Source organism: Mycolicibacillus trivialis (assembly GCF_002102395.1).
Lineage (GTDB): Bacteria > Actinomycetota > Actinomycetes > Mycobacteriales > Mycobacteriaceae > Mycobacterium > Mycobacterium triviale.
This window is the reverse complement of the sequence record NZ_LQPZ01000040.1, coordinates 1-54965: the sequence shown is the minus strand read 5'-3', so window position 1 is coordinate 54965 and position 54965 is coordinate 1. Positions and strand designations below refer to the sequence as shown.

Below are 54965 nucleotides of genomic sequence, written 5' to 3'. Positions count from 1 at the left end.
CCTGCTGGAAAACGTCGACGTGGCCAACGAGATCGAGAAGAAGATCAAAGAGAAGCTCGGTATCGGTGCGGTGCTGACCGACGACGCCGACGGTCTGGCAGATGACGTCCTGCCCGCCCCCGTCGACTTCTGAGCGCGAGGAGCAGGCGCGGACGGTGTGTCTGCGCCTGCTCACCGCTCGCGCCCGCACCCGCGCCGAACTCGCCGGCCAGCTGGCCCGCCGCGGCTACCCCGACGACGTCGCAGGCCGGGTGCTCGACCGGCTCGCCTCCGCCGGGCTCATCGACGACGCCGCCTTCGCCGAGCAGTGGGTGCGGTCCCGGCACCGCTACGCCGGGCGCGGTAGGCGCGCGCTGGCCGCCGAATTGCGGCGCAAGGGCGTCGACGACGAGGTGGCCGCCGAGGCGCTCGGCGAGGTCGACGCCGCCGCCGAGCGGGTACGCGCCGAGGAACTGGTGCGCAAGCGGCTGCGCCGGGAGGATCTCGACGGTGATCGCACCAAGGTCGCGCGCCGGCTGGTGGCGATGCTGGCGCGGCGCGGCTACCACCAGACGATGGCCTACGACGTGGTACGCACCGCGATGACCGCCGAGCAGGACCGCCGCCGGGTCTGACCGGCCGCCCGGAAAACCCGGCGGGGCCGGTTTGCGGCACGGCCGTACCATGGGCGCGTGAGCTTGACGACCGAACGGGCACGCAGCTACCAGGTGCGCACCTACGGCTGCCAGATGAACGTGCACGACTCCGAACGGCTGGCCGGGCTGCTGGAACAGGCCGGCTACGTCCGCGCGCCCGACGGCGCCGACGCCGACGTGGTGGTGTTCAACACCTGCGCGGTCCGGGAGAACGCCGACAACAAGCTCTACGGCAACCTCAGTCACCTGGCGCCGCGCAAGAAACGCGACCCGGGCATGCAGATCGCGGTCGGCGGCTGCCTGGCGCAGAAGGACAAGGACGCGGTGCTGACGAAGGCGCCGTGGGTGGATGTGGTGTTCGGCACCCACAACATCGGCTCGCTGCCGGTCCTGCTGGAGCGCTCGCGGCACAACAACGAGGCCCAGGTCGAGATCCTCGAATCACTCAAGGAGTTCCCCTCGTCGCTGCCGGCCGCCCGCGAATCGGCCTACGCCGCCTGGGTGTCGATCTCGGTGGGCTGCAACAACTCCTGCACGTTCTGCATCGTCCCGTCGCTGCGCGGCAAGGAGGTCGACCGCAGCCCCGAGGACATCCTCGCCGAGGTGGCGGCGTTGGCCGCCGAAGGGGTGCTCGAGATCACCCTGCTGGGCCAGAACGTCAACGCCTACGGGGTGTCGTTCGCCGACCCGACGCTGCCGCGCAACCGGGGCGCCTTCGCCGAACTGCTACGCGCCTGCGGCACCGTCGACGGCCTCGAGCGGGTCCGGTTCACCTCGCCGCACCCGGCGGAGTTCACCGACGACGTCATCGACGCGATGGCCGCCACCCCCAACGTGTGCCCGACCCTGCACATGCCGCTGCAATCCGGCTCCGACACCGTCCTGCGGGCCATGCGCCGCTCCTACCGCGCCGAGAAGTTCCTCGGCATCCTCGACCGGGTCCGGGCCGCCATGCCCGAGGCGGCCATCACCACCGACCTCATCGTCGGCTTCCCGGGCGAGACCGAGGACGACTTCGCCGCCACCCTCGACGTCGTGCGCCGGGCGCGGTTCTCCTCGGCGTTCACCTTCCAGTACTCGCCGCGGCCGGGCACCCCGGCCGCCGAACTGCCCGACCAGGTGCCCAAGGCGGTGGTACAGGAGCGCTACGACCGGCTGATCGCGGTGCAGGAGCAGATCTCCTGGGAGGAGAACCTCAACCAGGTCGGCAACCGCGTCGAGGTGCTGGTGGCCACTGGCGAGGGCCGCAAGGACGCGCAGACCGCACGGATGAGCGGGCGCGCCCGCGACGGCCGGCTGGTGCACTTCCAGCCCGGGGACCGCCCGGTGCGGCCCGGCGACATCGTGACCACCGAGATCACCGGTGCCGCCCCGCACCACCTACTCGCCGACGACCCGGTGCTCGACCACCGGCGCACCCGCGCCGGCGACGCCCACGAGGCCGGCCGCCGGCCCCGCGGGGTGGGCCTGGGCATGCCGACCCTGGGCGTGAAACCGATGCCCGCCGCGACGACCCCTGGATGTGCTCGATGAACCGCCCACCCGACGACGACGCGTTCAACGCCTACCGCGCCGACCTGGAGAAGGTGGAGCGCCGGCTGGCCCGCCAGATCGAGCCGGGCGGTCGCGCCCTGGTCGTCTCGATCCTGGTCTTCGTGCTTCTGGCGTCGTTCATCCTGCCGCACACCGGCGAGGTGCGCGGATGGGATCTGTTGTTCGGCTCGGAGAGCACCGTCGCCGCCGGGGTGACCCTGCCGATCCGGGTGTTCGCCTGGCTGGCCCTGGTGTTCGGGGTCGGCTTCTCGACGCTGGCGTTGCTGACCCGTCGCTGGGCGGTGGCCTGGATCGCGTTGGCCGGGTCGGCCACCGCCGCGGTGATCGGATTGCTCGCGGTCTGGTCCCGCCAGACCGCCGCGGCCGGGCAGCCGGGCCCGGGGATCGGGCTGATCATCGCCTGGTTCGCCCTGATCGTGCTGACCTTCCACTGGGCGCGGGTGGTGTGGACCCGCACCGTGGTGCAGTTGGCCGCCGAGGAGGAACGCCGGCGCGCCGCCGCCGATCAGCAGACCAGGAAACTCCTCGACGATCTGCCCGAGCCGCCGGAACAGAACGGCGAGCCGCCGCGCTGAGCGACGGTCAGGCCCGGCGCTGCACCGCAGCGGCCGCCGCTTCGGCCCACTGCCGCCACTGCGCGGCGCTCTCCCGGGCCTGAGCCGCGTCCTTGGCCCGCCCGGCCGCCTCGGCCTTGTGCGCCTGCTGTTCGAACTGTTCGGCGCGGACCCGGAACTGGTCGGCGCGAGCCTGCGCCTCCGGGTCGACCCGGTCGGCGTCGGCCGCGTCGCGCACCCGCTTTTCCACCGCACGCAGCCGCCGCTCCAGCTCCGGTTCCTGATCGCGCGGCGCCTTGCCGATCGCATCCCACTTGTCCACGATCGAGCGCAGCGCGGCCCGGGCGGCGGACAAATTCGCCGGGTCGAGCTTCTCGGCCTGCGCCAACAGCGTCTCCTTGGCGGTCGCGTTGCCCTGCAGGGCCGCGTCCCGCTCGGCGGAGGCCGCCTTGCGGGCGCCGAAGAAGACGTCCTGGGCAGCCTTGAACCGGGCCCACAGCGCGTCGTCGACGTCGCGGGCGGCCCGGCCGGCCGCCTTCCACTCGGTCAGCAGGGCACGGAACGCCTTGGTGGTGCCGGCCCAGTCGGTGGACTCGCTGAGCTGTTCGGCGCGCACGCACAGCCGCTCCTTGGCCTCGCGCGCGGTGGCCCGGTCCCGGTCCAACTCGGCGAAGTGCGCGCCCCGGCGCCGGTTGAAGCCGTCCCGGGCCGCCGAATACCGCTTCCACAACGCGTCGTCGGTGCGCCGATCCAAACCCCGGATCGTGCGCCACTCGGCGAGGATCTCGCGCAGCCGGTCCCCGGCCGCCTTCCACTGGGTGGCGTTGGCGGCCAACTCTTCGGCCTCGGCGGCCAGCGCCTCCTTGCGGGCGGTGGCCGCGGCGCGCTGCTCGTCCCGCTCGGCGCGGTCGGCGGCGGCCGCCGCGTCGGCCCGCTCGACGATCACCGCCAGTCGGGCGGCCACCGCGTCGACGTCGCCGAGTACGGCCGCGGTGGACAGTGTGCCGGCCAGCGCCTCGGCGGAGGCCTTGATCTTGCGCGGGTCCCCGGAGCCGGCCGCCAGCCGCTCCTCCATCAGGGCCACCTCGGTGCTCAGGTCGTCGAAACGGCGGCCGAAGTGGGCGAACGCGGCGTCCGGCTCACCGGCCTGCCAGGACCCGATGACCCGTTCCCCGGCCGAACTGATCAGCCAGACGGTGCCGTCGTCGTCGACCCGGCCGAACCGGCGCGGGTCGGCGGTCGGCACCACCATCGCGGGCGGTACGACCGGGCCGGGTTTGGGTCCGGGCCGCGGGGCCGGCTTGGGGGCACGGTTGTCGGGCTCGTGGGTCGTCATCGGTACCGCCACCTACTCTCCGGCGGGCATCGCCCGCACCGCTGCCGCGCGTCGCGGCGCCTGTACTCCGTCGCGGGGAGTTCTCCCCATCGGGTATTCAAGCAGCTTGCCATCGAATCCGCCGCCACCTGAGCCACCCCGGGCCGACGGAGTGGGGGATCGCGGGTTGATCGCCGGGTTGATCGCAGTCTCGGCGCGGTCGGGGAGGTATCGTTGCGCACCGAGACTTTGACCGTGTTCGGCGGGGAGCGCGCCGGCAATCGTGATGTTGTCCCACCCGGGGGTGTGTTCGCTTCGCCGCGGGTTGGCCGGTGACGTCGGCTGAGGAGACCAGTGAATGCAGCCTGAAGCGATCATCGCTGCGGCACTCGCGCTCTGCGCGGCGCTGGCCTCGGCGGTCGGCGACGTCATCCGGCAGCGCTCGGCCCAGGAGATCACCGACAAGCCCGATGTCGGGCACCTGGAGTTGTTCCGCATGTCGCTGCGTGACCTGCGGTTCTGGGGTGGGGGGATCGCCGCGGTCGCCAATTACGGACTGCAGGCGGCCGCGCTGGTGGTGGGGTCGGTGATGCTGGTCACCGGCCTGCAGGTGACCGCACTGCTGTTCGCGTTGCCGATCTACGCGCGGATCACCAAGCAGGCGGTGAGCCGCGCGGAGTGGCTGTGGGCCGCGGTGCTGGCCGCCGCGCTGGCGGTGGTGGTCATCGTCGGCGACCCGACACCCGGGCGCGACCGCGCCTCCGGGTCGGTGTGGCTGGTCGTCGCGCTGGTCATGATCCCGCTACTGGTGGTGTGCGTGGTGATGGCGCGTCGCCACGCCGGCACCCCGACGGCCGCGGTGCTGCTCGCGGTCGTCGCCGGGGCGTCGCTGGCGATGTTCGCGGTGCTCACCAAGAGCATCGTCGCGGTCGCCCACGACGGCTTCTGGGCGGTGCTGACCGCACCGGAGCTGGTGCCGTGGCTGGCCGCCACCCTCACCGGGATGATCTTCCAGCAGTCGGCGTTCCGGGCCGGCGCGCTGACCGCCTCGATGCCCACGATCACGGTGGCCAAACCGCTGGTGGCGACGGTGCTGGGCATCCTGGTACTCGGTGAGCACCTGCAGGCCGGCGGCGTCGAGGACGTCGCGGTCGCGGTGAGCCTGGTCCTGGTGATCGTGGCCACCGCCAAGCTCGCCCGCGGTGAGGCCGCCACGATCGCCGCCAGCGCCGGGGGCCGCGACACCGCACTGCCCGCCGGGGCGCGGCCGGAGCGGTAGCGTGCCGCCGTGTTAGCCGGTGTCGCGATCATCCCCAGCGCGCCGCTGCTGGTTCCCGATCTGGTGGGCGCCGCCGCCGACGAGGACGCCGAGCTGACCGCCGCCGCCCTGGAGGCGGCCGCCCGGCTGCCGGACTCCTGGCTGGTGCTCGGCGCCGGGGCACACGACCGGGTGGTGCCCGCCGGCGCGTGCGGCACCTTCGCCGGTTACGGCGTCGACCTGCCGGTCCGGCTGGCACCCGGCACGCCGGCCGCCCCGCCCACGACGCTGCCGCTGTGCGCACTGATCGCCGGGTGGGTGCGCGGCCGGGTCCGCCCCGAGGCCGGCGCCGAAGTGCACGTGTTCGGCGCGGACCCGGTCGCCGCGCACACCGCGGGCCGGCGGCTGCGCGGCCGCATCGACTCCGCCGGCCGGCCGATGGGGGTGCTGGTGGTCGCCGACGGCGCCACCACCTTGACCGCCGGTGCACCCGGGGGACACCGCCCGGCAGACGCCGCGGACCAGCGGCGCCTGGACGCGGCGCTGGCCGGGGGCGAACCGGCCGCCCTGGCCGGGCTGCCGGAGACGATCGGCGGGCGGGCGGCGTTCGCGGCGCTGGGCGGGCTGGCCGACCCGCCGCGCTGCGTCACCGAGCTGTACCGCGGCGCGCCCTACGGGGTGGGCTACTTCGTCGGATTCTGGGCCCCGTGACCGCCGCGGACCGGCGCCCGCTGGCGATCGTCGGACCGACCGGAACCGGCAAATCCGACCTCGCCCTCGACCTCGGCGACCGGCTGCGGCAGCTCGGCGTCGCCGCCGAGATCGTCAACGCCGACGCCATGCAGCTCTACCGCGGCATGAACATCGGCACCGCCAAGGTCCCGGCCGCCCAGCGCCGCGGCCTACCTCATCACCAGCTCGACGTGCTGTCGGTGACCGAGACCGCCACCGTCGCGGCCTACCAGGCAGCGGCCGGTGCCGACATCGCCGCGATCCGCTCACGCGGCGCGGTGCCGATCCTGGTCGGCGGGTCGATGCTCTACATCCAGGCGCTGCTCGACGACTGGGCCTTCCCCGCGACCGACCCGGCGGTCCGGGCCCGATACGAGGCGCGGCTGGCCCAGATCGGCGCGACCGGTCTGCACGAGGAACTGGCCGCCACCGATCCGGCCGCCGCGGCCGCCATCCTGCCCAGCGACGGCAGACGGATCGTGCGTGCGCTGGAGGTGGTGGAGCTGACCGGCCGGCCCTTCGCGGCGTCCGCGCCGCGCATCGGCGCACCCCGATGGGAGACGATGATCATCGGAATAGACTGTGACACAGCGCTTCTGGATGAACGCCTGGAACTGCGCACCGACCTCATGTTCGAGGCGGGCCTCGTCGAGGAGGTCGCCGGACTGCTCGAGGTCGGCCTGCGGGACGGGGTGACCGCCGCCCGGGCGCTGGGCTACGCGCAGGTGATCGCCGCGCTCGACGCCGGCGGCGGCAGCCGGGAGTTACAGACCGCCCGGGAACGCACCTTCATCGGCACCCGCCGCTACGCCCGCAGGCAACGGTCCTGGTTCCGCCGCGACCACCGCATCCACTGGCTGGATGCCACCGCGCCCGACCTGCTCGACGCGGCGCTGGCCGCCTGGCGGTCCGTATCCTGAACGGGTGAGATTCACCAAGGGGCACGGCACCGAGAACGACTTCGTGCTGCTGCCCGACCTCGACGCCGCGCGGGTGCTGACACCGGCCGCGGTGACCGCGCTGTGCGACCGACGCCGCGGACTGGGCGCCGACGGGGTGCTGCGGGTCGCCACCGCCGCCGCGGTGCGCGCCGCCGGGGTCATCGACCGGCTGCCCGACGGGGTGGCCGCCGACGACTGGTACATGGACTACCGCAACGCCGACGGCTCGATCGCCCAGATGTGCGGTAACGGCGTGCGGGTGTTCGCGCACTACCTGCGCGCCGCCGGGCTCGAGCATCGCGACGAGTTCGTCGTCGGCTCACTCGCCGGGCCGCGCCCGGTACGGGTGCACCACGTCGACCCACTGCACGCCGAGGTCACCGTCGAGATGGGCAAGGCCGTCGGGTTCGGCACCGGCAGCGCGGTGGTCGGCGGGCGCCGCTTCGACGGCATCGCGGTCGACGTCGGCAACCCGCACCTGGCCTGCGTGGACACCACCCTCAGTGAGCAGGAGCTGGCCCGGCTGGACGTGGCCGCCCCGGTCGAGTTCGACCCGGCCCTCTTCCCCGATGGGGTGAACGTGGAGGTCCTCACCGCCCCGGCCGGCGGCGCGGTGTCGATGCGGGTCCACGAGCGTGGGGTGGGGGAGACCCGCTCCTGCGGCACCGGCACCGTCGCCGCCGCGCTCGCCGCCCTGGCCGCCGCCGACACCGACACCGGCGAGCTGCGGGTCCGGGTCCCCGGCGGGACGGTGACGGTCACGATCACCGCGGCCACCAGCTACCTGCGCGGCCCTTCGGTGCTGGTCGCCGAGGGTGAGGTCGCGGAGGACTGGTGGGCCGAGCAGTAAATCGGATGCGCGATTGCGCCCCGGCGGGCATCATCGGAGGCCGACCATGACCAGTGACACCCCCTTCCGCCCCGCCGTGCCCAGCACCGGCGAACTCGACCTCGACGACCGTGCCGCGTTGCGCCGGGTGGCCGGGCTGTCCACCGAACTCGACGACGTCTCCGAGGTCGAGTACCGCCAACTGCGCCTGGAACGGGTCGTGCTGGTGGGCGTCTGGACCGAGGGCGCGGCCGCCGACGCCGACGCCAGCCTGGCCGAGTTGGCGGCGCTGGCCGAGACGGCCGGCTCCGAGGTGCTCGACGGGCTCATCCAGCGCCGCGACAAACCGGACCCGGCCACCTACATCGGGGAGGGTAAGGCCGCCGAGTTGCGGGAGGTGGTGTTGGCGACCGGAGCCGACACCGTGATCTGCGACGGCGAGCTCTCACCCGCGCAGCTCACCGCGCTGGAAAAAGCGGTGCGGGTCAAGGTGATCGACCGCACCGCGCTGATCCTGGACATCTTCGCCCAGCACGCCACCAGCCGGGAGGGCAAAGCCCAGGTGGCGTTGGCGCAGATGGAGTACATGCTGCCGCGGCTGCGCGGCTGGGGCGAGTCGATGTCGCGGCAGGCCGGTGGCCGCGCCGGCGGCAGCGGCGGCGGTGTCGGGCTGCGCGGGCCCGGTGAGACCAAGATCGAAACCGACCGGCGCCGCATCCGCGAGCGGATGGCCAAACTGCGCCGCGACATCAAGGCGATGAAACAGGTCCGCGACACCAAGCGGCGCCGTCGCCTGGACAGCGATGTGCCGGCGATCGCGATCGTCGGCTACACCAACGCCGGCAAATCCAGCCTGCTCAACGCGCTGACCGGGGCCGGCGTGCTGGTCCAGGATGCACTGTTCGCGACGCTGGACCCGACCACCCGGCGCGGCTACTTCGACCCGGAGGCCGAAGAGGGGCCGTTCGTCCTCACCGACACGGTCGGCTTCGTCCGGCACCTGCCCACCCAGCTGGTCGAGGCGTTCCGCTCCACTCTGGAGGAGGTGGCCGACGCCGACCTGCTGGTGCACGTGCTCGACGGCGCGGACGCGACCCCGCTCGCCCAGGTCGAGGCGGTCCGATCGGTGCTGCGCGATGTGCTCGCCGACCGCACCGGACCGCCGGTGCCGGAACTGTTGGTGGTCAACAAGATCGATGCCGCCGACGAGCTGGCGTTGACTCAGCTGCGCCGCGCACTGCCGGAGGCCGTGTTCGTCTCGGCGCGCACCGGCGCGGGCCTCCCGGAACTGCGCGCGGCGATGAGCCGGCTGGTGGAGCGTCGCGACACCGCGGTGGACGTCACCATCCCGTACCACCGCGGGGACCTGGTGGCCCGGCTGCACGAGGAGGGCCGGGTGGAGACCACCGTGCACGACGAGGGCGGCACCCGGATGCGGGCCCGGGTACCGGCGGCGCTGGCCGCCGCATTGGAGGGGTTCGCGACACCGCGGTCGTGACCCGGCCCCGCCGCCCGGCGCCGGGAGTGGTCCCCGCCGGTGCCCAACCATCCGGTTGGTCTATCCTCGTCGCAACGTCTTGAACCAACTTCTCCCGGAGGTCCCCGATGGGCAGTGCCGTCAAATTCCAGCGCACCCTCTTCGAGTCCGAGCACGAGCTGTTCCGCGAGTCCTACCGCGCGTTCCTCGACCGGCACGTCGCCCCGCACCACGAGGAGTGGGAGCAGGCCAAGATCGTCGACCGCGGCGTCTGGCTCGAGGCCGGCAAGCAGGGCTTCCTGGGCATGGCGGTGCCGGAGGAGTACGGCGGCGGCGGCAACCCCGACTTCCGCTACAACACGATCATCACCGAGGAGACCACCCGCGGTCGCTACAGCGGCATCGGGTTCTCGCTGCACAACGACGTCACCGCGCCCTACCTGCTACGGCTGGCCAACGAGGAGCAGAAGCAGCGCTGGCTGCCCAAGTTCTGCACCGGCGAGCTGATCACCGCGATCGCGATGACCGAGCCCGGCACCGGCAGCGATCTGCAAGGCATCAAGACCCGCGCGGTCCGCGACGGCGACCACTACATCCTCAACGGCGCCAAGACCTTCATCACCAACGGCATCCACGCCGACCTGGTGATCGTGGTCGCCCAGACCGACCCGGACAAGGGCGCGCAGGGCTTCTCCCTGCTGGTCGTCGAGCGCGGCATGGCGGGCTTCGAACGGGGCCGCCACCTCGACAAGATCGGCATGGACGCCCAGGACACCGCCGAACTGTCCTTCACCGACGTGCGCGTGCCGGTGGAGAACCTGCTCGGTGAGGAGGGGATGGGCTTCATCTACCTGGTGCAGAACCTGCCCCAGGAGCGAATCTCGATCGCGATCATGGCCGCCGCCGCGATGGAACAGGTGCTGGAGGACACCATCACCTACACCAAGGAGCGCAAGGCGTTCGGCAAACCGATCGGCAGCTTCCAGAACAGCCGGTTCCTGCTCGCCGAACTGGCCACCGAAGCCACCGTGGTCCGGATGATGGTCGACGAGTTCCTCCGCCTGCACCTCGACGAGAAGCTCACCGTCGAGCAGGCCGCGATGGCCAAGTGGTATTCCACCGAGAAGCAGGTCCATCTGATCGACCGCTGCCTGCAGCTTTACGGCGGCTACGGCTACATGCGCGAGTACCCGGTCGCCCGGGCGTTCCTGGATTCGCGGGTGCAGACCATCTACGGCGGCACCACCGAGATCATGAAGGAGATCATCGGGCGCAGCCTGGGCGTGTGATCGCACGCAACACCGCGATCGTGCATCGATTCGACATCAGGTTGATGTCCATTTCCGCATCGGAGATGCGATTGGTTCGCAATTCGCGCCCGGTTCACGCCATGATGACCCCTGCGACGGTTACACGTGTGACAGCGACAGGCCGGGAGGCTGGGTGAGTAGGCAGCGAAGTCAGATGGGCAAGTGGGTGCGCGGCGCGGCGCTGGCTGTGGTGGCCGCCGCCACGGCCGCGTCGTACGCGCTGCTGGCCCCGGCGGCGGGCGCGTCCCCGGAGACCGACGCGCACGACGCGATCACCGCGGCCTGGGACGCCGCCGGCGGCAACGACTCGCGGCTCGGCGCGCCGCAGGGCGACGTCTATCCGGTCGGTGCCGGCTTCGCCGCGGACTACACCGGCGGCAAGATCTTCTTCACCCCGGCCACCGGGGCCCGGGCGATGTACGGGCCGATCCTGGACACCTATGAGTCACTGGGCGGCCCCGCCGGCAGCGACCTGGGCTTTCCCGACATGGACCAGACACCCGGGCTGGCCGGGCCGGAAGCCCAATTCATCTCGTTCTCGGCCACCGACAACCCACTGATCTTCTTCACCCCCGAACACGGTGCATATGTGGTGCGCGGCCCGATCAACGCCGCCTGGGACACCCTGAACAGTTCCTCGGGCCCGCTGGGTCCGCCCGCCGGAGCCGAGACCTTCGACGGCGACACCGTCACGCAGAAGTTCGCCAACGGCGAGGTCGGCTGGAACCGCAAGACCAGGGCCTACACCACCACGCCGCCGGAGTTGGCGGCACAGCTGGCCGACCTGCAGGTCGACGTCACCCCCGAGGACGCCATCAACGCCGCGTGGCGCGCGACCGGCGGCGCCGGCGGTCCGCTGGGCGCCAGGCAGGGCGAGCAGGAACCGATCGGCGACGACGGGCTGGTCCAGGGCTACGCCGGCGGCAAGATCTTCTACAGCCCGACCACCGGCGCGAACGCCGTCGAGGGCGCGATCTTGGAGAAGTACGACTCGCTGGGCGGCCCGCAGGGCAGCGACCTGGGCTTCCCGACCGAGAACCCGACCGACACCGGCGACGATGCGCAGGTCAGCCCGTTCGCCGCGGCCGACCAGCCGGTCATCTACTGGAGTTCCGAACACGGCGCGTTCGTGGTCCGCGGTGCGATGAAGGCCGCCTGGGACAAACTCGGCGGCGCCGGCGGTGACCTCGGCGCCCCGGTCGGCGACCAGAGCGCCGACGGCGACCTGATCTCCCAGGAGTTCAGCGGCGGCACCATCTCGTGGAACCAGGCCGAGAACAGCTTCACCACCGACCCGGCCAGCCTGGGCGGCGCCCTGTCCGGCCTGCAGATCCCGGGGGTCGGCGCCGCCAACGCCCCGACCACCGGCTCCGGTCAGGGCATCGGTTGGCACTGGTGGTGGCTGCCGGTGAGCCTCGGCGTGCTGGTGCTGGCGGGCCTGCTGGCCTGGCTGGCCTGGTGGGGCCGTCGCCGCCGCGCCGAGGAGGAAATCACCCGCCGCGCCCGCAACACCGGCCGCCGCGCCGGTGCCCGCCGGGAGACGGCCGAACCGCAGCCGTGGGCGCCCGAACTCGACGAGCACGAGGCCCTCGACGGGGGCGGCCCCCGCGAGGTCTTCTACGACCTGGATGAGTCCGGCACCGAGGAGTTCGCCGAATCCGGGATGCCGTCGCGGGTGGCTTGGGCGCACCGCTCGGGCGAGGACGAGGCCGGCGACGACCGGGGCGGCGAGATCGGAGGCTACGGCGAGGACCACGGCCGCGAGGCGTTCGACTACGACCCGTTCGCCGACCCCGAGCGGACCCATCGGGACGGTGGCGCCTACGGCGACGACTTCGCCGCCGAGGAATCCGACGAGGATCCTGACGACGTCGACACCGCCCCCACCCGGATCCCGGCCGAAGCCGAACTGGGCGGCGGCCGGCACTCCGCCGTTGAACCGTCGGACGCCGCCGAGGAGTCCTACCGGGTACCCGGTGGCGCGTTCGTCATCCACGAGGCCGCCCACGACCACCCCGGCCAGGACGACCTGCGGCACGACGACGCCCGGTACCAGGACGCCGATCCGCGCGGTCACGGGTCTTACGGCGACCAGGCGGCAGGCGGCCCCGCGGCAGGCGGGGACCAGGCAGGCGGGGACCAGGCCGGCGACGACCAGGCCGGTGCGCACCCGGCGATCCACCTGCCGCTGAGCGACCCCTACCAGGCACCGGCCGGGTACCCGATCAAGGCCAACACCGTTTCCGGGCTCTACTACACGCCGGACAACGCGCTGTACCACGACACACTGGCTGAGGTGTGGTTCGCCACCGAGGCCGTCGCGCAGGCCAACGGCTTCCTCAGGGCGGAGTAGCCCGCGGCGTCGGCGCCGCCTCAGATCTTGCGGATGACGGTGACGACCTTGCCGAGGATGGCGGCGTCGTTGCCCGGGATCGGGTCGAAGGCCGGGTTGTGCGGCATCAGCCACACCTGCCCGGCGGCGCGCTTGAACGTCTTGACGGTGGCCTCGCCGTCGATCATCGCCGCGACGATGTCGCCGTTGTCGGCGACGTTCTGCTGGCGCACCACCACCCAGTCGCCGTCGCAGATCGCCGCATCGACCATCGACTCGCCGACGACCTTCAGCAGGAACAGCGCGCCGTCGCCGACCAGTTCGCGGGGGAGCGGGAACACGTCCTCGACCGCCTCCTCGGCCAGGATCGGTCCGCCCGCGGCGATCCGGCCGAGCACCGGCACGAACATCGGTTCCGGCAGCGCATCGGAACCGGCCACCTCGGTGGCCGGCCGGGACCGCTGCGCCTCGTCGACCCCGCGCACGTCCACCGCCCGCGGCCGGTTCGGGTCGCGCCGCAGGTAGCCTTTGCGCTCCAGCGTGCGCAATTGGTGGGCCACCGATGACGTCGAGGTCAGCCCCACCGCGTCCCCGATCTCGCGGATGCTGGGCGGGTAGCCGCGTTCGGTCACCGAAGCGCGGATCACCTCCAGGATGGTGCGCTGCCGGTCGGTCAATCCGGTTGCCGAACCGCGTCCGCGGCCGGCGGTCTCGGTGGGGCGGTCGGTGCCGGTGCTGTCGCTCATAACCTCCGAATCTAGCCCCAACCCGCCCAACTTTCAAACAGGTGTTCGAGGTGTGTCGAACGACGGCGTTCGATCAGGTGTTCTACAACGGTTCAATAACGTGTTCGAATTCTGTCGTCCCGGTGTTCTAACATCGAACGTACAAGCGAATCGTCTCCGAGAGGACACCTCATGACCGTCATCGACCACCGCCCCGCATCCACCCCTTCGGTATCCGCCCGCCCGGCGGGCCGCCGCCCGGCCCCGCGCCGGGCGGAGCCGGTCCGTGTCGGCCCGCCTCGCGGCGATGCCGGTCCCCGCTCCCGGACCCGTCCTGGCTCGTCCCGCCCGCCGGTGGCCCCGTTGCGGTACCGCGGCACCGGGGTGCTGGTGGCCCGGGGGCCGCACCGCCGCAGGCCGGTCACCCCGGCCACCACGGTGGTGTTGGCGCTGCTGGCGGCGCTGATCACGGTGTGGCTGGGCATCGTCGCCCAGTTCGGTGCGGCGGTGGCGGCCCAGGCGGAGCAGGTGCCGGCCGAGTTGGCGGTGGTCCAGGTGCACAGCGGCGAGACCCTCGAGCACCTCGCGGCCCGGGTGGCCCCGGGCGCCCCCGCCGGTCGGGTCGCGGCGACGATCCGCGAGCTCAACGGCCTGGAGTCGACCGCGCTGGAGGCCGGCCAGACCTTGATCGCTCCGGTGCGATGAGCGACCGGGACCGGCGCGCCCCGACGGTGTTGACCGCCGTCGGCGGGCCGCGGGTACGCTCGGTGTCGTTCAAGCACCCCGCGTTGTGGCGTGGCGAAGGAGCGGCTATGCACTGTCCGTTTTGCCGGCACCCCGATTCGCGCGTGGTCGATTCCCGCGAGACCGACGAGGGGCAGGCCATCCGGCGGCGCCGCGCCTGCCCGGAATGCGGCCGACGGTTCACCACCGTGGAGACCGCGGTGTTGGCGGTGGTCAAACGCAGCGGCGTGACCGAGCCGTTCAGTCGGGAGAAGGTGGTCAGCGGTGTCCGGCGCGCCTGCCAGGGGAGGCAGGTCGACGACGATGCCCTGAACCTGTTGGCGCAGAAGGTCGAAGACGCGATCCGGGCCGGCGGCTCGGCGGAGGTGCCCAGCAACGAGGTCGGCCTGGCGATCCTGGGACCGCTGCGGGATCTCGACGAGGTCGCCTACCTGCGGTTCGCGTCGGTCTACCGGTCGTTCTCCTCCGCCGACGACTTCGAGAAGGAGATCGCGACCCTGCGGGCACACCGCAAGGTTTCGAATGCGGGCTGAGTGGCGCTTCCTGCCTTAGGCTCGGAGTATGCCGCCGGAACTCCATCCCAATCTCGTTGAGCTGGCGCCATTGTTGGGCACCTGGTCGGGTCGCGGGGTCGGCATGTACCCGACCATCGAGACCTTCGAATACCTCGAGGAGATCTCGTTCAGCCATGTCGGCAAACCCTTCTTCAGCTATCGACAGAAGACCAGGGCGATGGCCGACGGGCGGCGGCTGCACTCCGAGACAGGCTACCTGCGGGTGCCCGAACCCGGCCGGGTCGAATGGATCCTGGCTCATCCCACCGGGATCACCGAGATCCAGGTCGGTACCTACTCGGTGGTGGACGCGGTGATCACCGCGGAGATGGCCGCCACCGCGATCGGGCTCAGCCCCACCGCCAAAGAGGTGACCGCGCTGGAGCGTTCGGTTCGCGTCGACGGCGCCGAACTCAGCTACACGTTGCGGATGGGAGCGGTCGGTCAGCACGCCCAGGACCACCTCAGCGCGACGCTGCTGCGCCGACCCGGCTGACCCCGCCGCCCGGCCACCCGCGGCAGGCTCAGAGGCGCGATCAGACCACGGTCATGGTTTCTTCGACTACCACCCGGCCGGCGACGCTCAGCCAACCGTCGGGACTCCACCGCGTCTCGATCACCGAGCCACGGCCCTGCACGACGGTGAGGTCCCGGCCGAGGTGGGCGGTGAGCCGCAGCGCCGCCGACCCGGTCGCCTCGTCCTCGGGCACACCGAGATTGGGGGCGAACATGCGGGCCCGTACCCGGTTGCGGCCGGGGTCGGCCCAGGCCCACAGATAGTGCGCGGCGGTCGCCGGATAGTGCTCCGGCTCGGCCTGCGCCAGCGCGGTCACCGACGGCAACTCGGTGAGCACGAAGTCCGGCGCCCAGTCCGCGCGCGCGGTGATCGCGGTGCGGTCGCCGTCGGTGCGCACCCGCACCGACCCGGCGGGCACCTGAAGCTCGCGGATCGGGGTGCCGCGTTCGTGCAGCCACCAGGCCACCCCGACGCAGGGGTGGCCGGCGAAGTCGATCTCGCCGCCGGGCGTGTAGATGCGCGCCTGGGCGCTGGCCGACCCGTGGGAGGGCGCGGTGACGAAGATCGTTTCGCTGTAACCCAGTTGAGCGGCCAGGCGGGGACGCTCCTGCGGGTGGACGGCGTCGGCGTCGATGATCCCGAGCAGGTTTCCATAGTCACCGGCGGCGTCGGTGAAGACCCGCAGCACCGCCACCGGCAGGCTCACGAGCGGCCGTCGCCGTCTTTCTTGGCCTCCTGGGCCAGGAAGCGCTCGAACGCCGCGCCGAGCTCGTCGCCGCTGGGCAGATCCTCGTCGTGGGCCAACAGCGACCGGTTCTGCTGGGCGCTCATGAACGCGTCGTACTGCTGCTCGAGCGCGTGCACGACCTGCGCGACCTCTTCGCTGTCGGAGACCTGCTCGTCGATCCGGACGTGGATCGCTTCGGCGGCCTCGGCCAGCTCACCGACCGGCAGTTGCAGCGCGCCGGTCTTGGCGGCCTGCTCGAGCAGCGCCTGCGCGGCGGCGGGGTAGTCGGTCTGCGACAGGTAGTGCGGGACGTGCACGGTGAACCCGACCACCTCATGCCCGTGCTGGGCCAACCGGTACTCCAGCAGGTTGGAGGCGCTGGCCGGCACCTGAACCTCGGCCACCCACGGCTGGTGGTCGGCGATCAGCTCGCGGTTGTTGGAGTGAGCGGTCAAGGTCACCGGCCGGGTGTGCGGCACGGCCATCGGGATGGTGCCCAGCCCGATGGTCTGGCGCACGCCGAGCTGGTCGGCCAACAGCCGCACGGCGGTGATGAACCGCTCCCACTTCAGATCCGGCTCCATCCCGGCGAGCAGCAGAAACGGGGTACCGGCGCTGTCCCGCAGGGCGTGCAGGTTCAGTTGCGGCTCCTCGTAATGGGTGAAGCGGTCGGTTTTGAACGTCATCAGCGGACGCCGGGAGCGGTAGTCGAGCAATTCGTCGATGGCGAACGACGCCACCAGCTCGCTCTCCAGTGTCCCCTTGAGATGAGTGGCGGCCAGCCGGATCGCATGCCCGGCGTCGGAGAAACCTTCCAGAGCGTGGATCAGGACGGGGCCGCGGCCGTCGTCGGCCGACAATTGCGGCGCCGGGAATTCCAGCTCGTACATGCCGCTCTGGTCGGGCCGGTGCTCGGGCCCGGGATCGGCGTGTGCGTCCTGCGTCATAGGGCTCAGCCTCCTTCGGTGCAGGTCCTACTCAAGTCTGTCATCGCCGACCCCGGCGGTGGGGCCGACCGTGGCGTCCCACCAGTGTCCCAGCAGCAGTCCCGGAGCCGCACAGTACGGCGGATCGGCGCCGGGACGGCCGGGCGGTTCGCCCACTGACCGGTCAAACACCGCCGTCGTCGCGCCCATTCCGATCGGGTAGCCGTTTCGCCTACCGGTGAATCCCGGTCAGACGCCGCCGGCTGGCGCCACATGCGAAACATGAACAACATCAATAACAAACATAACAGCTACATCACAAGCATCAGCAACATCGTTTGACTCATTAACAACCCTAATTGTTTTTTGCATCAATAAAAAAAGTTGACACTTACGACGCAGTAATAACGAAACTTATGGATTTGTCCCATTAATCACGTTAGGTTCTCTGACCACACGTGCTACTTCTATCACGGAGGTTGGGGTATGGACCGCAATGTGGCGGGCCGGCGAGTCGCCTCGTCTGCCCCCCGGAGCAGGCCGTTGTTGACGTCGGGCGCGGTGATCGCCGGTGTGGGGTTGCTGCTGAGTCCGGGCGTCGGCGTCGCCCAGGCCGATGGCGTCAATTGGGACGCGGTCGCGCAATGTGAATCGAACGGAAATTGGTCCGCCGACACCGGAAATGGCTTCTACGGCGGCCTGCAATTCAAGGAATCCACCTGGCGGGAGTTCGGCGGGGTCGGCTCTCCGTCCGACGCCAGCCGCGACCAGCAAATTGCGGTGGCCAACCGGGTATTGGCCGTACAGGGCCCCGAGGCGTGGCCGAAGTGCGGCCCGGGCATGCAGCGGCCCGGCGTGCACTGGCCCAAGCCGCTGCGGTCGATCGCCAGGACCGTGTGGTCCTGGGTGCCGCACTGACGATCCCGCCGGCCGGCGGTTATCCCCAGTTGCGCCGCCGTCCCCAGCCGTGACGGTGGAGGCGTAGCGGGCCCGCCCGCGGCGGCCGCGTTGACAGACGCGGTCGCCACGGTGCGGGTATGACGAAACAGCGATACGACATCCATCCCGACCGCCCGGGCGCCTTGATCGCGGCCCTGCCCGCCGTCCTGGGCTTCGTGCCGGAACATTCACTGGTGTTGGCCGCCGTCGAGGATGGTGCGCTGGGGCTGGTGACGCGCACCGATCTCGGCGACGAACTACCCGACCGGCTGGCCACCCTCACCGACGCCGTGTCCGCCGCGGCACCCGAAGCCGTGATCGCGGTCTTCGTGGACGCCGACGGCGCCCGGTGTCCGGTCTGCAACATCGAGTTCCGCCGGATCGCCGACGCGCTGGTGCGGTTGTTGGCCCGCCACGACATCGTGGTGTGGGCGGCCCATGTGGTCGATGCGATCGCCGCGGACGGCCGGTGGCACTGCGTCGACGGCTGCGGGTCGGCCGGACGGGTCGAGGACCCGGCGTGCTCACCGCTGGCGATGGCCGCGGTGCTGGAAGGCCGGCGGCTGTACTCCAGCCGCGACGAGATGGTGGCCGTGTTCGCGCCGCGGGACCGGCGGCGGCGCCGCCGCCTCGCGGCGGCACTGCGCAAACAGGCGGCGAAGTCTCGCGCCGAGGGCGCCGGCGACTCCGACGCCCGCGCCAGGGGTGCCCTCGAGTTCGTCGTCGCGGCGGTCGAGCGGCTGTCCACCGGGACGGTCTTCGACGACGCCGACCTGGTGTCGCTGGGCGGTGCGCTCGATGACATCCGGGTGCGGGACAGTCTGTTCGGGCTGGCGGTGGGGGAGCGCGCCGTCGACGCCGAGGCCCTGTGGGTGCTGCTGGCCCAAGTGCTGCCGGAACCGGCGCGGGCCGAAGCGCTGGTGCTGCTGGCGTTCGCCGCCTATGCACGCGGGGACGGGTCGCTGGCCGGGATGGCGCTGGGTGCGGCGCTGGACGAACGCCCCGACCACCGGATGGCCGGCATGCTCGACTCGGCGCTGCAATCCGGGATGCGCCCGGAGCAGATCCGTGAGTTGGCGATCACCGGTCTGCGGATCGCCGAGGAACTCGGAGTGCAGCTCCCGCCGCAACGCCCGGCGCGGCGCGCCGGATGATGCCCGCTGGGCTAGATCTTCTCCACCAGCACCGCGTGCGCCATCTCGCTGGGCAGTGTCACGTTCTCGTGGCCGGGCATCACGATGGTGACCCCGTGGTCGGGGTTGTTCTCCACGGTGACCCGGGCATCGGGGACCACGCCGACCGCTTTGAGCCGGGAGATCAGGTCCACGTCACCCTGCACATGTTCGGTCAACTGCCGGACCACCACCGCCACCGGCGACCGCGCGGGCAGTTCGGTCAGCCGCAGCAGGTCCGCGCCGGACTCGGCATCGGCGTCCACACCGAGTTCGTCGAGGCCGGGAATCGGGTTTCCGAACGGGGAGGTCGTCGGGTTCTTGAGCACCTTGACCAGACGACGTTCGACGTCCTCGCTCATCACGTGCTCCCACCGGCACGCCTCGGCGTGGACCTCTTCCCAAGGCAGCCCGATGATGTCGACCAGAAGTCGCTCGGCGAGCCGGTGCTTGCGCATGACCGCCACGGCCAGCGCCCGCCCGGTCCCGGTGAGCTCGAGGTGCCGGTTGCCGGCGACTCGCACCAGCCCATCGCGCTCCATGCGCGACACGGTCTGGCTGACGGTGGGTCCGCTCTGCTCCAGGCGCTCGGCGATGCGCGCTCGCAGCGGGGTCACACCCTCTTCCTCGAGGTCGTAGATCGTCCGCAGGTACATCTCGGTGGTGTCAACCAGATCGTTCATTCCACATCCTTCGTCGCCACCCGAGTCTACTGGTCCGGCAGCTGCTCAGCGGTTATGCACGCCTTGTGCCCCTCAACACCGCTGTGCGCAAAGATATGCCCGCCGGACGGGCCGGCGGGCATATCAGGACGGTCGGTCAGCTGGCGTAGGACCGCAACCGGTCGGCGCGGTCGCCGTACCGCAGCTTGGCCATCACTTCGCGTTCGATCTGGCGGACCCGTTCGCGGGACAGGCCGAACAGTTTGCCGATCTGATCGAGGGTGCGCGGCTGACCGTCGTCGAGCCCGAAACGCAGCCGGATCACCTGCTGCTCACGCTCGTCGAGGGTGGCCAGCACGCTGCGCACGTCGGTGTGCAGCATCTCGGCGATCACGGCGTTCTCCGCCGACATCGCCTCGGCGTCCTCGATGAAGTCGCCCAGCGGCGCTTCCTCGTCGGAGCCGACCGGCATATCCAGGCTCACCGGGTCGCGGCTGTGGTCGAGCAGATCGTGGATCTTCTCCACCGGGATTCCGGATTCCTCGGCGAGTTCCTCATCGGAGGCTTCCCGGCCCAACCGCTGGTGCATTTCGCGCTTGATGCGGGCGAGCTTGTTGACCTGCTCCACCAGATGCACCGGCAGCCGGATGGTGCGGCTCTGGTCGGCCATGCCCCGGGTGATGGCCTGGCGGATCCACCAGGTGGCGTAGGTGGAGAACTTGAAACCCTTTGCGTAGTCGAACTTCTCCATCGCGCGGATCAATCCGAGGTTGCCTTCCTGGATGAGGTCCAGCAACGGCATGCCCCGCCCGGTGTAGCGCTTGGCCAGCGACACCACCAGCCGCAGGTTGGCTTCCAGCAGGTGCCGGCGGGCGGCCTCACCGTCGCGGACGACCACCGCGAGGGTGTTGCGGCGCTTCTCCCCGAACCGCGGCCGGGTCTCCAGCAGGTGCTTGGCGTAGAGCCCGGCTTCGATGCGCTTGGCGAGTTCGACTTCGTCGGCGGCGGTCAGCAGAGCCGTCTTGCCGATCCCGTTCAGGTACACCCGCACCAGATCCGCTGCGGGGCCTTGCCCGTCCAGTTCGGCCTCGGTCCGCCCGACGGTGGCGCGTGTGGTGGCTTTTGCCATGGTGAGCCTCCTGATCGGCGATACACTCATCGGGTACAACGCGCACCCTGCGACAGGAGTTCCCCGGAGACGCGGTTGTCACACCTGCGGGGCGGGTGGCAGCGGCCTGAACACCGCAAAGACCGCTACGGAGTCGGGTTTTCCGGGCCCGACGAATCCGCGGCTTGGCGCTCGGAGGTCCCGGGACGTCCGTCGGCGGATCGGCCTGCGTCGTCGGGTTCGCCGTCGGGTGTCACAGTGCGTTCCAGGGCCGGCGGCGTGGCCGAGGACAGCCCGGCGCCGCGACGGCGGGTGTCGTAACGGCGCGGTTCGTCGGGGCGGCGCGGCGGCCGGTCGTTGGCGATGAGCACCGCCATCCAGGGCAGCGGAATCGACACCGCCAAGATCAGCAGCGAGACCAGCCCGTTGTGCCAGGCGCCGTAGGCCGCGGCGGCCAACACGAACGCCGGGATCCGGCACGACATCATGATCAGGTACTTGCGCACCCGGGCGCGGTGCTGCTCTTCGTAGGAGGGCGCGGCGGCGGTGATCAGTACTGGCCTACCGTCGTCATCGAAACCCAGCTCGGAGCCGTGTCTCATGTCCTCCACTGTTCCACATCCGGGCCCGCGCGGCAGAGCCGGTTTCCCCGCCGATCGCCGCGGGGCACAATGTCGGTCATGGAGACTCAGACGCTCGACCGCACCGACACCGACGAACGCGTCGACGACGGAACCGACAGCGACACCCCCAAGTACTTCCACTATGTCAAGAAGGACAAGATCGCCGAGAGCGCCGTGATGGGCAACCACGTGGTGGCGCTGTGCGGCGAGGTGTTTCCGGTCACCCGGTCGGCCAAACCCGGCTCACCGGTGTGCCCGGAGTGCAAGCGGATCTACGAGAAGCTCAAGAAGGGCTGAGCGGCCCGGCCGCGGCGGGTTGCTCGTCGGGCCGGACTCGTCCACCGGTCTGCGGCGGCGGTGCGGCGGGCGGTGGGGTCCCGGCACGGCGGGCCCGGCGCCGTAACCGCAGCCACCGGCGGCGCACTCGCAGCCAGCGGCGCACCCGTAGGGCATGCGTCGAGGACGCCGGCCATTCCTCCTCGATCGCGGCGTTGAGTTCGGCGCCCAGCATGATCGCGAAACCGAGGAAGAAGGCGAACAGCAGGAACGCGATCGGTGTGGCCAACGCGCCGTAGGTGTAGCCGGTCCGGGTGATGTAGCGAAGGTAGATCCGCAGCCCCATCGTCGCGAGCACGAACACGCTGCTGGCCAGCAGCGCACCGACGATCAGCCGGTGGGTCGGCAGCGGCTTGGGCAGCGACACCCGGTAGAGGGCGGTGACCCCGAGGATCAGGGTGAGCGCCAGCGCCGGGTAATACCCCAGGTGCAGGAAATACGACCAATTCGCGGGCAGGTGCTCGGCGATCTTGCGCGGGCCCAGCGCGAGGAAGGGCGCGGCGGCGATGATCGCCACCTGCATCACGACGTAGAGGAACAGCGCGAAGAACCGTTGCCGCACCGGATGGCGCAGCGGGGTCTGATCGTGGGCCTCGACCACCGAGTCGACGAACGCCGAGATCGCCGAGGAACCGGCCCACAGCGAGATGATGAACCCCAGCGAGACCACTTCGCCGCGGGCGCCCTGCACGATGTCGCGCACCGTGGGCTCGATGATCTCGTTGACCACGTTCTGGGAGAAGAACTGCCCGGCCGCGCCGATCAGCCGGGCCTGGATCATCGGCAGAGTGTCCGGCCCGAACAGCGGGGCGATGTAGGACAGGCTGCCCAGCATGCCCAGCAGCAGCGGCGGCAGGGACAGCACCGACCAGAAGCCGGCCTGCGCGGACTCGGAGAAGATCGAGTCGTCCCAGCTCTTCGCCAGAGCGCGGCGGGAGATCCGCCATACGTGGTGACGGGACGGCCGGGGGGTCTGTTCGGTCATGGCCCACCCAGCATCCCTGACGCGCACCGTGGTCGGCAGCGCACCGCCGGGCGAGTCGCGTTCTTCGCGGTGACGCTAGTCCTCTAGCGGAGGGCTCGTCTCGAGCACGGCGGCCATCGCGATCAGCTTGGCCTCGTGCGCGTTGGCGTGGTGCTGGCAGAACAGCAACTCCGCGCCCGACGGCAGCTTGGCGCGCACCCGGGCGGCGGCACCGCACCGGTCGCAACGATCAGCCCGGGTCAGCGGCGGACTGGTCAGAGTCGCGTTCATAGCTCCCTCCGTTCCTTGCATGCTTCCACTCTGTCAGACGATCGGGGCGCCTGCCTTGTTCCTGGCCCGCATCGGGTGTGTCGCGCCTCACCGCGTCGAGCGACTCGGGCAGGCTGGCCGGATGGACCGCGACATCCTGGTGCACCTGTGCGGCGAGACCGAGTGGGCCGCCGCGCAACGGGACGGCCGACTGCACCCGGTGTCCCTCGACGAGGTCGGGTTCGTCCACCTGTCCGCCCCGCAGCAGGTGCACCTGCCGGCGAACCGGCTCTACCGGGGGCGCACCGACCTGCTGTTGCTGCACGTCAACGCGGAGAAATTGACCGATCCGGTGCAGTGGGAGCCCGGCGTGCCCACCGACCCCGACGGCATGCTCTTCCCGCACCTCTACGGCCCGCTGCCGGTCGCCGCGGTGAGCGCGGTACGGCCCTACCGTTCCGGGCCCGACGGCCGGTTCGCACCGCTTCCGGGCGACTGACCGGTGCGCCGCCGCGGCGGTGACGACCGGGCTCCGACGGGTGTTCGCCGGTAGAGAACGGTGCGACCCGAGGCCCGGGCGAACCGCTCGGGCCCGCTCAGTCCAGGTAGTCGCGGAGGACCTGTGAGCGGCTGGGGTGGCGCAGCTTGCTCATCGTCTTCGACTCGATCTGTCGGATGCGTTCCCGGGTGACGCCGTAGACCTGGCCGATCTCGTCGAGGGTGCGCGGCTGCCCGTCGGTGAGGCCGAACCGCAGCCGCACCACGCCGGCCTCGCGTTCGGACAGTGTCTCGAGCACCGACTGCAGCTGATCCTGCAGCAGCGTGAACGACACCGCGTCGACCGCCACGACGGCCTCGGAGTCCTCGATGAAGTCGCCGAGCTGGCTGTCGCCCTCGTCGCCGATGGTCTGGTCCAGCGAGATCGGCTCCCGGGCGTACTGCTGGATCTCCAGCACCTTCTCCGGGGTGATGTCCATCTCCTTGGCGAGCTCCTCCGGGGTGGGTTCGCGGCCCAGGTCCTGGAGCAGCTCCCGCTGGATGCGGCCGAGCTTGTTGATCACCTCGACCATGTGCACCGGGATGCGGATCGTGCGGGCCTGGTCGGCCATCGCCCGGGTGATGGCCTGGCGGATCCACCAGGTGGCGTAGGTGGAGAACTTGTAGCCCTTGGTGTAGTCGAATTTCTCCACCGCGCGGATCAGTCCCAGGTTGCCCTCCTGGATCAGGTCCAGAAACGCCATCCCGCGCCCGGTGTAGCGCTTGGCCAGCGAGACCACCAGCCGCAGGTTCGCTTCCAGCAGATGGTTTTTGGCGCGCTCCCCGTCCCGACAGATCCAGGCCATGTCGCGGCGGTAGGCGACGGCGAGCTTCTCGCCGCTGGCGGCGTGCTCGGCCATCTTCTGCGTCGCGTAGAGGCCGGCCTCGATGCGCTTGGCCAGCTCGACTTCCTCCTCGGCGTTGAGCAGGGCCACCTTGCCGATCTGCTTGAGGTAGGCGCGCACCGAGTCCGCCGACGCGGTGAGCTCGGCGTCCTTGCGGGCCTGCCGCAGCGCCTCGGACTCCTCCTCGTCCCAGACGAAGTCGCCGGAGGCCTTGTCCTTCTCGGTCGGCTCGGCGATCTCTTCCTCGGCCTCCTCGGAGTCCTCGGCGAGTTCGGCCAGGTTCACCTCGGCGGCGTCGATGTCGCCGTCGCCGGGCTCGGCGTCCAGGTCCGTCTCGGTGTCGACCGCGCCGGTGGTGTCCTCGGCGTCGGTCGTCTTCTTGGCCGCGGTCTTCTTGGTGGCCTTCTTCGCCGGTGCCGTCTTCTTGGCCGCGGTCTTCTTGGCGGCCTTCTTCGCCGGCGCCGCCTTCTTCGCTGCGGCCTTCTTGGCGGGGGCCGCCTTCTTCGCGGGGGCCTTCTTGGCGGGGGTCGTCACCTCGGCTGCCGGCTCCGCGTCCGCGGAGTTGCTGGCCTGGCCGGCTTTCGTGGCGGTCTTGGTAGCGGTGCGCTTCACCGGCTTCTCGGACACCGGGCTGGGCTTGGTCGCTGCCACGTACACCCCTTCAGTCGGGCTGGCTTCCGGTCGCGTGGGCATGCGCTGACCGGACGGTTCGGCTGTATCGAATGTCGGCGGCGCTTTCGGTATGGAATATTCACCGCTGTCGGTTGCGCGGCCGCCGCTGACCATTGTAACGACAGGATGGGAATCCGCCGGTGGCCGCCGGGGAAATCAGCGCGGTTCCTCCACCCCGAAGCCCGGCTCCGCGGCCATCGCGGCGCCGACGATGCCGGCGGTGTTCTGCAGCGCGGCGGCCACCACCGGCGTCCGGTTCTGCAGCAGCGGCAGCCACTTGTCGGCCTTGCGGCTGATCCCGCCGCCGGCGATGAACAGGTCCGGCCACAGGGCGTTCTCGATCGCCACCAGCACCTTGGTCACCTGCCGGGTCCACTTCTCGTAGCTCCAGCCCCGCTTCTCTTTCACCGACGCCGCGGCGCGGTGCTCGGCCTCCTTGCCGCCGACGTCGAGGTGGCCGAACTCGGTGTTGGGCAGCAGCACTCCGTTGTGGATGACCGCCGAGCCGATCCCGGTGCCGAACGTCAACAGCACGATCACGCCGGTGTGGTCCCGGCCCGCGCCGTAACGCGCCTCGGCCACCCCGGCGGCGTCGGCGTCGTTGAGGACGGTGACGTCCTGACCCGCCAGTTCGGCGCCGATCACGTCGCGGACGTTGGCGCCGATCCACGCCGGGTCGACGTTCGCCCCGGTCTTGACCACGCCGTCCTGGATCACCCCGGGATAGGTGACTCCCAGCGGACCGGTCCACCCGAACTCGTTGACCACGGCGGCCACGGTTTCGGCGACGGCGCCGGGCGTGGCGGGCTGGGGGGTGGGCAGCTTGACCCGGTCCCCGACGAGGCGCCCGGTCGCCAGGTCGACGATGCCGCCCTTGATGCCGCTGCCGCCGACGTCGACACCGAACCCGCGGTGCTGCGCGGCGGTATCGGGTGTCGAAACGGTGGTCATCGGAACTCCTCGGGCCGGGGTCGACGCCGCTGGTCGACGTCTGGATGCCACCCTAAACGGCACCGCGGCGCCGTCGCGGCGGATGTGCTGCGATGGAGGGGTGGGTAACGCCGAGGACCGCAATGCCGAACTGCGCCGGGTGGCCGAGACGCTGGCCGGTGAGGCCGCCGGGTTCGTCCGCGACCGGCGAGCGCAGGTTTTCACCGCCGCCGGGCAGCCCGCGGTGCGCACCAAGAGCACCCCGACCGACCCGGTGACCGTCGTCGACACCGAGACCGAGCGGTTCCTGCGTGACCGGCTGGCCCGGACACGTCCGGGTGAGGCGGTGCTGGGGGAGGAGAGCGGCGGCGACACCGCCGCGCCCGGGGCGGTCACCTGGGTCGTCGACCCGATCGACGGCACCGTCAACTTCGTCTACGGCATACCGGCCTACGCGGTCTCGATCGCCGCGCAGGTCGACGGCGTGTCGGTGGCCGGCGCGGTGGCCGACGTGGCTGCGGCCGCGGTGTATTCGGCCGCGGCCGGGCAGGGTGCGCGGCTGACCGACCCGCACGGCACCCGGTCGCTGCGCTGCACCGCGGTCGAGGAGTTGTCGCTGGCGCTGGTGGGCACCGGGTTCGGCTATTCGGCGACCCGCCGCGCCGCGCAGGCGGCGCTGCTGGCCCGGATGCTGCCGAGGGTGCGCGACGTGCGGCGGATCGGCTCGGCGGCGCTGGACCTGTGCCTGGTGGCGGCGGGCCGGCTGGATGCGTTCTACGAGCATGGGCTGAACGTGTGGGACTGGGCGGCCGGGACGTTGATCGCCGCCGAGGCCGGTGCGGTGGTGCGGCTGGCCTCCCCGCCGTCGGCGGGCCCGGTGCTGGCCGCCGCCCCCGGGATCGCCGCCGAATTCGAGGCGACGCTGGCCGGATTCGGCGGGTTGGCGCCGATCGGGGAGTGACGCGGAGCGCTCAGCAGACGCCGGAGTGGGCCTGGGCCACCAGGTCCGGGCCGGGCGCCTCCACGGCGTCGGGCCGCAGCCCGTCGAGCACCGACTCGATGTCGTCGCTGTGGGCCAGCGCCCCGAAATCGGTGCCCAGCGCCAGGTCGACGGAGTCGTCGTCGCGGCCGTCGCGGAACAGTTCGGTGCACGGCGCCACCAGCCACAGCGCGGCCGCGGCCGCCTCGCCGGTCTTGCCGAACCGGATCTGGCCCTGGCAGTCGAGGCGGGCTTCGGCGTAGATCGGGTCGTTGGCCGCGGTCGGCTGGGTGAACCCCAGGTCGCGCAACGCGGCGGCGACCTCGCTGGCCTGCCCGCCGCGGCCGCTGGCGTTGAGCACCCGGATGTTGGTCGCCGACAGCGGGGCGGGAGCGATCTCCACCATCGTCGAGGCGGACACCTGTTCGCCGAGCGCGGGCCGGTCGGCGGTGCCGGCCGCCGGTGGCGGGTTGCAGGCGGCGATCTGCTCGCCCTCGTCGGTGCGGGTGAGCGCGACCGACCAGACCACGGTCGTCACCAGTACCGCGACCGCCAGCGCGATGAGTGCCGGTGTAGGGTTGCGCCGCCGGAACGGGCGCCCGTGCTTGTCGAAGACGGTGCCCGCTTGGGTGATGTGTGCGACCACGCAAGCACTCTAGAGGTAGGGGTGCGTCGGCCTCACGACAACCCGCACCGATGTGTGAGGTAAATCACACATAAGGGGCGCCGGAATTGGGCACGAATCATTTGGCGGATGCAGTTAACGCTGGTACAAAACTGTGCTTGCAGAGCTTTGTACAGAGGGGAAAGACGGACGATGGCTACCGACTACGACGCTCCAAGGCGCACCGAGGCCGACGAGGTCTCGGAAGACTCCATCGAGGAGCTCAAGGCGCGACGCAACGAGGCGCAGTCTGCCGTGGTCGACGTCGACGAATCCGAAACCGCTGAATCCTTCGAGTTGCCCGGCGCCGACCTGTCCGGCGAGGAACTGTCGGTGCGGGTCATCCCGAAGCAGGCGGACGAGTTCACCTGCTCGAGCTGTTTCCTGGTGCAACACCGCAGCCGGCTCGCCAGCGAGAAGAACGGCGTGATGATCTGCACCGACTGCGCCGCCTGACCGGCTCCCGTCTCGTCTAGCTCTCGTCTCGCCTAGCTCTCCAACGCCGCCGTCAACCGGTCCGGGTTACGGCAACTGATCAGCCAATACGGTGTCGGGTCCTCCGGGTCGTCGAGGACGACCAGAAGCAGTGGACCGATCCATCCGCGATGCACCACGAACGCCGCCGGGTCCAACTGGCGGCCCAGCGCCGCCGACTTCGCCGACGGGGGGATCACCGCGACCCGGTCGACGACCGTCACCGGAAGATGGGCGTCGGCGACCCACAACTCGACGTCACCGCCGGTGTCGACCACCCGGATCTCCACCCGCCCCAGCCACAGCAGCACCCCGACCGCCACCGCGCTCAAGACCACATACGGCACCCACTCGGGCAGATCGCGCAGGCTCAACGTGACCTCGTAGCCGAAGATGGCCGCCACCGCGAAACCCAGCGGCCACCACCACCACGGCACCCAGAGCCGTTCGGAATACCGCACGTTCTGCGCGGCGACACGTGTTCCCGACATCGGGTCAAGGGTAGTCTGTGGCCTCGTGTCGACCACCCTGGCCGTTCTCCGCCTCGATCCGGAGTTGCCGCTGCCCAGCCGAGCCCACGACGGGGACGCCGGGATCGACCTCTACAGCGCGGTCGACGTCGACCTCGCGCCGGGAGCGCGGTCGCTGGTGCCCACCGGTATCGCGGTCGCCATCCCGCACGGGATGGTCGGGCTGGTGCACCCGCGGTCGGGACTGGCTGCCCGCGTGGGGCTTTCGATCGTCAACAGTCCGGGGACCATCGACGCCGGCTACCGCGGCGAGATCAAGGTGTGCCTGATCAACCTGGATCCGGCGACCCCGATCGCGGTGGCCCGCGGTGACCGGATCGCTCAACTGCTGGTGCAGCGGGTGGAACTCCCCGACCTGGTCGAGGTGAGTTCGTTCGACGAGGCCGGGCTGACCGGCACCGCCCGCGGCGAGGGCGGCCACGGATCCTCGGGTGGGCATGCGAGCCTCTAGCGCCCGCACCGCACACCGGGGGACGATGGTGGGCGAAGCCGATGGGCAGAGCCAAGCGAAGAAAAGGAGCGGCGCCCGTGGGGGCCATGGACACTAACGACGACGACGGCACGATCGAGGAATTGGACGGCCCGTTCGACATCGAGGATTTCGACGACCCGTCCGCCGCCGAACATGCGCGGCTGGACCTGGGTTCGGTGCTGATCCCGATCCCGCAGACCGGGCAGGTGCAGGTGGAGTTGACCGAGGCCGGTGTGCCCAACGCGGTGTGGGTGGTCACTCCCAACGGCCGGTTCACCATCGCCGCCTACGCGGCGCCGAAGTCGGCCGGGCTGTGGCGCGAGGTCGCCGGTGAACTCGGCGAGTCGCTGCGCAAGGACGGCGCGCAGGTGTCGATCACCGACGGGCCGTGGGGCCGCGAGGTGCACGGCGCGGGCGCCGGCGCGGTGCGGTTCATCGGTGTCGACGGCTACCGGTGGATGATCCGCTGCGTGGCCAACGGGGCGCTGGAGTCGATGGAGGCGCTCGCCGCGGAGGCGCGCGAGGCGCTGGCGGACACCGTGGTGCGCCGCGGCGACAACCCGCTGCCGGTGCGTACGCCGCTGCCGGTCGTGTTGCCCGAGCCGATGGCCGAGCAACTGCGCGAGGCCGCGGCCGCCCGCGCCGCCGAAGCGCCGCAACAGCAGCCACCGACGGAGTCGGTGGCCCGCCGCAGCGTCGACGGCTCGGCGATGCAGCAACTGCGCACGATCACCGGCGGCTAAGCCACCTCGGCCAGCGCCGCCAGACAGGCCGCCCCCAATTCGGCCGGGTCGGCGCCGATCCGGTCCAGGGTCACCGAGCGCAGCGCCGCCCGCGGCGCCGCGGCCGCCCACTGCACGCCGACCGCGTGCGGGTGGATCGGATCGTCGACCGCGGCCGCCACCGCGAGCGGTGCGCGCAGCCCGGCCAGCGCGTCGGTCTCGGGTGCGACGAAGCCGGCCGCCTCGTCGAGCGCGCCGGGCAGCGCCGGCCACTGCCCCCGCCACGACCGGGCCAATTCCCGGGCCAGCCAGTCCGGGCTCGACGCGGCCATCGCCGCGACCACCGGGTCCAGCCCCTGCGTGCGCAGCTGTGCGGCGGTCTGGCGGGCCGAGTCGGCCGCCGGGCTCTGCGCGGGTGCGCCGGTCCAGGCGGGCAGTGCGGCGAGCACGGCCACCGTCGACTCCGGATGCTGCAGCGCCCACCCGGTGCCCACCGCGGCGCCGATGGACACCCCGCCGACGACGATCGGCCCGGCCTCGGCGGCGCGGTCGAGTGCGGCCGTGTACCCCGCGATCAGCGCGCCCGGCTGCGGCGCGGGCGCCACCAGCACCGCGCCGACCCGCCGAAGGGGAGTCGTGAACGCCCGGCGCACATAGTCGTCGTCGGAGCCGGCGCCGGGCAGCAGAACCGCGGTGACGCCGCGCAGGGATACCGTCATTCCCTGATCGTGCCCGCTGTCCCGGACACCGGTGCGCGCGGCCTGCGGGCCGCGTGGCTTTTGACCGGTAACAGGTCTACGGTGTCGGGTGAACGCACACCGCGCTATCAGGAGACACACATGGCCGCGCCCGGAGGGTATCTGCGCCGACTCACCCGTCGGTTGACCGAGGACCCTCAACAGCGTGACGCCGAAGAACTCTGCGACGAGGTGGTCAACACCGGCGCGCAGCGGGTGATCGACTGCGAGCGTGGCCAGGAAGTGACCATGGTCGGCACGTTGCGCAGCGTGGAGGCCAACGCCAAGGGCTGCGCCGGCGGCCTGCGCGCCGAACTTTTCGACGGCACCGACACCGTCACCCTGGTGTGGCTGGGCCAGCGCCGCATCCCCGGCATCGAATCCGGCCGCACCCTGCGGGTGCACGGCCGGTTGGGGCGGATGGACAACGGCGCCAAGGCGGTCTACAACCCGCGCTACGAAATCGAGCAGTAAGCAACCCGACGATGAGCGGTAACCCGCGGTGACGGCCGCGCACACCAGGGGCGAGACGTGAGCGACGACACGCAGGGCTTCCAGCGCATCCTCGACCAGATCGGCGGGGTGCGCGGGGTGATCTACTCTTCGCTGCCGGTGCTGGTGTTCGTGCCGGTATCCAGCGTGTTCGGGCTGCTCGCCGCGGTCGTCGCCGCACTGAGCACCGCTGCGGCGGTGCTGGTGTGGCGGCTGATCCGCCGCCAATCCACCCAGCCGGCGATCTCGGGGTTCTTCGGGGTCGCGATCTGCGTGCTCATCGCCTACCTCACCGGCGAATCGCGGGGCTATTTCCTGCTCGGCATCGTGATGTCGCTGTTCTGGGCCGTGGTGTTCGCGGTGTCGATGCTGATCCGCAGGCCTGCGGTCGGCTACCTGTGGAGCTGGGCCGGTGGCCACGGCCACGGCTGGCGGCAGATGCCCGCGGCGGTGTACCTGTTCGACCTGGCCACCGCCATCTGGGTGCTGGTGTTCGGCTCCCGGTTCGCGGTGCAGGCGGCGCTGTTCAACGCCGATCAGACCGGCTGGCTGGCGGCCGCGAAGATCGGGATGGGCTGGCCGCTGACGGCGCTGGCCGCGGTGATCAGCTACCTGGTGATCAAGGCCGTACAGCGGCGGCTGACCGTCGAGGCCGCGGTCGAGCCGGTCGGCGAGCCGGCTCAATGAGCCGGTAGCAGCAGCCCCCGCAGCGCCTCTTCGGATTCCTCGGCGGCCACGAACAGCAGCTCATCGCCGCCCTCGAGCGGTTCGTCGGGCTGCGGCACGATCACCCGCGGTCCGCGCAGGATGGTCACCAGTGCCACATCGCGGGGCAGCTCCAGTTTGCGCACCGGGCGCCCGCCCCACGGGGTGTCGTCGGGCAGGGTGATCTCGACCAGGTTCGACTCGCCCTTGCGGAACGTCATCAGCCGCACCAGGTCGCCGACGGCGACGGCCTCCTCGACCAGCGAGGCCAGCATCCGCGGCGTCGACACCGCGACGTCGACGCCCCACGCCTCGGTGAACAGCCATTCGTTGCGCGGATCGTTGACCCGGGCCACCACCCGCGACACCGCGAACTCGGTCTTGGCCAGCAGCGCCAGCACCACGTTGGCCTTGTCGTCGCCGGTCGCGGCGATGACCACGTCGAACTCCTCGAGGTGCACCGCCTCCAGCAGGCTCAGCTCGCAGGCGTCACCGAGTTCCCACTGCGCGGCGGGCAGGGCGTCGACGTCGACGTGGTCGGGGTTGCGCTCGATCAGGCAGACCTCATGGCCACTGTCGACCAGCTCCCGGGCGATCGAGCGGCCGACGGCACCCGCCCCGGCGATCAGCACCTTCACCTGTGTCGCATCCTTCCGTGTGCCGCGCTCACCCGTGCCCCCGCTCGAGGTCGCCGCTGGGCGGCAGCGCCGCGATGGCCACCGCCTCGGCGGCGTGACCGGAGACGGCCGCGACGTACACCTGGTCGCCGGCCTGGATCACGGTCTTGGGCTCGGGCAGCAACCCGGAGCCGAACCGCAGCAGAAACGCCACCCGCGAGCCCGTCGCCGCTTCCAGATCGGTGACCCGGTGGCCCACCCAGTCCTCGTGCAGCACCACCTCGACCACCGCGACGGTGCCGGTCGGGTCGCGCCACTTGGCGGTCTCGGTGTCGCGGGTCAAGATGTTGAGCAACCGATCGGTGGTCCACGGCACGGTCGCCACGGTGGGGATGCCGAGCCGCTCGTAGACGGCGGCACGCTTGGCGTCGTAGATGCGGGCCACGACGCGTTCCACGCCGAAGGTCTCGCGGGCCAGCCGGGCCGAGATGATGTTGGAGTTGTCGCCGGAGGACACCGCGGCGAACGCACCGGCGTCCTCGATCCCGGCCCGCAGCAGCACATCCCGGTCGAAGCCCATGCCCTGGACCCGCTCGCCGGTGAACTCCGGGCTGAGCCGGCCGAACGCCGCGCTGTCGCGGTCGATGACGGCCACGTCGTGGCCGATCCGGGCCAGCCCGTCGGCCACCGAGGAACCGACCCGGCCACACCCCATCACTACAACCCGCACCCGAGGTCCTTTCGGTGACGTTTTACGTACCGGGAACGCTACCGGCATCCCACAGGAGGCATACTCTTGGCTCTCGTGTCCAAACTCTCCACCGCCGCGCGCCGCCTGCTGCTGGGCCGGCCGTTCCGCAGCGACCGCTTGCAGCACACCCTGCTGCCCAAGCGGATCGCTCTGCCGGTGTTCGCCTCGGACGCGCTGTCTTCGGTCGCCTACGCGCCCGAGGAAGTGTTCCTCATGCTGTCGATGGCGGGTCTGGCCGCGTATTCGCTGACGCCGTGGATCGGTCTGGCGGTCGCTTTCGTGATGCTCGTGGTGGTCGCCAGCTACCGCCAGAACGTGCACGCCTACCCGTCCGGCGGTGGCGATTTCGAAGTGGTCACCACCAACCTGGGCCCCAGCGCGGGGTTGACCGTGGCCAGCGCCCTGCTGGTCGACTACGTCCTGACCGTGGCGGTGTCGATCTCCTCAGCGGTGTCCAACATCGGTTCGGCGTTTCCGTTCATCGCCGACCACCGGGTGCTGTTCGCGGTCGCGGCGATCGTGGCGGTGATGGCGCTGAACCTGCGTGGCGTGCGGGAGTCCGGGGTCCTGTTCGCCATCCCCACCTACGCTTTCATCGCGGCGATGGCGGTCACGCTGGGCTGGGGGTTGTTCCGGATCGGGGTGCTAGGCGACCCGCTGCAGGCGGAGTCCGCGGCGTTCGAGATGCACGCGGAGAGCACCGCGTTCACCGGGTTCGCGCTGGTGTTCCTGGTGGCGCGGTCGTTCTCGTCGGGGTGTGCCGCGTTGACCGGGGTGGAGGCCATCAGCAACGGCGTCCCGGCGTTCCGCAAACCGAAGTCCCGCAACGCCGCCACCACGCTGCTGATGCTGGGCGGGATCTCGGTGGCCATGCTGATGGGCATCATGGTGCTCGCCCAGCAGACCGGGGTGAAGATCGTCGACGACCCCGCCACCCAGCTCGGTGGCGCACCGGCCGGCTACCAGCAGAAGACGCTCATCGCCCAGCTCGCCGAAACCGTGTTCGGCGGCTTTCACCTCGGTTTCGTGCTCACCACCGCGGTGACCGCGCTGATCCTGGCGCTGGCCGCCAACACAGCCTTCAACGGCTTCCCGGTGCTCGGCTCGGTGCTGGCCCAGCACAGCTACCTGCCCCGCCAACTGCACACCCGAGGGGACCGGCTGGCCTTCTCCAACGGGATCCTGTTCCTGGCGATCGCCGCGATCGCGGTGACCGTCGCCTTCCAGGCGAAGGTCACCGCCTTGATCCAGCTCTACATCGTCGGGGTCTTCGTCTCGTTCACGCTCAGCCAGATCGGCATGGTCCGGCACTGGACCCGGCTGCTGCGCACCGAGACCGACCCGCGCACGCGGCGCACGATGATGCGCTCCCGACTGGTCAACACGGTGGGGGCGGTGTGCACCGGCACCGTGTTCCTGGTGGTGCTGGTCACCAAATTCGTTGCCGGAGCGTGGATCGCGATCCTGGCGATGGCGGTGTTGTTCGCGTTGATGAAGATGATCCACCGCCACTACGCGACGGTCAGTGATGAACTGCGCAGGCAGACCGAGGACGAGTCCGAGACGGTGCTGCCCAGCCGCAACCACGCGCTGGTCCTGGTGTCCAAACTGCACCTGCCGACGCTGCGCGCGCTGGCCTACGCCCGCGCCACCCGCCCGGACATGCTGGAGGCGATCACGGTCAGCGTCGACGACGCGGAGACCCGACTCCTGGTGCACGACTGGGAGGAGAGCGATGTCACCGTGCCGCTGAAGGTGATCGCCTCCCCGTACCGGGAGATCACCCGGCCGGTGCTCGACTACGTCAAACGCATCGCCAAGGAATCGCCGCGCACGGTGGTGACGGTGTTCATCCCCGAATACGTCGTCGGGCACTGGTGGGAACAGTTGCTGCACAACCAGAGCGCGCTGCGGCTCAAGACCCGGTTGCTGTTCGTGCCGGGCGTGATGGTGACCTCGGTGCCCTGGCAGCTGGACTCCTCCGAGCGGCTCAAGACCCTGCAGCGTCGCGTCGCACCCGGCGACACCCGGCGCGGCTTCATCGACCCGTGAACACCGGCCTCATCGTGCGCACCGACGCAGCGGCCAACGGCGGACGCTGCGTGGCCCGCCACGACGGCCGGGTGGTGTTCGTCCGCGGCGCGCTGCCCGGCGAGCGGGTCCGGGTGCGGGTCACCGAACAGCGCAGCGCCTATTGGCACGCCGAGGTGCTCGAGGTGCTCGACGCCGCACCCGGTCGGGTGGAGTCGCTGTGCCCGATCGCCGGTGTCGACGGCTCGGGCTGCTGCGATCTCGCGTTCGCCGACCCGGCCACGGCGCGGGCGGTGAAGACGGCGGTGGTGGCTAACCAGTTGGCCCGCCACGGCCGGCACGACTGGGCGGGACAGACCGAACCGTTGGGCGACGGCGAGGTCCTGGGCTGGCGCACCCGGGTGCAACTCGACATCGACCGGCAGGGCCGGCCCGGGTTCCACCGCTACCGCAGTGACGACCTGGTCACCGACCTGCGCTGCGGTCAGTTGCCCCCGGCGCTGACCGACGGGCTGGCCGGCGTCGCGTGGCCACCGGGCGCCCGGTTGCACGCCGTGCTCGACGACGAGGGCACCCGACACGTCGTCGTCGCCGGACCGGGGCGGCGGCGCCGGGTCGCCGACGGCGCCTACCACGGTGTGCACCGGGTGGGTGCGCGGACCTGGCGGGTGCCGGTGACCGGGTTCTGGCAGGCCCACCTCGACGGCCCGCCGACCTACAGCGCGCTGGTGACCGAATGGGCGCAGCCGGCGTTCGGGGAGACCGCCTGGGACCTCTACGGCGGCGCCGGGGTGTTCGCGGCGGTGCTCGCCGAGGCGGTGGGGGAGAGCGGGCGGGTGTTGAGCGTCGACACCGCCCGCGGTGCGTCCGGCGCGGCGCGGGCCGCCCTGGCCGATCTGCCGCAGGTGCGGGTGGTCACCGATTCGGTGCGTCGCGCGCTGGCCGCCGAACCCGCCGGCGCCGACGTCGCCGTCCTCGACCCGCCGCGCACCGGGGCGGGCCGGCAGGTGATCGAGCTGCTCGCCGCCGCCGGGGTGGCGCGTGTCGTGCACATCGGCTGTGAGGCGGCGTCGTTCGCCCGCGACGTCGGTCTCTACCAGCAGCACGGCTACACGGTGGCCGACGTGCGGGTGTTCGACGCGTTCCCGCTCACCCACCATGTGGAGTGCGCGGCGTTGCTGACCCGGTGACGGGGCTGGGCGTCGCGCCGCGTGCCTCCCGCGCCGCGCACGTCCAGCGCCGCGCGCCTCCCGCGCCGCGCGCCTCCCGCGCCGCGCACGTCCCGCGCCGCGCGCCTCCCGCGCCGCGAGATTGAATCCATGCAGGGCGCTTCTCGCACTTTTCCTGCATATTTTCACTTTCGCGGAGGTAAGGGTGGGCCGCGGGAAGTAGGTGGCGGGGATGGCGGGGACGTGGATGGCGGGGACGTGGATGGCAGGGCCGCGGGGCCGCCCGGTCAGCCCCACACGAAGTAGCGCAGCCACAGATAGGGCACGCACAACCCGACCGACACCGCGGTGACGATCGCGCCCTTGCGGGTGAACTCCCAGAACGAGATCGGCGTCCCGGCCCGGCGGGCGATGCCGAGCATGACGACGTTGGCGCTGGCGCCGACCGCGGTCAGGTTGCCGCCGAAGTCCGCGCCCAGCGCCAGCGCCCACCACAGCGCGCCCTGGTGGTCGGGCCCGCCGGCGGCGGCCGCCAACTCCCCGACGATCGGGGTCATGGTCGCGACATAAGGGATGTTGTCGATGACACCGGAAACCGGGGCCGACACACCCAGGATCAGCATTGTGGTCAGCAGCATGTCGCCGCCGGTCACCTCGATCGCCGAACGGGCCAGCGACTCGACGACACCGGTCTTGACCAGCGCGCCGACCATGACGAACAACCCCGCGAAGAACAGCAGCGTCTCCCACTCGACGCTGGAGAGGTACTCCGAGCGGCCCAGCTTGGACAACAGCACCAGCACCCCGGCGCCCAGCAACGCCACCACCGACGGCTCGATGTGCACCACCGAATGGCCGATGAACGCCGCGAACACCGCCGCCAGCACCACCCCGCAGCGGATCAGCAGCCCGCGGTCGCGGATCGCCTCGCCCTCCTCGAGCGCCATCACGTCGGCGACCCGCTCGGGGTCGACGGTGAAACTGCCGCGGAACAGCCACGGCAGCAGCGCGATGAACACGACGACGACGATCGCCACGATCGGCAGCATGTGCACCAGGAAGTCGTTGAACGTCAGCCCGGCGCGGCTCGCGATGATGATGTTGGGCGGGTCACCGACCAGCGTCGAGGCGCCGCCGATGTTGGAGGCGAGCACCTCGGCCATCAGGAACGGCACCGCGTTGATCGCCAACCGGTCGCAGACCAGCAGCGTGACCGGCGCGATCAGCAGCACCGTGGTGACGTTGTCCAGCAACGCGGAGGCCACCGCGGTGATCAGCACCAGCAGGATCATGATGCGCAGCGGCGACCCGGCGGCCCGCTTGGTCGCCCAGATCGCCGCGTACTCGAACACCCCGGTCTGGCGCAGCACCGAGACGATGATCATCATGCCGAACAGCAGGAAGATGACATCCCAGTCGATGCCGGTCTCGCGGGAGAAGAAGATGTCGTCGGAGCCGACCATCGGCAGGCAGACCACCACCGCCGCCCCGACGAGGGCGGCGACGGTCTTGTTGACCCGATCGCTGGCGATGAACAGATAGGCGACCACGAACGCGGTGATCGCGATGGCCGCTGTCACCGGTTCAGTGTCCCAGGGCGGTCTGCAGCAGCCGCGAGGCGGTGATCACCCCGAGGAAGGTGCCGTCGCGGTGCACGGCCAGCAGCGGGCTGTGCAGCCGCGCCATCCGCGCCGCCACCTCGATGACGGTGTCGTCGGCGTCCACCGGCGGCACGTCGTGCAGATGATCGGGCAGCACGGCGCGCACCGTCTTTCCGGCCAGCTTCTCGGCGATGCGGTCGGCCATCTCCTCGTTGAGTACCCCGGCCAGCGACGGGTCGTCGTGGACGTATTGCGGCACGATGAACGCCACCACCTGAGAGGCGGGCAGGATCGCCGACGGCCGCCCGTCGGCATCGGTGACGACGATGCCCGGAAGCCGGTGTTCGGCGAGCAGCCGGGCCGCCTCCAGCGCCGGCGTGTCGAGTGTCACCACCGGGAAACTCTCGGCGATGTCGGCGGCGTGCATGTGCGACACCCTAGCGCGCTGCGTAGACTGACCAGATGCTTCACCAGATCCGCGGTCCCGCTGATCTGCAACACCTCAGTCACCCGCAGCTGGCCGACCTGGCCGGCGAGATCCGCGAGTTCCTGATCCACAAGGTTGCAGTCACCGGCGGTCATTTGGGCCCCAACCTCGGGGTCGTGGAACTGACGTTGGCTCTGCACCGGGTCTTCGACTCGCCGCACGACCCGATCGTGTTCGACACCGGACACCAGTCCTACGTGCACAAGATGCTCACCGGCCGCTGCCGCGACTTCGACACGCTGCGTAAGAAGGACGGCCTGTCGGGCTACCCGTGCCGCGCTGAGAGCGAGCACGACTGGGTGGAGTCCAGCCACGCCAGCGCCGCGCTGTCCTACGCCGACGGGCTGGCCAAGGCGTTCGAGCTGACCGGGCACCGCAACCGGCACGTGGTCGCGGTGGTCGGTGACGGTGCGCTGACCGGCGGGATGTGCTGGGAGGCGCTGAACAACATCGCCGCCGCCAACCGGCCGGTGGTGATCGTCGTCAACGACAACGGCCGCAGCTACGCCCCGACTATCGGCGGGTTCGCCGAGCACCTGGCGGCGCTGCGCCTGCAGCCCGGCTACGAACGGCTGCTCGAGGAGGGGCGCCGGCTGATCCGCGGCATCCCGATGATCGGCGAGTTCAGCTACCAGGCGCTGCACAGCGTCAAGGTGGGCCTGAAGGACGCGCTGAGCCCGCAGGAGATGTTCACCGACCTCGGCCTCAAATACGTCGGGCCGGTCGACGGCCACGACCTCTCCGCGCTCGAGCTGTCGCTGAGCGCCGCCCGCTCCTTCAACGGCCCCGTGATCGTCCACGCCGTGACCCGCAAGGGCGCCGGCTACGCCCCGGCCGAAAACGACGAAGCCGAGCTGATGCACGCCACCGCGCCGATCGACCCGCTTACCGGCCAGCCCACCACGGTGGCCGGGCGGGGCTGGACGGCGGTGTTCTCCGACGCCCTGGTCGAATTCGCCAACGTGCGCCGCGACGTCGTCGCGATCACCGCGGCGATGCCCGGACCGACCGGACTGGCCGCGTTCGGCGCCCGTTTCCCCGACCGGCTGTTCGACGTCGGCATCGCCGAGCAGCACGCCACCGCGTCCGCCGCGGGACTCGCGATGGCCGGCCTGCACCCGGTGGTGGCGATCTACTCCACCTTCCTCAACCGGGCCTTCGACCAGATGTTGATGGACGTCGCGCTGCACAAACTGCCGGTGACGTTCGTGCTGGACCGCGCCGGCATCACCGGCCCCGACGGCGCCAGCCACAACGGCATGTGGGACCTGTCGCTGCTGGGCATCGTGCCCGGAATGCGGGTGGCGGCTCCGCGCGACGGCACCCGGCTACACGAGCAACTCGGTGACGCGCTCGGCGTCGACGACGGCCCGACCGCGATCCGCTTCCCCAAAGGCGACGTCGGCGAAGACATCCCGGCCGTCGAACACGTCGACGGCATGGACGTGCTGGCCCTGCCTGCCGACCAGCTGGGCGATGACGTGCTGCTGGTGGCGGTGGGCGCGTTCGCCCCGATGGCGCTGGAGGTGGCGCAGCGACTGCGCAACCAGGGCATCGGCGTGACCGTGCTCGACCCACGCTGGGTGCTGCCGGTGCCGGCCGGGATCGGCACCCTGGCCCGCGCACACAAGCTGGTCGTGACCCTGGAGGACAGCGGAGTGGCCGGCGGGGTGGGCTCGGCGGTGTCGGCGGCGCTGCGCCGCGCCGAGATCGACGTGCCGTGCCGCGACCTGGGGCTGCCGCAGCAGTTCTACGACCACGCCTCCCGTGGCGAGATCCTGGCGGAGTCCGGTCTGACCGCCCAGGACATCAGCCGCCAGATCACCGGCTGGGTGGCGGCGCTGGGCGCCACCACACCGGTGGACACCGAGGTCGGCCAGCCCGCCGAGTAGGCGATACGGCCGGGCTCAGGAGTCCAGCGCCGTCGCCAACGCCGGCACCACCAGCCGGCGCTGCCAGGACCGCGCCCCACCGGCGCGCAGCACGTCCTCGACCGCCGCGGCGGTATCCGCGGAACCGGCCCAGTCCCAGCACAGCCGGCGCACCAACTCCGGGCTGAGGAGGTTCTCGGCCGGGACGTCGACCTGCTCGGCGACCGCGCTGATCGCGGCGCGCGCGGCCTCCAGCCGGGCGGCGGCCTCCGGCTTGCGTTTTGCCCACCGCACCGCTGGCGGCGGCCCGGAGTTGGACTCCGGGCCGGGTGGGGGAGCCGGGCTCTCCCGGGCGGACGCCAGCGCGGCGACCCACAGTTCGGCGTAGCGGCGCTGTTTGGGGCCGCCGAAGATGGGCCGCTCCAGCAGTTCGGCGACCGTCCTGGGGTCGGTGAGCGCGGCGTCGATGATCGCGCGGTCCGGCAGGATACGGCCCGGTGCGATGTCGCGGCGCTGGGCGAGGCGGTCGCGCACCAGCCACAGTTCGCGCACCGCGGCCAGCCCCCGGTCGCCGCGCACCTTGTGGATCCCCGAAGTGCGCCGCCACCGGTCGCGACGGGTGGGCGGCGCCTCGAACTTGCGCAGATGATCGAACTCCTCTGCGGCCCAGTCGGTTTTGCCCTGCTCCACCAGGACGTCGGCGATCGCGTTGCGCAGTTCGATGAGGACCTCCACATCGAGTGCGGCGTAATTCAGCCACTCGGCGGGCAGCGGCCGCTTGGACCAGTCGGCGGCGCCGTGGCCTTTCGCCAACCCCAACCCGAGCAACCGCTGCACCATTGCGGCCAGGTTGACCCGGTCGAAGCCGGCCAACCGGCCGGCCAACTCGGTGTCGTAGAGCGCAGGCGGGCGCAAACCCACCTCCGCCAGACACGGCAGGTCCTGGTCGGCGGAGTGCAGAATCCACTCCCCGTCGGAGAGAGCCTCGGCGACCGGTTCGAGCAGCGCGGCCGGGTCGGTGCCGTCGCCGACCGGATCGATCAGCACGGTCCCGGCGTCCGCGCGCCGGATCTGGATGAGGTAGGCCCGGTTGGAGTAGCGGAAACCCGAGGCGCGTTCGGCGTCGACCGCGAACGGGCCGCGGCCGGCGGCGAGCCGATCGGCGGCCCGAGCGATCTCGTCGGCGGTGACCGAGACCGGCGGCACCCCGCCACGCGGGGCGCGCAACGGGGTGGCGGTGGGCTCCTCGGCGCTCGCGTCGGTCCCGTCGACGGTGTCGGACATCGTCAGCCGCGCGACCGCGTTCCCAGCTTGGTCACCCCGACCGGCGGCAATCCGGAGGCGTGTTCGAGGACGTCGCAGAACGCCTGGACGTGGCCGCCGAGCTCGGGGCTGGTCGCCGTCCACGAGGCGCGCAGCTCCAGCTGGTGGGCACGCTCGGGCCCGGCGATGTCGCCGTAACGCACCGAGGTGGTGGCCGTCACCGTCCCGCCCAGCGCGGTGACCTCGCTGGTCCGTGCCTCGAGCGCCTCGACCAGCCAGCTCCACACCACTTCGGGCATCAGCGGGTCCATCGCCTCGCTGGCGTCCAGGTCCGCCTGGATGTAGGCCACCAGCCGCATGGTCCCGTCCCAGGCCTCGGAGCCCTCCGGGTCGTAGAGCAGGATCAGCCGGCCGAACGCGTCCTGGTCGGAGAGCTCGGATTGCGCCGCCAGCGCGTCGAGTTCGAGCTGCTTGATCTCGGCGCCCAGCGCATAGCTGTAGGGCGCGAGGCGTTGTGGCGGCCGGATCGGAGCCAGCTCGATCTCCGGCCGCGCCGTGGCCGCGGCCATCGTGGCCACCGCCTCGCGGAACGGGGCCGGTTCAGTTGAGGTCAAGCGCTGCTCCTCTTCCTCACTTGACGGTGTCGCCGGCGCAAGGCACTTGCAATCCACGCTAACCCGGGTCTCGGACGGGATCCGGCAGGCGCGCCGACCGCGACGGCCCCGATCACCCGCGGCACGGCCGTGGCAGCATAGACGGCGATGAGTACCCGTCGTGAGCTGCCCAATTCCGCCTATCTGGCCGCCGCCGCCGGCCGCACCCCGCACCGGACCCCGGTGTGGTTCATGCGCCAGGCCGGCCGATCACTACCCGAATACCGGCAGCTGCGCGCCCGGCACACCATGATGGAGGCCTGCTTCGACGCCGACCTGGTCACCGAGATCACCCTGCAGCCGGTGCGCAGGCACGGGGTGGACGCGGCGATCCTGTTCTCCGACATCGTGGTGCCGCTGCGCGGCGCGGGCATCGACCTCGACATCGTCGCCGACGTCGGCCCGGTCATCGCCGAACCGGTGCGCACCGCCGCGGACATCGACGCGATGCCGGCCCTGGACCCCGACGGCGTCGCACCGGTCGCCGACGCGGTGCGCGCCCTGGTCGGCGAGCTGGGTGAGGTCGCGTTGATCGGCTTCTCCGGCGCCCCGTTCACGCTGGCCTCCTACCTCATCGAGGGCGGCCCCAGCCGCAACCACGCACGGACCAAGACGATGATGCTGGCCGAGCCGGCACAGTGGGATGAGCTGATGACCAAGCTCACCGACATCGCGATCGCCTTCCTGACCGTGCAGATCGATGCCGGTGTCGACGCCATCCAGCTCTTCGACTCCTGGGCCGGCACGTTGTCGCTGGCCGACTACCGCCGCTACGTGCTGCCGCACAGCGCCCGGGTGTTCGCCACACTGGCCGACCGCGGGCTGCCGATGACCCACTTCGGGGTCGGGACCGCCGAGTTGCTCGGCGCGATGTCGGAGGCGCTGCCGCGTTCGGCTGCCGGGGTGGTCGGGGTGGACTGGCGTACCGCCCTGCCTGCCGCGGCCGGCCGCGTCGAAGCCGGCACCGTCCTGCAGGGCAACCTCGACCCGGTGGTGCTGCTCACCGGCTGGCCGGCCGTCGAGCGCGCTGCCCGCGACGTGGTGGCGGACGGCAGGCAGGCGGTGGCCGCAGGCGCGGGCGGTCACATCTTCAACCTGGGGCACGGCGTGCTGCCCGAGACCGACCCGGGTGTCCTCACCGACCTGGTGGCGCTGGTGCACTCGTTGTGAACGTAGGCGGCTACGCCGTCGTCGGCGGCGGCATCTCCGGCCTGACCGCCGCCTACCGGCTGCGGGCCGCGCTCGGTGCGGACGCCCGGATCGTGCTGTTCGACCCCGCCGAACAGCTCGGCGGGGTGCTGCGCACCGTCGAGGTGGCCGGGCGGGCGATGGACGTCGGCGCGGAGGCCTTCGTCCGCCGCCGCCCCGAGGTGCCCGCGCTGCTGGCCGAACTCGGTCTCGGCGACCGGGTTCGGGACACCACCGGGGTGCGCCCGCTGGTCTACAGCGGGGCCGGCCTGCACCCGATGCCCACCGGCACCCTCAACGGGATCCCGTCGTCGGCGCAAGCGCTGTCCGGACTGGTCGACACCGCCACCGTGGCCCGCATCGACGCCGAACCGGACCGGGCCCTGCACTGGCGGCGCGGCGCCGACCCGACGGTGGCCGAGTTGGTGGGGGAGCGCTTCGGGGAGCAGGTGGTGACCCGCTCGGTGGACCCGCTGCTGGCCGGGGTCTACGCCGGGTCGGCGAACACGATCGGGCTGCGCGCCGCCGCCCCCGGCCTGGCTGCCGCGCTCGACCGCGGCGCCCCCAGCCTGCTGGCCGCGGTGCGTTCCGCGCTGCCCGCACCCACCGGCGCACCGATCTTCGGGGCGCTGACCGGGGGTTACCGGGTGCTGGTCGACGAACTGACCCGCCGGGCCCGGCCCGAGCGGGTGCGCACGGCCGTGTCGCGACTGCGCCGGTCCGGCCCCGGCTGGGAACTCACCGGCGCCGACGGCACCGCCCACCGGGCCGACGCGGTGATCCTGGCGGTGCCACCGCACCGGCAGGCGGAACTGCTCGGCGAGGCGGCGCCGCGGGCCGCGGCGCTGGCCGCCCGCATCCCCGCCGCCTCCTCGGCGGTGGTGGCGCTGGCACTGCCGGCGGGCACCCCGATCCCCGAACACTCCGGCGTGCTGGTCGCCAGCGGGGAGCGGCTGCACGCCAAGGCGATCACCCTGTCGTCACGCAAATGGGGTGTCGATGCGGCGGGCCCGGAGTTGCTGCGGGTCTCCTTCGGCCGGTTCGGGGACGGTGGGCGGACCGTCGAAGCCGGCGACGACGAGCTGCTGGCCTGGGCGCGGGAGGATCTCGCCACCGTGCTCGGCGTCGAGGCGGACCCCGCCGACTCCGCTGTCGCCCGCTTCGTCGACGCGATGCCGCAGTACGGGCCGGGTCACGGCGAGCTGGTCGCCGACCTGCGCGCCGACCTGCCCGCCACGCTGGCGGTGGCCGGCAGCTTCCTCGACGGGATCGGGGTGCCGGCCTGCATCGCCGCGGCCACCGCGGCGGCCACCAGGGTGCTCGGGGCGGCCGCGCCGACCGTGGCACGATAGGGATATGACCCGCCTTGACTACGACGCGTTGAACGCCACCCTGCGCTACCTGATGTTTTCGGTGTACTCGGTGCGGCCCGGGGTGCTCGGTGACGACCGGACCGCGGTCATCGAGGAGACCACCGAGTTCCTCAAACGCCAGGAGGACAACGGGGTGGTGGTGCGCGGCGTCTACGACATCGCCGGGTTGCGCGCCGACGCCGACTTCATGATCTGGACCCACGCCGAGCGCATCGAGGCGCTGCAGGCGACCTACTCCGACTTCCGGCGCACCACGACGCTGGGGCGCGCCAGCACCCCGTTCTGGAGCAGTGTGGCGCTGCACCGGCCGGCCGAGTTCAACAAGAGCCACCTACCGGCGTTCATCGCCGGGGAGGACCCGGGCGACTACATCTGCGTCTACCCGTTCGTGCGCTCCTACGAGTGGTACCTGCTGCCCGACGAGGAGCGTCGCCGCATGCTCGCCGAGCACGGCATGGCGGCCCGCCCCTACAAGGAGGTGCGGGCGAACACGGTGCCGGCCTTCGCGCTCGGCGACTACGAATGGCTGCTGGCGTTCGAAGGTCCCGAACTGGACCGGATCGTCGACCTGATGCGGGACCTGCGTGCCACCGATGCGCGCAGGCACACCCGCGAGGAGACCCCGTTCTTCGTGGGACCGCGGGTCGACGTCGAGCGCCTGGTGACGGCCCTGCCGTGACGCAACCGCCGGCCGACCCCAACCTGTTCGACGAACGCTACCGCGACGCCCACACCTCCCACGGTCTGCCGACCGCCACCCCGTGGGACGTCGGCGGGCCACAGCCGGTGGTGCAGCGCCTGGCGGCGCTCGGTGCGATCCGCGGGCAGGTGCTCGACCCGGGCACCGGGCCGGGCCACAACGCGATCCACCTGGCCTCCCACGGGCATGCGGTCACCGGGATCGACGTGTCGCCGGCGGCGCTGGAGCGGGCCCGGAACAACGCCGAAAAAGCCGGGGCGAGCGTCGAATTCGAGTTGGGCGACGCCCGTACCCTGGACGGGATCACGAACCGGTTCGACACCGTGGTGGACTGCGCCTTCTACCACACGTTCGCCACCGACGACGAGCCGCAAACCGAGTATGCGCGGGCGCTGCACCGGGCCACCCGGCCCGGGGCGCGGCTGTTCATGTTCACCTTCGGTGAGGGCACCGTCAACGGATTCCGGATGCCGCGGTCGTTGTCGCGGAATCACTTTGAGCGGTTGCTTCCCGACGCCGGCTGGCGGTTGGATTACGTGGGTCCGACGACCTACCGGGTGCACGTCAGCGGTGCGACGTTCGGGCAGATGGCCGAACGCAATCCGGCGCTGGCCGACCGGATCGCCGAATTACAGGAGCGGTTCGCCGTCATCGAGCCGTGGCTGACCGACGGCATAGCGCTGGCCCCGTTCTGGGAGGTCCACGCCACCCGGCTGGACTGAGCCCGCCGGTTCCTAGCCTTCGGCGGGTTCCAGGCGCAGCGAGATCGAGTTGATGCAGTACCGCTGGTCGGTCGGGGTGGGGTAGCCCTCGCCGACGAAGACGTGACCCAGATGGCTGTGGCAGTGGGCGCACAGCACTTCGGTGCGCGACATGCCCAGCGACTCATCGGGGCGCAGCAGCACCGCCTCCGAATGCGACGGGTCGAAGAACGACGGCCACCCGCAGTGCGAGTGGAACTTCTCGGTGCTGCGGAACAACTCCGCACCGCACGCCCGGCACTGGTAGACGCCTTCGGTCTCGGTGTCGGTGTACTCACCGGTGAACGGCCGCTCGGTGCCGGCCTGTCGCAGCACCGCGAACTCCTCGGGGGTGAGCCGCTGCTGCCACTGCTCCTCGGTCAGGTCGAGTTTCGGACGAGGTGAGGTCATGCCTCCACGCTAGCGCGGGCCGGCGGTTGCGGCATCCACGGCGGATCGATGCCCTCGTCGAGGCGATCGTCGTCCTTGGCGTCGGCGTAGCGGAAGTACAGCACGCAGAACACCACGATCAGGATCAGCGACCAGCCGTAGGTGATCCGCAGATACTCCAGCGCGCGTCCGGTGGTCGGCCAATGCCCCAGCAGCCACCGATCGGCGCTCATGAACCCGTAGATCGCCAACCAGGCCGGCCAGTTCCGAAGCACCGAGTTCGGCAGCACCACCGTCATCAGGAACGGGAACAGCATCATCGAGTAGTAGCCCTGCCCCAGCGAGAGCACCAGGAACGAGGTCACCAGCAGCACACCGGAGGACGTCGTCATCCAGAACAGTGGGTCGCGGCGCCGGTAATAGCGGTAGAGCAGCCACAGGCTGGCGATCGCGAGCAGGGTGAACCCGATGCGCAGCGCGGTGATCAGCCACATCGGCAGCCCGTAGTAGACGCCGTTGCCCAGGATCGAGCTGTTGAAGTAGTCGCGGGTGGAGAAGATGTAGGGCAGGGTGCGGCGGAAGAAGTCGATCGGATCGGCGATCAGCGGAAGTGCGGCCAGGTTGAACGCCACCGGCACCGCGAACGCGGTGACCAGCGCCCGCCACTGCCGGTTGAGCAGCGGCAGCAACAGCAGTGGCCCCAATAGCGGTTTGACCACCAGGCTCAATCCGATGGCCGCTCCGGCCAGCCACTGACTGTTGACCTTGCCGTCGAGCAGCCAGCGCAGGAACAGCACCTCCAGCAGCAACACCACCCCGTTGATGTTGGTGAACACCAGCGTGTTGATCACCGCTTCGGTGCAGAACATGGCGGCCAGCAGGGCGGGGGCGGCCACCGAAGCCAGCGTGTAGTTGAACAGCCGCAGCAGGAAGTATGCGGCGAGCACGATCGCCAGCGTGTTGAAGAAGATGAACCAGTAGCGGGAGGCGTCCACCGGCAGGTAGCCGAACGGCGCCATCAGCAGTGTCCCGCCCGGCGGGTACAGGTAATGCGGGTCGACGAAGTCGAAGTTCTCCCCGTAGACGCTCAACCCGCGTTTGAAGTTGACCACCGCGGTGTAGACCGGGCCGAAGTCATCGGTGATGTAGCCGTTGGTGGCCAGCACGTAGCTGCGGTGGATGACGAACAGGATCGCCAGCGGCCACAGGACGGCACGCAGCACCGTCGAGGTCGTCGGGGGAGTCGAACGGGGCCGGAAGGCGGCCGACGCGAAATCGCGCAGGCCGGAACCCCGAGAATCTGCGAGCGCCACCAGCGCACCCTATAACGAAGCGGGAACCGGCCGGCTCAGGCCGGGCAGAACGTGTCGGTCTCCGGCAGCACACCGCTGACCAGGTAATCGATGAGCGGCGGCAGCGCGCAGCCGGAGTAGATGGCGGCGCCGTGGCCCACCCCCTGCCACATCACCCGCTTGCTGGCGGACCCGGCGTTGAGGACGGTGGCGGCCGTGGCGGCCACCCCGGAGCCGACGATCGGGTCGTTCTTCGCCACCCCGAGCAACAGCACGTCGACGCCGAGGTCGGCGGGCGGCTCGGTGGGATTGCTGGACGGCCAGGGCAGGCAGCGCACCATGTCGAGGGCGGCCACCGTGCCGAACTGCGGGTACTGCTTGCCCCAGGCCACCACCAGCTCCCGCACCCGGTCGGGAGTGGGGCGGTTCAACGCGTCGCTGCAGGAGTTGATGAACTGCCCGTCGCTGCCGCGCAACCACTGCGCCCGGTCGACCATCTCGGTGAGCAGGCGGGTGTCGCCGGAGCGGGCGGCGGCCAGCGCGTCGGCCAGTGCGGTGGTGCTGCCCACCGGGTCGGTCGGCGGGAACCCCAGCGCGGTGGTGATCGCGTGCACCAGCGCGGCCACCGAGATCCCGCCGGGGCCGCGGCCGGCCCGGGCGTCGGAGATCAAGGCGTCGACCGCGCCCTTGGGATCGGGGCCGAGTGCGCACTCGACTGCGGCGCACTGCGCGGCGAACGCGTCGAGCGCGGCCTGTTGACCCTGCACCCGCTGTTCCGCCACGTTCTCGGCGGAGACACCCAGGGTGAGCGGGGAGTCCAGAATGAGCCGGGCCACCTTGTCGGGGTGGGAGGAGGCGTAGGCCAGCGCCACCTGGGCGCCGTTGCCCACCCCGGCCAGCGCCAGCCCCGGCACGTCGAGGCGGCTGCGCAGCGCCTCCAGATCCTCGGCGGCGTGGGCGTTGTCGTAGGCGATACCGCTCTGCGGCACCGCGTCGGTGCAGTTGTTGGCCGCGGTGATCGCGATCGTGTTCAAGGCGGCCACCGGGTCGTCGCCCGGCTCGAACTGGGCCTGGTCGGCGATGTCGCGGCGGTCGTAGGAGTCCAGACAGGTCGCCGCGCTCGACAGCCCGATCCCGCGGCGGTCGACCGCGATGATCGGGTGGGTGTCGAGCACGTCGGCGCCGGCCCGCGACAGCCAGACCGGCAGCTGAACAGAGGACGGCAGATCGGTGCCGGTGGTGAACACCAGGGGGCCGGCGTCGTCCGGTGTCTTGTCCGATTTGGCTTGCACCACACCGATGTTCACGGTCGCCGAGGATCCGCTGAGCGGGTCGAGGTCGGCGTCGAACGTCGTGCACTGCAGTGTGATCCCCGGGATCTTCGGCACGTGCGCGTCGTCGAAGGTCTTGGTGGTGCACTCGTGCCACGTCATGTCGTTGTTGGGCGCACTGACCGGCGGTGGACCTTCCGGCGCGGCGCTGGTGGTGACCTCGCCCTGCGGGTGGTCGGCGTCGGTGGCGTAGCGCGGGTCCGCGCCGGGGGCGGCGGGCACGCAGCCGGCGAGCACCAGGGTCACTGCAGTGAGCACGGCCGAGGACACCGCGAGCCGGGGGCGCCGAGTCATGCCGACCACAGTAGCGAGTGCCGGACGGGGGTCCGGTGCGCCTTGTCGCGGGTCATCGTCAGTCGGTGCCGACGGCGTAGCGGGTGTAGAGGTACCCGGCGGTGTCGGTGAGCAGGTGGACCGGGTGCATCGCGGTCTGGAAGCCGACCGGGCCGGTGGTGATCCGGCGTGCCTTTCCGCCCACCAGCACCGGGGCGACGGTCAAACACAGCTCGTGCAGCAGCCCGTGGTGGGTCAGGGTGCCGTGCAGGGTGGGCCCGCCCTCGGTGAGTACCCGCACCAGGCCTCGGTCGGCGAGGTGGCGAAGTGCGGTCGGCGGGTCGACGGCGTCGGGGTCGGCGGCGGAACAGTCGAGCACCTCCGCGGCGTCGCCGAGACGCTCGGCGACCAGCGGTGCGGAGGCCGTGCTGGTCAGTACCAGCGGCGGGACATCGGTGTCGGTGAACACCTTCATGTCCGGGTCGAGGCGCCCGGAGCGGGTGACGACCGCGATCGGGGGCACCTCGGCCTGCCCGGCCCGCCTGCGGGTGTCGCGGGCGGCGGCGTCCAGCTTGACCCCGCCGTAGTTCTCCGCGCGCACCGTGCCGGCACCCACCATCACGACGTCGGCCAATGCTCGCAGCATCGCGAAGATCTGCCGGTCGCCCGGCCCGGCCAGCCCGCCCGAGCGGCCGTCGAGGGTCGCCGCGCCGTCGACGCTGGCGATGAAGTTCGACCGCACGAGGCAGTCCCGGAGGCCGTCGGGGTAGGCGTAGAGCTCACGCAACCGGGCGGTGTCGACCGGTTCACCGGCCTCGAGCAGTGTGAGTTCGGTCCCAGCGCCGCTTTCTGCCATGACCTACATTGCAGCACGTCGCTACAGTGCCTGCATGCACGACCCTGACTCCGCCGGTTCCGACGGCCCGATCGCTCACCTGGTCGACCGCAATCCGACCGTCTCCCCGGAGCGGTTGATCGCCCAACTGGTGCCGCCGCCCACCTTCGTCGACGTCAGTTTCGGGAACTACCTGCCCGATCCCGCCGAGCCCACCCAGGCCGAAGCGGTGGCCGCCTGCGCGCAGTTCTGTGAGCAGGCGCTCCAGCGGCGGGCGGGCCGGCGCAAGCTGTTCGGCAAGCGCGAGGTGCTGCCCGGGGTGGGGCTGTATCTCGACGGTGGTTTCGGGGTGGGCAAAACCCACCTGCTGGCCTCCACCTACTTCACCCTGGCGGCCTCCGACGGCAGTGCCGCCGCCTACGCGACCTTCGGTGAGTTGACCCAGCTGGCCGGGGTGTTCGGGTTCGTGGAGTGCATCGAGCTGCTCGCCGACTACACGGTGGTCTGCATCGACGAGTTCGAACTCGACGACCCGGGCAACACCACGCTGGTCTCCCGGCTGCTGGCGCAACTGGTGGAACGTGGCGTGTCGGTGGCCGCGACCTCCAACACGCTGCCCGAGCAACTGGGCGAGGGCCGGTTCGCCGCGCAGGACTTCCTGCGCGAGATCAATACGCTCTCGGAGATCTTCACCACCGTGCGCATCGAGGGCCCCGACTACCGGCAGCGGGGGCTGCCTGCCGCGCCGGAACCGCTCAGCGATGACGCGGTGGTCGCGCGCGCCGCAGGCGGTGACGGGGCGACGCTGGACGATTTCGACGCGCTCTGCGACCACCTGGCCACCATGCATCCGTCCCGGTACCTGTCACTGATCGACGGGGTGAGTCGGGTCTGCCTGACCGGAGTGCACCCGCTGGAGGACCAGAACGTGGCGCTGCGGCTGGTCGCACTGGTCGACCGGCTCTACGACGCCGGTGTCCCGGTGGCCGCCTCCGGTGCACCGCTGGACGCCATCTTCAGCGAGGAGATGCTCGCCGGGGGTTACCGCAAGAAGTACCTGCGGGCCACGTCGCGGCTGCTGGCGCTGGGTGCCGCGCAGGTGGCGCCGGTCGGCGACTAGCTCGGCGGGCTCAGAGGTTCCACTGGGCGAGGTGTTCGCCGTTGATGGCGTCGAGGAGCACCACGTTGGTGACCAGGTCGCGGTAGACGTGCCAGTAGACGCCGCCGTTGACCGTCGACCCGGCCGGTGCGTTGGCCAGCAGCGTCTCCAGCGAGTCGGGGGCGTCGGTGTGCTTGGAGACGTAGGCGTCGGCGAACGGGGTCACGCCGCGGAAGGTGAGCCGGACCGAGGGGGAGTAGGCCTGCGGGCTTTCGATGACGTGCACGGTGACCCCGGCACGCCAGGGGCCGCCGGCCTCGCGGTAGCCGGGATGCCCGGTCCAGGTCCAGCCCGGCGGCACCGGGACGGGTTGCACGTCGTGGACGGTGACGTCGGCGACGATGCCGTTGTCGGTCTGGATCCGGAGGGTGTCGCCGAGGGGGCCGATCGGGGCGTCGCCGACCGCGCCGGCCGGGGCGGCGACGGCGATGGTGGCCGCGGTGAACAGACCGAACAGCAGCGCGAGTGCGCGGCGCATCATGCCTCCCGGAGTGTGGTTATCCGTCGCATGATGGCACATCGGTGAGTCGGTGGCGGCCAGTTGGGTCAGGTGGCCGGGTGGCGGCGGGGTCATCCGGTCAGGCCGGTGAGCAGTGCGGTCACCCAGTCGAGCAGGGAGCTCAGGCCGAGCTGTCCGGCGAGATCGCCGAGGTCCAGCGGTGTCGCTGAAGTGGCGAGCCAGGCGGACAGCAACTCCCACAGTGAACCCGGGGCGCCGTCAACCATGCCGGTGTTGATCGCCGCGTTGACCAGTGTGGTCAGCGCCGGGCTGGTGATCGGGTCGGCCAGCTGGTAGGTCGCCGGGTCGAGCAGGTCGTCGACGAAATCGGTGAGTCCCTGCCATGCGCCGCGCAGCAACGCCTCGGGTAGGTCCAGCCAGGTGCAGCCGGCCACGCAGTGCAGCTCGGTGGGAAACAGGCCGATGGTGGTGGCCAGGTCGGCCGGCCCGGAGTTCCAGCCGTCGGTGATGCTGCCGTAGCCGAGGTTGACCAGGATCCGCAGGTCGGGTTCCAGCAGGTCGGCGAGGGGCCGGCCGGCCACGGGTACCAGCCGCAGCGGGTCGAGCAGCGGCAGGGTATCGGCGCGGATCATGTAGTAGTCGGTGAGGTCGCCGACGGTGTCGAGTTGGACGACGTTGGCGGGGTTGACGACCCCGGGCGACGACCAGAGGTCGTTGTAGTCGAAGCCCAGATACTTCAGGTGCTGGGTGAACAGTCCCACCAGGGCGTTGAGCGTCGACAGCGGGTTGAGCGGGTAGCGGGGGAAATCGGCGTAGCCGTCGTATTCGAGGGTGAACACGTCGGTGGGGAACAGGTTCGGGGTGGGGTTGCCCAGCGTCATCTCGAACATGCGGGAGAGGTCGCGGATGAGTGGCAGGTCGAAGCTGGTGAGCATGCCGCCGTTGGGGTTGGCGGAATTGCCGACCAACACGAAGTGCACGAGATTCGGATCGACGTGGTCCGCGGCGAGCTGGTTCATGGTCAGTGTCGAGAGCGCCGAGCTCTGCGAGTAGCCGAACACGTACACCGGGTTCTCGGTGCCGAGGTTGTCTTTGATGGCATCGGTGAGCAGCCGGGCGCCCTCGGCCATCGACCAATCGGGGTGCTGGCCCATCAACTCCGGGGTGTAGAACGACTGCGCGGTGCCGCCGAAGCCCAGCGGTTGCAGGTAGAGCCGACTGGCGCTGTCCACCCAGCCGTCGCTCGGATTGGGCACCCCGCTGCCGCCCATCACCAGGGCGGGCGGCACGGTGGCCACGTCCGCGTCGGTCTCGGCGGTGAGGTGCACGGCGAACGTCGCGAGGTCCAACAACGGTGTGTACCGGGGCAACCCGAACAGCCCTGCGGCGGTGATCGTCACAGCGGTCAGAGCGGCGCCGGCGCGCCGTTGCACCGGGTGCATAGGGGTAACTGTCCGCCGAGGCGGGCGCCCAGGCAAGGGTTTGCGGTTATTGCTCTTCGGGAGGCGCCGGTTCGCGGGTGGCCGCCCGGCGGATGTGGTCGGGCAAGACGCCGAGATGACGGCGGCCGACCAGGACGCAGTCGTGGGTCTCGGCGAGCCGGCGGGCGGCGGCGGTGAACCCCTGGTTGGTGACCACCATCGTGCGGCGGCAGTCCTGCATCGGGGCGCCGGCCACCACCTCCTGCACGGCGGCGGCGCCCACCGGCCTGCTTTGGCGCTTGCATTGGATGGCGAGGCGGTCCGGTCGGTGCCCGACGACGATGTCGACACCCCAGTCTCCGGTGGCGCCGGTCATGATGACCGGCAACCTGCTGGCCCGTGCCGCATCGGCGACGAAATCCTCGAACTCCCAGCCTTCCATGGTGTCGATCGTGGCCAGGTCCCGCCGCGCGCGGCGGGCTGCCCGGCCGGGCAGGGAGACCGGAGCCGACGCCGAGACCGACGGGCGGGTGACGGCCAGCGACGCCGAACCCAATGCCGCAAGGGAACGCAGCACCGCCCAGGTGAGCACCGGCGCGGCGATCGTCGCCGCCAACACCTGGGGCGGGGCGAACCCGGACCGGTAGGCGAGGACACCGGCGACCACACCGATCGCCAGCAGCAGCTTGGCCTTCACAGCCGGTCAGGGTAGGGGGGAGGTCGGACAGTCCGGGCTAAGAGTGGCGGGAAAAGCGACGCCGACATGCGGAAACGCTGATGAAGCCCAGCCTGTCGTCGAGCAGATCTTGAGGGGGACCCGTTTGGTGGTCCAGCCGCTATGCGACTTTCGGTTGGTGGGTCGCGGCCCACTGTAGGGCAAACTCGGCGGGGGTGCGGTCGCCATGGGCAGAGTGAGGCCGGTTGGCGTTGTAGTCCATCCTCCAGTCCTCGATGATCACCCGGGCTTCCAACAGCGAGTCGAACCGCCACAGGTTGAGCAGCTCGTCCCGCAGGCGGCCGTTGAACGATTCGATCCAGGCGTTCTGCCACGGCGAGCCCGGATCGATGAAAAGCGAACCAGCACTGTTGAATCGACACCAATCAGCTACGGCGTGCGCGACGAACTCGGGACCGTTGTCGAAACGCACATAGTGCGGCGCCCCATGGAGGAGTGCCAGGCGATCCAAGACGTCGACGACACCATCGGCGTCGATGGAGCGATCCACTTCGATGGCGAGTGCTTCGCGGGTGAACTCGTCGATCACGTTGAGCATCTTCAGGGTGCGTCCGTCGGCGGTGGTGTCGAACTGAAAATCCATCTGAGGGGGACCCGTTTGGTGGTCCAGCCGCTATGCGACTTTCGGTTGGTGGGTCGCGGCCCACTGTAGGGCAAACTC

59 protein-coding genes and 1 pseudogene (1 of these 60 running past the window's edge) are annotated in these 54965 nt (G+C 71.0%); 32 read left to right on the top strand and 28 right to left on the bottom strand.

The features are described from left to right. The 4 genes in view from recA to AWC30_RS14215 are tightly spaced (at most 57 nt apart) and all read left to right on the top strand, a layout consistent with a single transcriptional unit that may run on beyond the window. A protein-coding gene (gene recA / locus AWC30_RS14230; RefSeq protein WP_085110877.1) for a recombinase RecA crosses the window boundary here: on the top strand, positions 1 to 133 show its final stretch. The gene continues 926 nt to the left of window position 1, outside the view; only the last 133 of its 1059 coding nucleotides appear in the window; its start codon lies beyond the left edge, outside the window; the stop codon is at positions 131 to 133. Then, on the top strand, positions 102 to 614 hold the full coding sequence (gene recX / locus AWC30_RS14225; RefSeq protein ID WP_085110876.1) for a recombination regulator RecX: 513 nt from the start codon (positions 102 to 104) through the stop codon (positions 612 to 614). The genes recA and recX overlap by 32 nt, the downstream gene beginning before the upstream one ends. A 57-nt stretch (positions 615 to 671) precedes the next feature. Continuing rightward, the gene (miaB, locus tag AWC30_RS14220) at positions 672 to 2168 is read left to right on the top strand and encodes a tRNA (N6-isopentenyl adenosine(37)-C2)-methylthiotransferase MiaB (RefSeq protein WP_085110875.1); all 1497 of its coding nucleotides are present in this window, start codon (positions 672 to 674) and stop codon (positions 2166 to 2168) included. Beyond that, positions 2165 to 2764 (top strand): Rv2732c family membrane protein, encoded by a 600-nt coding sequence (locus tag AWC30_RS14215; RefSeq protein ID WP_085110874.1) that lies wholly within the window; start codon positions 2165 to 2167, stop codon positions 2762 to 2764. The genes miaB and AWC30_RS14215 overlap by 4 nt, the downstream gene beginning before the upstream one ends. A 7-nt stretch (positions 2765 to 2771) precedes the next feature. Here AWC30_RS14215 and AWC30_RS14210 read toward each other — a convergent pair whose 3' ends face one another. Next, positions 2772 to 4079: a DUF349 domain-containing protein gene (locus tag AWC30_RS14210; protein WP_085110873.1), complete on the bottom strand. Its 1308-nt coding sequence runs from the start codon at positions 4077 to 4079 to the stop codon at positions 2772 to 2774. A gap of 337 nt (positions 4080 to 4416) precedes the next feature. On the opposite strand from AWC30_RS14210, the gene AWC30_RS14205 reads away from it, so the two are divergent. From AWC30_RS14205 to AWC30_RS14175, 7 genes are all read left to right on the top strand, one after another. Further along, positions 4417 to 5337 carry a DMT family transporter gene (locus tag AWC30_RS14205; protein ID WP_085110872.1) on the top strand — a complete coding sequence of 307 codons (921 nt, stop codon included), beginning with the start codon at positions 4417 to 4419 and terminating at the stop codon, positions 5335 to 5337. A 9-nt stretch (positions 5338 to 5346) separates the two neighbouring features. Next, entirely contained in the window at positions 5347 to 6027 is a 681-nt protein-coding gene (locus tag AWC30_RS14200) for a class III extradiol ring-cleavage dioxygenase family protein (protein ID WP_085110871.1), read from the top strand. Beyond that, complete coding sequence (gene miaA, locus AWC30_RS14195; RefSeq protein ID WP_085110870.1) at positions 6024 to 6968, top strand: tRNA (adenosine(37)-N6)-dimethylallyltransferase MiaA; 945 nt, start codon at positions 6024 to 6026, stop codon at positions 6966 to 6968. Before AWC30_RS14200 ends, miaA begins: the two co-directional genes overlap by 4 nt. 4 nt (positions 6969 to 6972) lie before the next feature. Further along, positions 6973 to 7839 (top strand): diaminopimelate epimerase, encoded by an 867-nt coding sequence (gene dapF / locus AWC30_RS14190; RefSeq protein ID WP_085110869.1) that lies wholly within the window; start codon positions 6973 to 6975, stop codon positions 7837 to 7839. A 46-nt stretch (positions 7840 to 7885) separates the two neighbouring features. After that, the gene (hflX, locus tag AWC30_RS14185; RefSeq protein WP_085110868.1) at positions 7886 to 9316 is read left to right on the top strand and encodes a GTPase HflX; all 1431 of its coding nucleotides are present in this window, start codon (positions 7886 to 7888) and stop codon (positions 9314 to 9316) included. 107 nt (positions 9317 to 9423) lie between these two features. Then, positions 9424 to 10584: an acyl-CoA dehydrogenase family protein gene (locus AWC30_RS14180; protein ID WP_085110867.1), complete on the top strand. Its 1161-nt coding sequence runs from the start codon at positions 9424 to 9426 to the stop codon at positions 10582 to 10584. 154 nt (positions 10585 to 10738) lie between these two features. Next, positions 10739 to 12958: an LGFP repeat-containing protein gene (locus tag AWC30_RS14175; RefSeq protein ID WP_474623361.1), complete on the top strand. Its 2220-nt coding sequence runs from the start codon at positions 10739 to 10741 to the stop codon at positions 12956 to 12958. Between the two features lie 20 nt (positions 12959 to 12978). On the opposite strand, the gene lexA is transcribed toward AWC30_RS14175, so the two are convergent. Next, positions 12979 to 13683: a transcriptional repressor LexA gene (lexA, locus tag AWC30_RS14170; RefSeq protein WP_085110865.1), complete on the bottom strand. Its 705-nt coding sequence runs from the start codon at positions 13681 to 13683 to the stop codon at positions 12979 to 12981. Between the two features lie 333 nt (positions 13684 to 14016). Between lexA and AWC30_RS14165 the strand changes: the two genes are divergently transcribed. From AWC30_RS14165 to AWC30_RS14155, 3 genes are all read left to right on the top strand, one after another. Further along, positions 14017 to 14367 carry a LysM peptidoglycan-binding domain-containing protein gene (locus AWC30_RS14165; RefSeq protein ID WP_264000506.1) on the top strand — a complete coding sequence of 117 codons (351 nt, stop codon included), beginning with the start codon at positions 14017 to 14019 and terminating at the stop codon, positions 14365 to 14367. Between the two features lie 107 nt (positions 14368 to 14474). Next, a complete protein-coding gene (nrdR, locus tag AWC30_RS14160; RefSeq protein ID WP_085110971.1) occupies positions 14475 to 14939 on the top strand; it encodes a transcriptional regulator NrdR in 465 nt (154 codons plus the stop codon). 28 nt (positions 14940 to 14967) lie between these two features. Beyond that, positions 14968 to 15456: a peroxynitrite isomerase gene (locus AWC30_RS14155; protein WP_085110863.1), complete on the top strand. Its 489-nt coding sequence runs from the start codon at positions 14968 to 14970 to the stop codon at positions 15454 to 15456. 40 nt (positions 15457 to 15496) lie between these two features. Here the strand turns inward: AWC30_RS14155 and AWC30_RS14150 are convergent, their stop codons facing one another. Both AWC30_RS14150 and AWC30_RS14145 read right to left on the bottom strand, forming a co-directional pair. Further along, the gene (locus tag AWC30_RS14150) at positions 15497 to 16183 is read right to left on the bottom strand and encodes a PhzF family protein (protein ID WP_085110862.1); all 687 of its coding nucleotides are present in this window, start codon (positions 16181 to 16183) and stop codon (positions 15497 to 15499) included. Next, positions 16180 to 17151 (bottom strand): proteasome assembly chaperone family protein, encoded by a 972-nt coding sequence (locus tag AWC30_RS14145; protein WP_085110861.1) that lies wholly within the window; start codon positions 17149 to 17151, stop codon positions 16180 to 16182. The genes AWC30_RS14150 and AWC30_RS14145 overlap by 4 nt, the downstream gene beginning before the upstream one ends. Before the next feature lie 465 nt (positions 17152 to 17616). Between AWC30_RS14145 and AWC30_RS14140 the strand changes: the two genes are divergently transcribed. Together AWC30_RS14140 and AWC30_RS14135 are read left to right on the top strand one after the other, a co-directional pair. Further along, positions 17617 to 18048, top strand: coding sequence for a transglycosylase family protein (locus tag AWC30_RS14140; protein ID WP_085110860.1), 432 nt, complete (start codon positions 17617 to 17619; stop codon positions 18046 to 18048). 119 nt (positions 18049 to 18167) lie between these two features. Further along, entirely contained in the window at positions 18168 to 19223 is a 1056-nt protein-coding gene (locus AWC30_RS14135) for a DUF4192 domain-containing protein (RefSeq protein WP_085110859.1), read from the top strand. An 11-nt stretch (positions 19224 to 19234) separates the two neighbouring features. Here the strand turns inward: AWC30_RS14135 and AWC30_RS14130 are convergent, their stop codons facing one another. The 3 genes from AWC30_RS14130 to AWC30_RS14120 all read right to left on the bottom strand — a co-directional run bounded on the left by AWC30_RS14130 (position 19235) and on the right by AWC30_RS14120 (position 21613). Further along, complete coding sequence (locus AWC30_RS14130) at positions 19235 to 19924, bottom strand: iron-dependent transcriptional repressor DtxR (RefSeq protein WP_085110858.1); 690 nt, start codon at positions 19922 to 19924, stop codon at positions 19235 to 19237. 136 nt (positions 19925 to 20060) lie between these two features. Further along, positions 20061 to 21032 (bottom strand): sigma-70 family RNA polymerase sigma factor, encoded by a 972-nt coding sequence (locus AWC30_RS14125; RefSeq protein ID WP_066853459.1) that lies wholly within the window; start codon positions 21030 to 21032, stop codon positions 20061 to 20063. Between the two features lie 125 nt (positions 21033 to 21157). Further along, entirely contained in the window at positions 21158 to 21613 is a 456-nt protein-coding gene (locus AWC30_RS14120) for a DUF3099 domain-containing protein (protein ID WP_085110970.1), read from the bottom strand. Between the two features lie 78 nt (positions 21614 to 21691). On the opposite strand from AWC30_RS14120, the gene AWC30_RS14115 reads away from it, so the two are divergent. After that, positions 21692 to 21931: a DUF3039 domain-containing protein gene (locus AWC30_RS14115; protein ID WP_085110969.1), complete on the top strand. Its 240-nt coding sequence runs from the start codon at positions 21692 to 21694 to the stop codon at positions 21929 to 21931. Here the strand turns inward: AWC30_RS14115 and AWC30_RS14110 are convergent. Then, a complete protein-coding gene (locus tag AWC30_RS14110; protein ID WP_085110857.1) occupies positions 21918 to 22955 on the bottom strand; it encodes a YihY/virulence factor BrkB family protein in 1038 nt (345 codons plus the stop codon). The two genes, AWC30_RS14115 and AWC30_RS14110, sit on opposite strands and share 14 nt — an antisense overlap. A 75-nt stretch (positions 22956 to 23030) precedes the next feature. After that, complete coding sequence (locus AWC30_RS14105; RefSeq protein ID WP_066853454.1) at positions 23031 to 23225, bottom strand: DUF7455 domain-containing protein; 195 nt, start codon at positions 23223 to 23225, stop codon at positions 23031 to 23033. A 121-nt stretch (positions 23226 to 23346) separates the two neighbouring features. Here AWC30_RS14105 and AWC30_RS14100 point away from each other — a divergent pair, with 121 nt between their 5' ends. Continuing rightward, positions 23347 to 23703, top strand: a complete 357-nt coding sequence (locus AWC30_RS14100; protein ID WP_085110856.1) for a DUF952 domain-containing protein — start codon at positions 23347 to 23349, stop codon at positions 23701 to 23703. A gap of 97 nt (positions 23704 to 23800) precedes the next feature. Here AWC30_RS14100 and AWC30_RS14095 read toward each other — a convergent pair whose 3' ends face one another. Further along, positions 23801 to 25243 carry an RNA polymerase sigma factor gene (locus tag AWC30_RS14095; RefSeq protein WP_207568453.1) on the bottom strand — a complete coding sequence of 481 codons (1443 nt, stop codon included), beginning with the start codon at positions 25241 to 25243 and terminating at the stop codon, positions 23801 to 23803. 171 nt (positions 25244 to 25414) lie between these two features. After that, entirely contained in the window at positions 25415 to 26209 is a 795-nt protein-coding gene (ppgK, locus tag AWC30_RS14090) for a polyphosphate--glucose phosphotransferase (protein WP_085110854.1), read from the bottom strand. Between the two features lie 82 nt (positions 26210 to 26291). On the opposite strand from ppgK, the gene AWC30_RS14085 reads away from it, so the two are divergent. Next, entirely contained in the window at positions 26292 to 27149 is an 858-nt protein-coding gene (locus AWC30_RS14085) for an inositol monophosphatase family protein (protein ID WP_085110853.1), read from the top strand. A 10-nt stretch (positions 27150 to 27159) separates the two neighbouring features. Here the strand turns inward: AWC30_RS14085 and cei are convergent, their stop codons facing one another. After that, a complete protein-coding gene (gene cei, locus AWC30_RS14080; protein ID WP_085110852.1) occupies positions 27160 to 27813 on the bottom strand; it encodes an envelope integrity protein Cei in 654 nt (217 codons plus the stop codon). Between the two features lie 171 nt (positions 27814 to 27984). Here cei and AWC30_RS14075 point away from each other — a divergent pair, with 171 nt between their 5' ends. Further along, positions 27985 to 28287 (top strand): DUF4193 domain-containing protein, encoded by a 303-nt coding sequence (locus AWC30_RS14075; protein ID WP_069392927.1) that lies wholly within the window; start codon positions 27985 to 27987, stop codon positions 28285 to 28287. A 32-nt stretch (positions 28288 to 28319) separates the two neighbouring features. On the opposite strand, the gene AWC30_RS14070 is transcribed toward AWC30_RS14075, so the two are convergent. Further along, positions 28320 to 28796: a DUF3093 domain-containing protein gene (locus AWC30_RS14070; RefSeq protein ID WP_085110851.1), complete on the bottom strand. Its 477-nt coding sequence runs from the start codon at positions 28794 to 28796 to the stop codon at positions 28320 to 28322. A gap of 25 nt (positions 28797 to 28821) precedes the next feature. On the opposite strand from AWC30_RS14070, the gene dut reads away from it, so the two are divergent. Both dut and AWC30_RS14060 read left to right on the top strand, forming a co-directional pair. Next, entirely contained in the window at positions 28822 to 29286 is a 465-nt protein-coding gene (gene dut / locus AWC30_RS14065) for a dUTP diphosphatase (RefSeq protein WP_085110850.1), read from the top strand. 86 nt (positions 29287 to 29372) lie between these two features. Then, positions 29373 to 30050, top strand: a complete 678-nt coding sequence (locus AWC30_RS14060; RefSeq protein ID WP_234808091.1) for a DUF3710 domain-containing protein — start codon at positions 29373 to 29375, stop codon at positions 30048 to 30050. On the opposite strand, the gene AWC30_RS14055 is transcribed toward AWC30_RS14060, so the two are convergent. Then, the gene (locus tag AWC30_RS14055) at positions 30047 to 30748 is read right to left on the bottom strand and encodes a hypothetical protein (protein ID WP_085110848.1); all 702 of its coding nucleotides are present in this window, start codon (positions 30746 to 30748) and stop codon (positions 30047 to 30049) included. The genes AWC30_RS14060 and AWC30_RS14055 overlap by 4 nt on opposite strands. 120 nt (positions 30749 to 30868) lie before the next feature. On the opposite strand from AWC30_RS14055, the gene AWC30_RS14050 reads away from it, so the two are divergent. Next, positions 30869 to 31240, top strand: coding sequence for an OB-fold nucleic acid binding domain-containing protein (locus AWC30_RS14050; protein WP_066853495.1), 372 nt, complete (start codon positions 30869 to 30871; stop codon positions 31238 to 31240). Positions 31241 to 31297: 57 nt separating this feature from the next. Beyond that, entirely contained in the window at positions 31298 to 31945 is a 648-nt protein-coding gene (locus AWC30_RS14045; RefSeq protein ID WP_085110847.1) for a DUF3159 domain-containing protein, read from the top strand. On the opposite strand, the gene AWC30_RS14040 is transcribed toward AWC30_RS14045, so the two are convergent. Further along, positions 31939 to 32601 carry a potassium channel family protein gene (locus AWC30_RS14040; protein WP_085110846.1) on the bottom strand — a complete coding sequence of 221 codons (663 nt, stop codon included), beginning with the start codon at positions 32599 to 32601 and terminating at the stop codon, positions 31939 to 31941. The genes AWC30_RS14045 and AWC30_RS14040 overlap by 7 nt on opposite strands. Positions 32602 to 32629: 28 nt before the next feature. Then, positions 32630 to 33310 (bottom strand): potassium channel family protein, encoded by a 681-nt coding sequence (locus tag AWC30_RS14035; RefSeq protein ID WP_085110845.1) that lies wholly within the window; start codon positions 33308 to 33310, stop codon positions 32630 to 32632. A 75-nt stretch (positions 33311 to 33385) separates the two neighbouring features. On the opposite strand from AWC30_RS14035, the gene AWC30_RS14030 reads away from it, so the two are divergent. Together AWC30_RS14030 and AWC30_RS14025 are read left to right on the top strand one after the other, a co-directional pair. Beyond that, positions 33386 to 35383, top strand: a complete 1998-nt coding sequence (locus AWC30_RS14030) for an APC family permease (RefSeq protein WP_085110844.1) — start codon at positions 33386 to 33388, stop codon at positions 35381 to 35383. Then, positions 35380 to 36552, top strand: coding sequence for a class I SAM-dependent RNA methyltransferase (locus tag AWC30_RS14025; RefSeq protein WP_085110843.1), 1173 nt, complete (start codon positions 35380 to 35382; stop codon positions 36550 to 36552). Before AWC30_RS14030 ends, AWC30_RS14025 begins: the two co-directional genes overlap by 4 nt. A 266-nt stretch (positions 36553 to 36818) precedes the next feature. On the opposite strand, the gene AWC30_RS14020 is transcribed toward AWC30_RS14025, so the two are convergent. Together AWC30_RS14020 and AWC30_RS14015 are read right to left on the bottom strand one after the other, a co-directional pair. Further along, complete coding sequence (locus tag AWC30_RS14020; protein ID WP_085110842.1) at positions 36819 to 38111, bottom strand: ArsB/NhaD family transporter; 1293 nt, start codon at positions 38109 to 38111, stop codon at positions 36819 to 36821. A gap of 4 nt (positions 38112 to 38115) precedes the next feature. Then, positions 38116 to 38559, bottom strand: a complete 444-nt coding sequence (locus AWC30_RS14015) for a CBS domain-containing protein (protein WP_085110841.1) — start codon at positions 38557 to 38559, stop codon at positions 38116 to 38118. Positions 38560 to 38594: 35 nt separating this feature from the next. Here AWC30_RS14015 and dxs point away from each other — a divergent pair, with 35 nt between their 5' ends. Continuing rightward, positions 38595 to 40511, top strand: coding sequence for a 1-deoxy-D-xylulose-5-phosphate synthase (gene dxs / locus AWC30_RS14010; RefSeq protein ID WP_085110840.1), 1917 nt, complete (start codon positions 38595 to 38597; stop codon positions 40509 to 40511). A gap of 15 nt (positions 40512 to 40526) precedes the next feature. Here dxs and AWC30_RS14005 read toward each other — a convergent pair whose 3' ends face one another. Next, positions 40527 to 41774: a ribonuclease D gene (locus AWC30_RS14005; protein WP_085110839.1), complete on the bottom strand. Its 1248-nt coding sequence runs from the start codon at positions 41772 to 41774 to the stop codon at positions 40527 to 40529. Positions 41775 to 41776: 2 nt separating this feature from the next. Continuing rightward, on the bottom strand, positions 41777 to 42367 hold the full coding sequence (locus AWC30_RS14000) for a DUF3000 domain-containing protein (RefSeq protein WP_207568450.1): 591 nt from the start codon (positions 42365 to 42367) through the stop codon (positions 41777 to 41779). 147 nt (positions 42368 to 42514) lie between these two features. Between AWC30_RS14000 and hemE the strand changes: the two genes are divergently transcribed. The 4 genes from hemE to AWC30_RS13980 are packed head-to-tail and all read left to right on the top strand — an operon-like array spanning position 42515 to position 46389. Beyond that, positions 42515 to 43576, top strand: a complete 1062-nt coding sequence (gene hemE, locus AWC30_RS13995; RefSeq protein WP_085110838.1) for a uroporphyrinogen decarboxylase — start codon at positions 42515 to 42517, stop codon at positions 43574 to 43576. After that, positions 43573 to 44946, top strand: coding sequence for a protoporphyrinogen oxidase (locus tag AWC30_RS13990; RefSeq protein WP_085110837.1), 1374 nt, complete (start codon positions 43573 to 43575; stop codon positions 44944 to 44946). The genes hemE and AWC30_RS13990 overlap by 4 nt, the downstream gene beginning before the upstream one ends. A gap of 4 nt (positions 44947 to 44950) precedes the next feature. Beyond that, the gene (gene hemQ, locus AWC30_RS13985) at positions 44951 to 45646 is read left to right on the top strand and encodes a hydrogen peroxide-dependent heme synthase (protein WP_085110836.1); all 696 of its coding nucleotides are present in this window, start codon (positions 44951 to 44953) and stop codon (positions 45644 to 45646) included. Further along, positions 45643 to 46389, top strand: a complete 747-nt coding sequence (locus tag AWC30_RS13980) for a class I SAM-dependent methyltransferase (protein ID WP_085110835.1) — start codon at positions 45643 to 45645, stop codon at positions 46387 to 46389. The genes hemQ and AWC30_RS13980 overlap by 4 nt, the downstream gene beginning before the upstream one ends. A gap of 12 nt (positions 46390 to 46401) precedes the next feature. Here the strand turns inward: AWC30_RS13980 and msrB are convergent, their stop codons facing one another. From msrB to AWC30_RS13960, 4 genes are read right to left on the bottom strand one after another with little or no spacing between them, the layout of a single operon-like run. Next, entirely contained in the window at positions 46402 to 46818 is a 417-nt protein-coding gene (msrB, locus tag AWC30_RS13975) for a peptide-methionine (R)-S-oxide reductase MsrB (protein ID WP_085110834.1), read from the bottom strand. After that, positions 46815 to 48113 carry an arabinofuranan 3-O-arabinosyltransferase gene (gene aftC, locus AWC30_RS13970; RefSeq protein WP_109562077.1) on the bottom strand — a complete coding sequence of 433 codons (1299 nt, stop codon included), beginning with the start codon at positions 48111 to 48113 and terminating at the stop codon, positions 46815 to 46817. The genes msrB and aftC overlap by 4 nt, the downstream gene beginning before the upstream one ends. Positions 48114 to 48145: 32 nt before the next feature. Further along, positions 48146 to 49714: an alpha/beta fold hydrolase gene (locus AWC30_RS13965; protein ID WP_085110833.1), complete on the bottom strand. Its 1569-nt coding sequence runs from the start codon at positions 49712 to 49714 to the stop codon at positions 48146 to 48148. A 58-nt stretch (positions 49715 to 49772) separates the two neighbouring features. After that, positions 49773 to 50549, bottom strand: a complete 777-nt coding sequence (locus tag AWC30_RS13960) for a pyrimidine reductase family protein (RefSeq protein ID WP_085110832.1) — start codon at positions 50547 to 50549, stop codon at positions 49773 to 49775. On the opposite strand from AWC30_RS13960, the gene zapE reads away from it, so the two are divergent. Next, positions 50548 to 51648 (top strand): cell division protein ZapE, encoded by a 1101-nt coding sequence (zapE, locus tag AWC30_RS13955; protein WP_085110831.1) that lies wholly within the window; start codon positions 50548 to 50550, stop codon positions 51646 to 51648. The genes AWC30_RS13960 and zapE overlap by 2 nt on opposite strands. A gap of 10 nt (positions 51649 to 51658) precedes the next feature. Here zapE and AWC30_RS13950 read toward each other — a convergent pair whose 3' ends face one another. The 4 genes and pseudogenes from AWC30_RS13950 to AWC30_RS13935 all read right to left on the bottom strand — a co-directional run. Beyond that, on the bottom strand, positions 51659 to 52165 hold the full coding sequence (locus tag AWC30_RS13950; RefSeq protein ID WP_085110966.1) for a hypothetical protein: 507 nt from the start codon (positions 52163 to 52165) through the stop codon (positions 51659 to 51661). Positions 52166 to 52257: 92 nt separating this feature from the next. Beyond that, positions 52258 to 53589 (bottom strand): PE-PPE domain-containing protein, encoded by a 1332-nt coding sequence (locus tag AWC30_RS13945; RefSeq protein ID WP_085110830.1) that lies wholly within the window; start codon positions 53587 to 53589, stop codon positions 52258 to 52260. A 46-nt stretch (positions 53590 to 53635) separates the two neighbouring features. Then, positions 53636 to 54265 (bottom strand): restriction endonuclease, encoded by a 630-nt coding sequence (locus AWC30_RS17850; protein ID WP_165756483.1) that lies wholly within the window; start codon positions 54263 to 54265, stop codon positions 53636 to 53638. Between the two features lie 139 nt (positions 54266 to 54404). Beyond that, positions 54405 to 54887, bottom strand: a pseudogene (locus AWC30_RS13935) (integrase core domain-containing protein); the annotation flags it as partial. Positions 54888 to 54965 lie beyond the last annotated feature (78 nt).

What these genes read in the sequence shown, in the direction of transcription:
- AWC30_RS14115 (WP_085110969.1), top strand. Translation starts at nt 21,692, where the DNA reads ATGGAGACTCAGACGCTCGACCGCACCGACACCGACGAACGCGTCGAC.
- hemE (WP_085110838.1), top strand. Translation starts at nt 42,515, where the DNA reads ATGAGTACCCGTCGTGAGCTGCCCAATTCCGCCTATCTGGCCGCCGCC.
- AWC30_RS13945 (WP_085110830.1), bottom strand. Translation starts at nt 53,589, where the DNA reads ATGCACCCGGTGCAACGGCGCGCCGGCGCCGCTCTGACCGCTGTGACG.
- AWC30_RS14015 (WP_085110841.1), bottom strand. Translation starts at nt 38,559, where the DNA reads ATGCACGCCGCCGACATCGCCGAGAGTTTCCCGGTGGTGACACTCGAC.
- AWC30_RS14120 (WP_085110970.1), bottom strand. Translation starts at nt 21,613, where the DNA reads ATGAGACACGGCTCCGAGCTGGGTTTCGATGACGACGGTAGGCCAGTA.
- AWC30_RS14050 (WP_066853495.1), top strand. Translation starts at nt 30,869, where the DNA reads ATGGCCGCGCCCGGAGGGTATCTGCGCCGACTCACCCGTCGGTTGACC.
- AWC30_RS14145 (WP_085110861.1), bottom strand. Translation starts at nt 17,151, where the DNA reads ATGACGCAGGACGCACACGCCGATCCCGGGCCCGAGCACCGGCCCGAC.
- hflX (WP_085110868.1), top strand. Translation starts at nt 7,886, where the DNA reads ATGACCAGTGACACCCCCTTCCGCCCCGCCGTGCCCAGCACCGGCGAA.
- AWC30_RS13950 (WP_085110966.1), bottom strand. Translation starts at nt 52,165, where the DNA reads ATGCGCCGCGCACTCGCGCTGCTGTTCGGTCTGTTCACCGCGGCCACC.
- AWC30_RS14055 (WP_085110848.1), bottom strand. Translation starts at nt 30,748, where the DNA reads ATGACGGTATCCCTGCGCGGCGTCACCGCGGTTCTGCTGCCCGGCGCC.
- AWC30_RS14135 (WP_085110859.1), top strand. Translation starts at nt 18,168, where the DNA reads ATGACGAAACAGCGATACGACATCCATCCCGACCGCCCGGGCGCCTTG.
- hemQ (WP_085110836.1), top strand. Translation starts at nt 44,951, where the DNA reads ATGACCCGCCTTGACTACGACGCGTTGAACGCCACCCTGCGCTACCTG.
- nrdR (WP_085110971.1), top strand. Translation starts at nt 14,475, where the DNA reads ATGCACTGTCCGTTTTGCCGGCACCCCGATTCGCGCGTGGTCGATTCC.
- lexA (WP_085110865.1), bottom strand. Translation starts at nt 13,683, where the DNA reads ATGAGCGACAGCACCGGCACCGACCGCCCCACCGAGACCGCCGGCCGC.
- zapE (WP_085110831.1), top strand. Translation starts at nt 50,548, where the DNA reads ATGACCTACATTGCAGCACGTCGCTACAGTGCCTGCATGCACGACCCT.
- AWC30_RS14155 (WP_085110863.1), top strand. Translation starts at nt 14,968, where the DNA reads ATGCCGCCGGAACTCCATCCCAATCTCGTTGAGCTGGCGCCATTGTTG.
- AWC30_RS14085 (WP_085110853.1), top strand. Translation starts at nt 26,292, where the DNA reads ATGTGCTGCGATGGAGGGGTGGGTAACGCCGAGGACCGCAATGCCGAA.
- AWC30_RS14005 (WP_085110839.1), bottom strand. Translation starts at nt 41,774, where the DNA reads ATGTCCGACACCGTCGACGGGACCGACGCGAGCGCCGAGGAGCCCACC.
- dxs (WP_085110840.1), top strand. Translation starts at nt 38,595, where the DNA reads ATGCTTCACCAGATCCGCGGTCCCGCTGATCTGCAACACCTCAGTCAC.
- recX (WP_085110876.1), top strand. Translation starts at nt 102, where the DNA reads ATGACGTCCTGCCCGCCCCCGTCGACTTCTGAGCGCGAGGAGCAGGCG.
- msrB (WP_085110834.1), bottom strand. Translation starts at nt 46,818, where the DNA reads ATGACCTCACCTCGTCCGAAACTCGACCTGACCGAGGAGCAGTGGCAG.
- AWC30_RS14140 (WP_085110860.1), top strand. Translation starts at nt 17,617, where the DNA reads ATGGACCGCAATGTGGCGGGCCGGCGAGTCGCCTCGTCTGCCCCCCGG.
- AWC30_RS13965 (WP_085110833.1), bottom strand. Translation starts at nt 49,714, where the DNA reads ATGACTCGGCGCCCCCGGCTCGCGGTGTCCTCGGCCGTGCTCACTGCA.
- AWC30_RS14070 (WP_085110851.1), bottom strand. Translation starts at nt 28,796, where the DNA reads ATGTCGGGAACACGTGTCGCCGCGCAGAACGTGCGGTATTCCGAACGG.
- AWC30_RS14110 (WP_085110857.1), bottom strand. Translation starts at nt 22,955, where the DNA reads ATGACCGAACAGACCCCCCGGCCGTCCCGTCACCACGTATGGCGGATC.
- AWC30_RS14125 (WP_066853459.1), bottom strand. Translation starts at nt 21,032, where the DNA reads ATGGCAAAAGCCACCACACGCGCCACCGTCGGGCGGACCGAGGCCGAA.
- AWC30_RS14130 (WP_085110858.1), bottom strand. Translation starts at nt 19,924, where the DNA reads ATGAACGATCTGGTTGACACCACCGAGATGTACCTGCGGACGATCTAC.
- ppgK (WP_085110854.1), bottom strand. Translation starts at nt 26,209, where the DNA reads ATGACCACCGTTTCGACACCCGATACCGCCGCGCAGCACCGCGGGTTC.
- AWC30_RS13960 (WP_085110832.1), bottom strand. Translation starts at nt 50,549, where the DNA reads ATGGCAGAAAGCGGCGCTGGGACCGAACTCACACTGCTCGAGGCCGGT.
- AWC30_RS14210 (WP_085110873.1), bottom strand. Translation starts at nt 4,079, where the DNA reads ATGACGACCCACGAGCCCGACAACCGTGCCCCCAAGCCGGCCCCGCGG.
- AWC30_RS14205 (WP_085110872.1), top strand. Translation starts at nt 4,417, where the DNA reads ATGCAGCCTGAAGCGATCATCGCTGCGGCACTCGCGCTCTGCGCGGCG.
- AWC30_RS14060 (WP_234808091.1), top strand. Translation starts at nt 29,373, where the DNA reads ATGGACACTAACGACGACGACGGCACGATCGAGGAATTGGACGGCCCG.
- AWC30_RS14180 (WP_085110867.1), top strand. Translation starts at nt 9,424, where the DNA reads ATGGGCAGTGCCGTCAAATTCCAGCGCACCCTCTTCGAGTCCGAGCAC.
- AWC30_RS14100 (WP_085110856.1), top strand. Translation starts at nt 23,347, where the DNA reads ATGGACCGCGACATCCTGGTGCACCTGTGCGGCGAGACCGAGTGGGCC.
- AWC30_RS14215 (WP_085110874.1), top strand. Translation starts at nt 2,165, where the DNA reads ATGAACCGCCCACCCGACGACGACGCGTTCAACGCCTACCGCGCCGAC.
- AWC30_RS14075 (WP_069392927.1), top strand. Translation starts at nt 27,985, where the DNA reads ATGGCTACCGACTACGACGCTCCAAGGCGCACCGAGGCCGACGAGGTC.
- AWC30_RS14105 (WP_066853454.1), bottom strand. Translation starts at nt 23,225, where the DNA reads ATGAACGCGACTCTGACCAGTCCGCCGCTGACCCGGGCTGATCGTTGC.